This is a genomic window from Halobacillus sp. BAB-2008 (assembly GCF_000328325.1).
Classification (GTDB): Bacteria; Bacillota; Bacilli; order Bacillales; family Halobacillaceae; genus Halobacillus.
In genome coordinates, this window is the sequence record NZ_ANPF01000084.1 from 1 (window position 1) to 54,097 (window position 54,097).

Sequence of the window (54,097 nt, forward strand, 5' to 3'; positions counted from 1 at the left end):
AATAATTACATAATTATCCTTAAATGACTTACATAAGTAGTATTTTGATTATTTGACAAAAAATTAATACAATTCGACAATTAACTATGTCATAATGTTCATTATAATAGAAGACCTGTACATATGTAACTATTTTCCATATTAAGGTGATTAAAAACCTAGTTCTTTCGATGTGTTTGGCGAGCTTCTGTAAAAATCATTCGGGAAAGATAGACAGAGGTATACAAATTTTTTTAAAATTGTTTCTGTAATCAAAGAAAATGTCGAATAAAGGAAACAAAGGAGATGCCGATGACCATATTCAGTAGTACTTTTTCCACATTGGAACAGGCTTTAAACTTCACAACAGCTAAAAACAGAACAATATCCAACAATATAGCTAATGTTGACACCCCTGGATATAAGGCTAAAGGAGTAGCTTTTCAGGACGTGTTGAATGGAGAGCTGGCTTCTATTCAGACAAAACGGACAGATGAGCGTCACATTGATTTCCGGGCTCGTACGTCCAATTCTTTTCATACCTTTACTAAAACCGGGACGACGTACAGCCATAACGGCAACAACGTAGATGTGGATAAAGAAATGAATGACCTTGCTCAAAATCAAATTCAGTATGAGGCACTGGTCGATCGGATGAGCGGGAAATTCAAAAGCTTGGAGTCGGTGATAAAAGGAGGTAGATAGGGTGAGTATATTTCGGGCAATGAATACAAGCGCGAGTGCCTTGACGGCTCAGAGGTTGAGGATGGATATTGTATCTTCCAACATAGCGAATGCCGATGCTACACGAGCGGTTCAGAATGAAAACGGTAAATGGGAGCCATATCGTAGAAAGATGCCGGTATTCCAAAGTGAAGGTTCTGGCTTCCGTAGTCATTTGTCGCAGGCCCGGACCGGTTCTGGAGAGGACGGCGGCGTAAAAGTGTCAAGGATCGTAGAAGATCCAGAACCCTTTAAAACGGTGTACAACCCTAACCATCCAGACGCTGACGAAGAGGGGTATGTAGAAATGCCGAACGTGGATCCCTTGCAGGAAATGGTTGACTTGATGAGTTCTACAAGATCATACGAAGCCAACGTAACAGCTGTCAATGCATCAAAGAATATGCTCATGAAAGCTTTGGAAATCGGAAAATAAGGAGGGACTGGTATGGTCGAAATGACTTCCATGATGAATACCCCGGTGCAAATGTCCTCAGCTAATGGATCCCAGTGGAAAAAAGCCGTATCTGCAGGGGAAGCCCAGGGGGCCTTTGCAAATCAGCTGAAGCAGGCGATTGAACAGGTCAATGAAGCACAAATTGCTTCGGATAATAAGACGAAGGCGCTTGCTCGTGGGGAGATTGATGATCTGCACGACGTCATGATTACATCGCAAAAAGCGAGTGTAACGATGCAGATGGCAGTGGAAATGCAGAGCAAAACAATTGAGGCATACAAAGAAATCATGCGTATGCAGGTTTAATTATTACCGAACGATTATCAGCACTAAACCATTCGCGTAGGTTGTGCTTTTTTTGGGGGCAGCTATGAAAGAAAAAATAAACGCATACAGAGAGAAAGTCGTGTCGTTTTGGAAAGAGCGGAAAAAATCACAAAAGGGCTGGATCATTGGTTCCGTTGCAGCTGTCATTCTGGCCGCAGTCTTGCTTGCTGTCTTACAAGGCGGTTCCAAGATGACACCACTTTACAGCGATTTGACGCTTCAGGAAATAGGCCAGATCAAATCAGAATTGGATACAAGAGGCATTCCTTATGAATTGGATAAGGGCGGAACGACGATACTCGTTCCGGATACAGAAGCGGAGTCGCTGCTCGTTGATCTTGCTGCGTCCGGTCTTCCGAACAGCGGAAGGATCGATTACGGATTCTTCAGTGCCAACACATCATGGGGGATGACGGACAATGAGTTTGATGTCATCAAACTGGATGCGATGCAGACCGAGCTTGCCAATCTCATGAAAGGGATCAGTGGAATCCAGGATGCCCAAGTAATGATTAACATGCCGGAGGAGCAGGTGTTTGCATCGGAGCAGGGGCAGGAAGCCTCAGCATCCGTCGTCCTGAACGTACAGCCGGGAGCAAGTATCGAACAGCCTCAAGTAGAGACGCTGTACAATCTGGTATCAAAGTCTGTTCCTAATTTATCTAAAGATAATATCGTCATCATGGATCAGAATTTTAATTATTTTGACATTAATGATGCTTCCTTAGCTGGGAGCTCCGACGCTTATACATATCAACAAAATGTCAAAGAAGATATTGAACGGGACATAAAACAGCGCCTGCAGCGGATGCTTGGTACCATGATCGGTCAACAAAAGGTCATGGCAACCGTAACTGCAGATATCGATTTTACAAAAGAAAACCGTGTCGAAGAGCTTGTTGAACCGGTTGATCCTGAAACGATGGAAGGACTGCCGGTAAGTGTGGAGCGCATTGAAGAAACCTATGAAGGCGGCGTTCCGGAAGGCGGCGTTCCAGGAGCAGGAGATGAAGATGTAGCCAACTACCCTGCAGGTGAAGAGGGCGGAGACGGCGATTATGAAATGAATCGCGAAACGATCAACAACGAGTTCAACCGGATCAAGAGAAATATTGAAGAAAGTCCGTATAAAGTAAGAAATCTTGGTATTCAGGTTGCTGTGGATAACACAAAAGGGACAAATGCAGAGGGCGAAGTTGAATATTTGACCGCCGCAGAGCAGCAGACCGTAGAAGAGGGCATTCAATCCATTGTCGACTCCATGATAACGACTTCCATCGATGCTGGTTATGAAGATCAAATTGAGGCAGACGAGAATGTGTCGATCGTCTTCCAGGAGTTCAATGGCAAACCGGAAGCCCCTGAAGCACAGCCGGGAATTCCTCTGTGGGTGTATATTACTGGCGGCGTCCTCGCTCTACTCATCATCCTGCTCTTGATCTTGTTGTTCCGACGCAGGAACGTAGAGGAAGAGGAAGAATACGTCTATTTTGAAGAACCACTGATCGAGCAGCGGTCGAAAGAAGTGCAGGAGATACAGGAGAAAGAAGACGAGTCCACACAGAAACGGAAGCAGCTGGAGAAACTGGCGAATGAGAAGCCGGAAGATTTTGCGAAACTATTGCGGTCATGGATTGCAGAAGATTAAGGGGGTCTGAAGGATGGCCTTAAGAAAGACAAGATTAACAGGAAAACAAAAAGCTGCCGCCCTGCTTATAGCCCTTGGGCCGGATGTGGCAGCAAAAGTGTACAAACATTTGAACGAAGAAGAAATTGAACAATTAACGCTGGAAATTTCATCGGTACAAAAAGTCGATGCAAAAGAAAAAGAAGAGATTTTGGATCAATTTCATCAAATTGCCCTCGCCCAGGACTATATTTCCCAAGGCGGAATCGGTTATGCGAAAACGATACTGGAGAAAGCGCTTGGACCTGCGGAGGCCGCCAATATCATTGGACGGTTGACTTCTTCGCTGCAGGTGAGGCCGTTTGATTTTGCGCGCCGGGCCGATGCGGGACAGATTTTGAATTTTATACAAAATGAGCATCCTCAGACGATCGCACTGGTGCTCTCCTACCTTGATTCAGAGCAGTCAGGTCAGATACTCTCCGAGCTGCCACAGGAGCTGCAGGGGGATATAGCGAGACGAATCGCCACGATGGATTCCACTTCCCCGGAAGTCATCAGCCAAGTCGAGCAGATTCTGGAGAAGAAGCTGTCGACTACGGTTATGCAGGATTACACCGATACGGGCGGTATACAGGCGGTTGTGGAAGTGTTGAACGGAGTCGATCGCAGTACAGAGCGGACGATCCTTGACTCTTTGGAAATACAGGATCCGGAACTGGCGGAAGAGATTAAGAAGAGAATGTTCGTATTCGAAGATATTGTTGCTCTTGATAATCGTGCGATACAGCGGGTCATCCGTGAAGTCGATAATGACGACTTACGTTTGTCCTTGAAAGTCTCCAGTGAAGAAGTAAAGGAAATGGTATTCAAGAACATGTCCCAGCGAATGGCCGAAACCTTCAAAGAGGAGATGGAAATCATGGGTCCAGTCAGGCTTCGTGACGTGGAAGAGGCACAGACAAGGGTCGTGTCTGCAATCCGGCGCCTTGAAGATATTGGTGAAATCGTAATCGCCCGAGGCGGAGGAGATGACATCATTGTGTAAATCCAATCAACACGGACGCGTCATTGAACTCCGGCAAGTTGCAATCGGCCCGCGCGGAGAGGAGTCCCGTCACCATGCAGAGCTTCAAGAAGCGAAGCAGGAGCAGAGAGAAATACTCCGTTCAGCAGAAGCGGAGCGGGAGCGCATTCTTCAGAAAGCAGAAAAAGAAATAGAACAGTGGCGAAAGACATGGGAAGAAGAAAAGCGTCTTATTACAGAAGAAGCGTTTAACGAAGGCCGCCTGGATGGCTTTGAAGCAGGAAGGATGGAAGGTTTTGAGTCATACAAAGAGAAGATCTCGGAAGCCAACCGGGTCATGGGGCAGGCTAAAGAGCAGCATGACAGAGTGGTGGAAGAAAGTGAACAAACCATTCTTCGATTAGCAGTCGCTTGTGCGGAGAAGGTCGTTAAAAAGCAGCTGGATCAATCCGATGACTACTTTCTATCTTTGGTAAGGCATGCCGTCAAAGAAGTCCAGGATCAGCCGGAAATTACAGTAAAGCTTCATCCGGATCAGTACGAACTTCTCCATCACCAGATGGAAGAACTCCAGAGATTGGTCGACGTTCACACAAAGCTCGTCCTTTATGCAGACATAGAACTTTCCCCCTACGCCTGCGTCATCGAATCTCCCTTTGGGATGATTCGTGCAGGAGTGGACAGTCAATTGTCCGAACTCAGGGAGAAACTGTTTGAAGCCGCGTTTGGAGTGGACAGCGATGAATGAGTCGATCTATCAGGAAGCAATCCGGCAGGCGGATACATATAAACGGTTCGGTAGGATAAAACGCGTCGTAGGCCTGATGGTTGAATCGAAGGGACCGGACGCATCCGTGGGGGACCTTTGCTATATCCATTCCCCATCTGGGAAAGTGGCACCAGTGGCAGCGGAGGTGGTAGGTTTTCATAACGAAAACATCCTGCTGATGCCGTTCCAGGAAGTTCGGGAGGTCAGTCCGGGAAGTCTTGTAGAAGCAACAAAGCAGCCGCTGAATGTCAAGGCAGGCATTGGTCTGATCGGGAACATTCTCGATGCAATGGGTAATCCGCTGGACGGGAGCGCGCTGCCCAAAGGTCTAAGACCGTATCCGACCGACCAGGCCCCCCCGAATCCTTTGGAGAGACCACCGATCAAAGAGCCTATTCAGGTCGGGGTGAGAGCCATTGATTCACTTCTGTCTGTCGGAAAAGGACAGAGAATCGGAATCTTCGCCGGAAGCGGAGTAGGAAAAAGTACGCTGATGGGAATGATTGCCCGGAACAGTTCGGCCGATTTGAATGTCATTGCATTAATTGGCGAACGCGGCAGGGAAGTACGGGAATTTATTGAGAATGATTTAGGAGAAGAAGGAAGGAAGCGCTCGATTTTAGTTGTCGCGACCTCCGACCAGCCGGCATTGATGCGGGTCAAAGGCGCCTATACAGCGACGGCGATCAGTGAATACTTCCGAGATCTTGGATATGACGTTAACTTGATGATGGACTCGGTTACAAGGTTTGCTATGGCACAAAGAGAGATCGGCTTAGCGACAGGAGAGCCGCCGACAACGAAAGGTTATACGCCGTCGGTTTTTGCAAAACTTCCGAAACTTCTGGAGCGGACTGGTTCCAGTGATAAAGGAACGATCACAGCCTTTTATACGGTACTCGTTGATGGCGATGATCTGAACGAACCGATATCAGATACCGTCCGCGGTATTCTGGACGGCCACTTCATTCTTGACCGCAAAATTGCGGAACAGGGGCAATATCCTGCTCTTCATATTTTGAAATCGATCAGCCGGGTCATGAAGCAGATTGTATCGGAATCCCATATCGAGCGTGCCCAGCAGTTGAGGTCGCTTCTTTCCACTTACGAAGAGAATAGAGAATTGATCCAGATCGGTGCGTATAAAAAAGGCTCCAGTAAAGAGATCGATCAAGCGATCCATTATCATCCTTCCATTATGGAATTTTTGAGGCAGGGAATTCATGAACCGTCAACCTTCGAACACTCGGTGGAAGATTTGAATCGTTTGTTTTCATAAAAGAGAGGTGAATGCATGACTACCATTCATACGTTCGAGAAGATACGAGACTTGCAGGATCGGGATAAAAAAGAGAAACAGCGTACACATGAAAAGGCGGTCGATCAATTCGAAGAACATGCCTATAGACTGTATGAAGCATTAAAGAAAAAAGAGGATGCTATTCAAGCCTTTAATTCCACGATGGAGAAGAGAGCGATCCAGGCTCATGCGTTCCTCCAGCATCAGCAGTATATTGCACGTCTGGAAGAGATCATTCATTCGCTTCAGCCACTGGTTCAGCAGGCAAGGCGGAAAATGGATCGGACGCAAACGAAGCTCACAGAAGCCTACAGAGAAGTGAAGAAATATGAACGCTTAATTGAGAACAAAGAAGAGAAACAGAAACAGTACGCCAAGCAGGAAGAAAATAAAAATATGGATGAAGTGTCCATGGTCCAGTATTTAAACAGGAGGAACAGGTGATCGGATGGCAAAGAAACTACCAAAGCAGCAAACAGGAGGCAGCCGTTTTCTAAAGATATTTTCGGCTGTTGTCTTTCCGCTCCTCTTCCTGGTTGTATTGACCGTGATCGTGATGACGCTCATGGGTTACAACGTTTTTGAACAGGTGGAAAAGTACGGAGCTAACATACCCGGCATAGCAGATACCACTTCCACGGATTCGGCGTCCTCAGAGGAAACGGATAAACTACAGGCGATGTTAGCTAATAAAGAAGCGGAAATCGAACAATTAAAAGAGCAGGCTTCGGCTGGGGATGCAGAAAAGAAAGACATGGAAAACCAGATTGTACAGTTGGAGAAAGAGCTCGAAGGGACGACCGAGGAACGGGGGGAGGAAGATGTGGAAGAAGACAGTGCAAAAGACATTGCTGCATCCTTCCAGAAGATGGACCCGGAAGAAGCCGCTCCAATCATATCCACCATGAATCAGGACTTGGCTGTTCAAGTACTTCGTTTGATTGCAGTGGAAGAGCGAGGAGACATTCTCGGCCAGATGGACCCAGAGATAGCCGCCTCTTACGCAAGTGCGCTCATCGATTCTTAAAGGAACCGTTCGAAAGGAGGTGATAGCAATGGATTGGAACGTTTTGTTTAGTGGACAAGCTAACCCTCAACCTTTACAAGGACAAGCGGTTCAAACGACATCAACCCCTGATTTTGCCCCTCAGTTCAAGGAGCGATTGGAAGGAATGATCGAAGAGGCAGCTGCTTCAACGCTGACTGCGGGTGCAGCGAAATCGGATGGGTTGGATGAATTGGGGGAAGAACTCCGGTCTATATTCCAGACATTATACGACAAGGTACCGAGGAGCGAAGAAGAAGAAGAGAGGCTTGACGTGATCGGCCTGCGTTTGGAACAGTGGCATGCGCTTCGGTATAGAACCGCCGCACCAGGACAACAAGACGTACATAACCAACCGTTGGACTCAGAAGGTATCGAGCAGATTTCTAATAACGTGAAACGTTTGAACGTTTTCCGTGAGGTAACCACGGCGTACGAAAAAAGGGATGCGGATGCTTTCCTTCATCGCATGGTGGAAGAGCTTCCTTACTTGGCGAAAGACATTTCGGTAGAAGCTATGAATACGAGCATCGGTAAGAATCAGCCGGAAGTTACTCCGGCAGCGAACGGGACTTACAAAAAACGGAATGTTGATATATCTATAGACAGCCTGAAAGAAGAGCTGTCATTTTTACCGGAAAGGATTTGGAATGACAGTGCATCCCTCAGGGAGGAGCAAAAAGGGTCTATTCCATTTGCGCCCTCTATAAATGAAGGCCAGGTCTCGATTAATGATGGCGCAGAGTTGATAAAGTTGGAAGGACATTTGAAAAAGGAATGGAATGCTTTGCTTCACACCTTGATGGAGAAGGGAGTGGAGGCTGATAGCAAATCCCCCTTACTCTCAACTATTCTTCATCGTATGGAGCAATGGGACAGTCTGCATAACAGGGAGCTTCCGGTTCAGCATGAGATACATAGAGAGCTGTCTCCAGATGGACAAGCTTCGGCGGTCCAAACAGCAATAATTCCAGAGAATCTTTCCAGAGCAATAGACCGTGCGTTTGATGCAGGGGATATCTTACAATTTATCCATTTAACAACGTCGGAACTACCTTATTTGGCGGATGCTGTTAAGTTAGACGGCCGCTTCTCAGGCTTGAATCATTACGGCCGTATAAACCAGTCGAACAGTAACCGCGGGTTAGTACCGCCTATAAACGCAGAAGCATCTTCACAGAGCGTCCGCACCGATGGACCCAAAGCTTCGAGTGGCCCTATTACTATCGATGTGGAGACAGAAGAAACGATAAAAAGTTCTGTTGTGGAAGTTTTGAGAAATTTCCTTCAGCAAATGCGCACCCATCCATCCAAAAGTATTTCGAAAACATTTTCCATGAATCCGGAACAATTAGGGAAGATGACCGTCCAATATACGGCTGAATCAGGGGAACCGGTGCTTGATATAAAGGTGGAAAATAAAGCAGCCTTTACCTTGTTAAAACCACTTCAGGCAGATATCCGCACCCAGCTTCCTTTAAATCAGCTGTCCCTTACATTGGCTGAAGGGAATCGTGCCGCCGCTTCGGATGTCAGGACGGAGGGGGAACATAAACCGGCTGCCATGACCGTATCGCAAGACCTTTCGAAAAGAGTGGTTAAAGTATTGGAAAGAGTGACGGACGGGAGGCAGGCTCCATCCCCGCAATCGACTACGCTGGCAGTGAGAAATGCCGTTGTTGCCCAACAGCAGCTTGGTCTCTATGAGACGGGGAACCGATCAGGGGAACAAAAGGCCCTAGGTATGGCAATTCGCTCAAAAGAAGCCCTTGATCCATGGACGGCTCCTTCTGCTTCTATACCTCTTCTTCAAAAAGAGGCTGCGGCTCGCATAGACGGTAATGCGGATAAAGCTGCTTTCCAAGTGCTCCGAATGTCTGAACAGCCGGCTTTTCCTTTGGCTGAAACTAAGACTTCCGGACAAGAAATGAAGCAGTGGGTGAAGGATTTAGAACAGTTTGTCCAAAAGAGCAGGATGCTTACGGACCTTCATGGCAATAAAGAGCTGCGCATCCAGATGAAACCTGGAAACCTTGGTGACTTGACGGTGAAAGTGGCTCAAATCAACGGCGAGATGGTCGTGAAGCTTATGGTAGGCAGCCAATCTGCAAAAGAGGTGATTGAAGGAAACCTCCACCACCTGCGCCACGTGTTCTCTCCACATCAAGTCGTTGTCGAAAGGACGGACACCCCTGCCGGCGGCCTTGCTTATCAAGAAAGCAAAGAACAGGAGGAATCCGGCAGCAAGCGAAATGGACAGGGTTCGTCCCCGGACCGCGAGCGCGATGATACGGAAGAGGATGGTCCAACGTTTGAAGAATTGTTAAGAATGAATGAGAAAGTGTAGGTGATTCCATGACAGCCATTGACCCGTCCATCTATTTGAAAAATCAGCAGAAGCAGACGTCTGGCAGTAACATTCTCGGTAAGGATGATTTCCTCAAAATCTTGATGACGCAGATACAGAACCAAAATCCGCTTGACCCGATGGAGGATAAAGAGTTTATCGCGCAGATGACCCAGTTTTCCAGTTTGGAACAAATGACGAACATGTCGCAGTCTCTGCAGAGCTTCCTTGACGGACAACAGTCTCCCCCTCTCATTCAGTACAGTCATTTGATCGGTAAGGAAGTATCTTACGCGGTCACAAATCCGGAAACGGGAAGCGAGGAAGTCAAAGCAGGGCAGGTGATATCGGTCAAACAGAAGGATGGAGATATCCTTCTTGAAATAGAAGACGGAGCCGCGGTTCCTGTCGGCAGCCTCACACAAATCAAAGACGTGAAGGTGGAGGAATGATATGGATCCGCGTATACAAGCTCTTCACCGACCGCTTACTATCCCTAAAAATGCTCCTGTTAAGAACGATTTTCCTTCTTTCAGGGATGTATTGGAGGAAGCGAAAGAGGTCAAGGTCAGTAAACATGCAAAGCGCAGGCTGGAGGAGCGGAATATTGACATCAGCGAAAACATGTGGGGAGAAATAGCCGGTAAAATGTCCGAAGCGAAACGTAAAGGCATTACCGATTCTCTCATCGTTACGGATGATGCGACATTAATCGTAAGCACGAAAAATAATACGGTAGTGACGGCACTTGATCGTGAAGAGTCCGCCTCGCAGATTTTTACAAATATCAACGGAACGATCTTTATAAGCAAATAAGGCCGGACCCGCAATCAGGGAAGCCTTTAACGCCGCGGAATGAACGAAGCGGCGTCATACAATTTAAAATCGAAAGGAATGGTTGGTATGTTACGTTCACTTTATGCAGGGGTTTCCGGAATGAAAGGGTTTCAAACGAAGTTGGATACGATCGGTAACAATATTGCAAACGTCAATACGACGGGATTCAAGAAAGGGAGGGTTTCCTTCCAGGATATGATGAGCCAGTCCGTTAAACCAGCAGAAGGGCCGAATCCTGATACGGGTCGTGGTGGTTTGAACCCTTCTCAAGTGGGCCTGGGATCAAAAATTGGCTCCATCGATACGATTCATACACAGGGGAACAATCAAACGACAAACCGCGCTCTTGATGTAGCTTTGGAAGGAGACGGGATGTTCGTTTTAGCGGAGGGTGGCGTCACTTACGATGCAAACGATAATCCAACTAACTTTACTTTTGGTAATTCATCCCTGAGCTTTACGAGAGCAGGTAATTTTTACCTTGATAATAGTGGGGCTATCGTAAATAACAGTGGTAAATATGTAGTTGGAGAGGGAGGCATTATTACCATTCCTGAAAACGCTCAAAGTTTCAGTATTCTATCTGACGGTACCGTGTCGTATGTAGATGAAAATCAAGAAGTACAAGAGGCAGGTAGAATTGCTCTGGCCAGTTTCTCCAACCCTGGCGGATTAGAGAAAATAGGCGGGAATGAATACCGTATGACAGATAATGCCGGGTTCATTAGTTCTAATAATAACGATTTTGTTTTAAATGACTTAAATGATCTCTCGGTTGCCGGTCAAAACGGAACGGGACAGATGGTTTCCGGTTCTCTTGAAATGTCGAACGTCGACCTCGCCGATGAATTTACGGAAATGATCACAGCCCAGCGCGGGTTCCAGGCGAATACAAAGATTATCACGACATCGGATGAAATCCTCCAAGAGCTCGTCAACTTGAAACGATAAGCCGAAGGGAGGGGGAGGGCATAACCGCCCTCCTGTGAATCTATGATACCTTTAACGAAATTGAACGGGGACCCGTTTACGATTAATGCTCTGTATATTGAGCAGATTCAGTCCCATCCGGATACGACGATCACGACCGTTTCCGGCCGGACGATTCTTGTGAGAGAGTCCGAAGAGCAGGTCGCTCGGTTAGTAAAGAAATATTACCAGGGAATTGGTTTGCTGCGCGTCGTACAAAAGGGTGGTGAAGAGGAACGATGAAACTATTTAAAATCATGGTAATTTCATTCAGCAGCCTTTTAGTACTTGGAGTGATCGCCTTTGTTCTGGTGCTTAATATGGGTGATACAAAGAAAGCCAGTGGAGAACGCTCCATTGATGACATCGTAGATTCTTCCTATACAACAGAAGAGATCACTACAGACTTGGAGAGCGGAGACTATGTCCGCATCAGTTTTCGTATTGTCGCCGACAGCAAAGATACGGTGAAAGAGTTGGAGAAACGGGACTTTCAAGTACAGAATATTCTTTTGAAAGAGCTTGCTGTAATGGATGCGGAGTCCTTCCAGTCCGGTCTTTCGGATCTTGAAGCCACGCTTAAACTTAAGCTGAATGAATTTATGGATGAAGGCTCTGTCACAGATGTTTATACAGTCACCAAAGTGCTGCAGTAAATGCAATAGGAAAGGGGGGTGAGGTATTGGCTGAAGAAGTTCTTTCGCAGAACGAGATCGATTCCTTACTTTCTGCCCTCTCTACAGGAGAAATGGATGCAGAGAAATTAAAACAGGAAGAACAGGAGAAGAAGGTAAGAGTCTATGATTTTAAGCGGGCTCTCCGTTTTTCGAAGGATCAGATCAGAAGTTTATCGAGGATCCATGAAAACTTTTCCAGACTATTAACGACGTACTTCTCCGCGCAGCTGCGTACGTATGTCGATATTGAGGTCGCATCCGTAGATCAGCTTCCCTATGAGGAGTTTATCCGCTCGATTCCGACGATGACGATTTTGAACGTTTTCCATGTTCCTCCTTTAGAAGGAAGGATACTTATGGAGGCAAATCCGAACGTCGCTTATGCCATGATGGACAGAGTGCTCGGTGGAAAGGGAAGCAGCGTGAACAAAGTGGACAATTTGACGGAAATTGAGACGACGATCATGTCCCACCTCTTTGAACATGCGCTGGAAAATTATCAGGAGGCATGGGGATCCATTGTTGATATGGAACCGGAACTGGAGGATTTTGAAGTCAACCCTCAGTTCCTTCAACTCGTATCACCGAATGAAACTGTCGTGGTCGTTTCGTTGGAAACGACTGTAGGTTCTACGAGCGGAATGATTAACATCTGCATTCCTCATGTCGTATTAGAACCGATTATTCCGAAGCTGTCGGTACATTACTGGATGCAGAAGGAACAGCCGAAGGAACGCGATCCGGTTGAACAGGAAGCACTCACTCAAACCATTCGCGGTACCGAGCTTGATATTCGAGCGGTATTAGGAGAGGCATCGATGTCGATCGAACAGTTTTTAGATCTGAAAGCAGAAGACGTCATCCGCCTGGATCAGCCGATAGGAAAGCCGCTTATGCTGCGGGTCGATGAAGAGGATAAGTTTTACATACAGCCGGGGAAATTAAACAATAAACTGGCCGTGCAAATTTTAGAAGAGTGTCAAGGAGGTGCCGGACATTATGACGGATGACATGTTATCACAGGACGAAATTGATGCACTATTGAACGGAGGCGGAGGAGATGACTCTTCTGCCGAACTCGATAAGGATAAGAAAGATACACCAGAAGCGGAACGTCTCTCTGTTTTGGAGGAGGATGCTTTAGGGGAAATCGGTAACATCTCTTTTGGCAGCTCCGCTACTGCCCTGTCTTCGCTCCTCAATCAGAAGGTGGAGATTACAACTCCGACGATATCCGTCGTAGACAGGGCTCACTTACCGGAAGAATTCCCGAAACCGCATGTCGCCGTAGGGGTGACGTACACGGATGGTTTCAGCGGCGAAAATGTGCTCGTGATCCGAACCGAAGACGCAGCGATTATCGCGGACCTCATGCTGGGGGGAGATGGAACGTCTCCCGATGCTCAGCTCAGTGATATTGCACTTAGTGCGGTACAGGAAGCGATGAATCAAATGATGGGCTCTGCCGCGACCAGTATGTCGACGATTTTTAATAAAAAGGTGGATATTTCTCCGCCTGCTATCGACGTTCTGGACTTGGGGGTGGATAAGGGTACCGAACGGATTCCAAACGAAGAAGTGCTTGTTAAAGTTTCCTTCCAGCTTAAAATTGGAACGTTGATTGATTCCAGTATTATGCAGCTGATCCCCGTCCGTTTTGGGAAAGAGATGGTGGAAGAACTGCTGAACCCGGAAGCGAAAGAAGAACCTGAACAAGTTACGGAATCTCCGCGCGTGGAAGAATCAGCGCAAAAAGATCCGGCCCCCCCGTCTGTGAAAGAAACTGCCGAGCAGGCAGCTCCGGAGCCTCAGTATGTAGGCGCGCCTTCAGGGTACGGCATGGAGAAGGCAGACATTCAGCATGCAAGTTTCCAGGAGTTTGACCAAAGCAGTGCCATGACGCCTGCGGCTCAAAACAATCTGGATATGTTGATGGATATACCGCTTAAGGTAACCGTAGAACTAGGGCGGACGAAGCGCACCGTGAAAGAGATACTGGATTTATCGGCAGGCTCCGTCGTTGAACTGGATAAGCTGGCTGGTGAACCTGTCGACATTCACGTCAATGACAAACTGATGGCAAAAGGCGAGGTTGTCGTCATCGATGAGAACTTTGGTGTGCGTGTCACCGATATTGTAAGCCCGAAAGAACGATTGACTAAACTACGTTAATGGATAAATAGGAGGAATAGATATGGGAGAACGAATACTAATTGTTGATGACGCGGCTTTTATGCGCATGATGGTAAAAGATATTTTGACGAAGAACGGATATGAAATCGCCGGGGAAGCGGAAGACGGCCAAAAAGCGGTCGACTTATATAAAGAAGAAAAGCCGGATCTTGTAACGATGGATATTACTATGCCTGAGATGGATGGAATCACAGCTTTAAAGGAAATTAAAAGTCATGATCCTCAGGCAAAGATCATTATGTGTTCCGCGATGGGGCAGCAGGCAATGGTTGTGGATGCCATCCAGGCCGGTGCCAAAGATTTTATAGTAAAACCGTTCCAGGCGGATCGTGTCATCGAAGCGATTCAAAAAGCGTTAAGTTGAAGAAGGAATGCACATGCGCATTGCAGCCAGAGTCATCGTCATCCTAGTCATGTTCGGGAGCCTCTTGGGTAGCCATCCTTGGACGGCCCTCGCTCAGCCATCCGTCGTCGAATGCATGGATAATCCGGATCTTTCCGGATGTCCGGATGACGACGGAGGGGAGAATCAAACTGTTAACGGTTCGGAAACAGAGGCGCCGTCGGGAGGGTCGCTGGTGTGGAACGTCATCAAGCTTATCCTAGCCTTGGCCTTCGTTGTCGCTCTCATCTATGCATTACTGAAGTTTTTTAATAAAAAGAACAGGCTCTTCCAACAGAATCGCACGATGGAGAATCTCGGAGGATTGAACCTCGGCCCGAACAAGTCCGTTCAGGCAGTTAGAATCGGCGGGCGCGTCTTCATTCTAGGCGTAGGTGATTCCGTGCAGGCAATTACGGAAATTACAGATGAAGAAACGATAGACGCATTGAAGAAACAAGATATGTCATCCGGCTTCACGGAGGTCATTAAAAAGAACCTCCATCAAGGAAGGTCGGAAAATAAATCAAGTGATTTCAAGCAGTTATTTGAAACCCAGTTAAAGGAAATGAAAGAGAAAAGGAAACGGCTGCTGGACAGGAAAGAAGGGGGCGGCGGGGATGAATGAATTTGTAGACATTTTTTCAAGCTCTGACCCCGGCAGTGTCGCTACTTCTGTAAAACTTCTGCTCTTGCTGACCGTTTTGTCGCTTGCGCCGGGAATCTTGATCCTGATGACCAGTTTTACAAGAATTCTGATCGTATTGTCCTTTGTTCGGACATCCCTTGCCACCCAACAGATGCCGCCGAACCAGGTTCTTGTCGGTATTGCATTATTTCTAACGTTTTTCATTATGGCTCCTACTTTCCAGGAAGTGAATGAACAGGCGTTGACGCCGTTGTTTAATGAGGAAATTACGCTTGATGAGGCTTATGAAGAGGCCAGCGTGCCGATGAAGGAATTTATGGGAAAACATACGAGGCAGAAGGACCTTGCGCTATTCATGAACTATTCCGGCATGGAGGCACCGGAGACGATTCAGGATGTCCCATTAACGACGCTCGTTCCTGCCTTTGCCATCAGTGAATTAAAAACAGCCTTTCAAATGGGCTTTATGATATTCGTACCTTTCCTAGTCATCGACATGGCCGTGGCGAGCGTGCTTATGTCGATGGGTATGATGATGCTGCCGCCGGTTATGATTTCCCTTCCATTTAAAATCTTGCTGTTCGTCCTTGTAGACGGATGGTATCTGATAACGAAATCATTACTAGAAGGGTTTTAGGACAGGAGGTACAGGATGGATACTAATATGGTTATCTCATTTGCAAAAGAAGGCATTTATACGGTACTGCTCATTTCCGGACCGGTACTCATACTGGCTCTTGCTATTGGATTGGTAGTAAGCATCTTCCAAGCGACGACCCAGATCCAGGAACAGACGCTTGCCTTCATACCGAAAATTGTTGCTGTATTAATCGGATTAATTGTTTTCGGTCCCTGGATGTTGACGAACATGGTGGAGTTCACAGCAAATATATTCAACAACCTTAATGTGCTGGTCGGTTAACGGATGCTTGAATCTATTGCTCTTGTGAACGTACCGGCGTTTCTACTGATATTGGTTCGGATCACGGCTTTTTTTGCCACCCTGCCGCTGTTTTCCTACCGTACGGTACCAACACAGCACAAGCTTGGCTTCAGTGTTTTCCTTGCAGCCATTCTTTATTTTACGATACCGCTTCCGGCCGTCTCTCTTGATGCAGAATACATACTCCTTCTATTGAAGGAAGCAGCGGTGGGGATTGCTGTCGGATTAATCGCCTATATCGTGTTGGCGGCTATACAAATCGCCGGTGGATTCATCGACTTCCAAATGGGTTTCGCTATTGCCAATGTCATCGATCCGCAGACAGGAGCCCAAAGCCCTCTTGTCGGTCAGTATATGTATATCGTTACGCTCATCCTCATTCTGGCTGTCGATGGTCACCATTTAATGATCGACGGAGTGTTCTACAGCTATGAGTGGATCGGGCTTGACCAGCTTTTGCCTTTAAGGGAAGACGGATGGATCGAATATGTCCTCAACGCTTTTAATCATATGTTCATCACGGCATTTCTGCTTGCTGTGCCGATCGTCGGGTGTCTGTTTTTCGTAGATATTGCGCTCGGCATTATTGCAAGGACGGTCCCTCAGCTAAACGTTTTCGTGGTCGGGCTTCCGCTGAAGATCTTTGCAGGTCTTGCCGTGCTGGTCATAGCCATGCCGTTTTATATTTTCTTAATCCGTAAATTATTTGAAACGATGCTTGATACCATGCGCGGCTTGATGGTACTGTTCGGAGGCTGATCGATGGTTTATTTGCAATTGGATCTTCAATATTTTGCTGCTGATGAAAAAACAGAAAAAGCAACGCCGAAGAAACGTCAGGACACGAGGAAAAAAGGCCAGGTCCCGAAGAGTCAGGATGTCAATACGGGTTTTCTGCTGCTTTTGGTCTTCGGTGTTCTGTATTTAACTGGAGGATTCATGAAGGAGACGATGACCGGCATGTATGAACATGCTTTCACCGATTATCTCTATATGGATCTGACCGAAGAAAGGACGGCTTCTGTCTTCCTGGAAATGACGACAGAGGCAGCGAAGGTGGTCGCTCCGGTTATGGGAATTGCCATCCTTGCAGGGTTAGCATCCAATCTTCTGCAGGTAGGGGTGATGTTTACGAGTGAGCCGTTGAAGATGGACTTGAAACGCCTCGATCCGATTAAAGGTGCAAAACGGATTTTTTCAGCCAGAGCACTTGTGGAACTGCTGAAATCACTATTGAAAATCAGCGTCATCGGCATCATTTCGTTCTCTGTCATTTGGTATTACAAAGATGAAATGATGCTGATGTCTCAAAAGAATGTGGACGCGGCGCTGGCATTCTTCGGAACTACCACTGTCATCATGGGTCTTGTTTCCGCCCTGGCGCTGCTCCTATTGTCTGTTCTTGATTATACCTATCAGCGGTATGATCACGAAAAGAACATCCGGATGTCGAAGAAAGACGTCAAGGATGAGCAAAAGAACATCGAGGGAGATCCGCAGATCAAAGCGAAAATCAAGGAGAAACAGCGTCAGATGGCTGCAAGCAGGATGATGAGTGAAGTGCCAAAGGCGGATGTCATTATTACCAACCCGACGCACTATGCCATCGCCATTAAATATGACGAAGCACAGTCCTCCGCACCAATCGTCATAGCCAAAGGGGTGGATGTCCTTGCTATGAAGATCAAGGAAGTGGCAAAAGCGAACGGGGTACCTGCCGTGGAGAACCGTCCGCTGGCACGCTCTCTCTATCAGCATGCAGAACTCGATCAACCCATTGATGAACAATTTTACAAGGCCGTTGCGGAAGTGTTGGCTTACGTTTATCAATTGGAGAAAAAAATGTAACAGAAAGGAGTGCCCCACATGTCAGCAAGAGATTTATCTGTACTCATCGGTGTGATTTTAATTATTATCATGCTCGTCATACCACTTCCGGGGTGGCTTCTCAGTTTCTTCATTCTTATCAATATCACGTTAGCTCTCATCGTCATCCTTGTATCTATGAACATGGAAGAGGCATTACAGTTCGCCGTGTTCCCCACTTTGTTACTCTTACTAACATTGTTCCGCTTGGGGTTGAACGTTTCCACTACCCGTTCCATTTTGTCAGAGGCGGATGCAGGCGGTGTCGTGGCGACCTCGGGACGTTTGTAATTGGTGGAAACCCGCTTGTCGGATTCGTCGTCTTCATCATCCTGATTATCATCCAGTTCCTTGTCATCACAAAAGGGGCAGAACGGGTGTCCGAAGTGGCTGCCCGGTTCACATTGGATGCCATGCCGGGAAAACAAATGAGCATTGATGCTGATTTAAATGCCGGTATGATCAACGAACATCAGGCGAAAGACCGCCGTGAAAAGATTGAACAGGAAGCGGATTTTTACGGAGCGATGGACGGTGCGAGTAAATTTGTCAAAGGAGACGCTATTGCCGGAATCATTATCGTTCTGATTAATATCATCTTTGGACTGATCATCGGGATGGTCCAGATGGGCATGTCATTTAATGAAGCGATTGATACGTATATGCGTCTGACGGTGGGAGACGGGCTTGTCAGTCAGATTCCTGCTTTGCTTATCTCCACAGCTACCGGGATTGTAGTTACGAGGGTTGCGTCTAAAGGCAATTTGAGCACGGATGTAACGAGCCAGCTGCTTCGCTATCCGAAGCTGCTCTATATTGCGGCCATCACTATATTTCTGCTCGGCCTCACCCCGATTAACTTCTTTCTTACGACCTTGATTTCTTCCGTTCTCGCCTTCGGGGCTTTTTGGCTGTCGAGAGAAGACAAAGCTCCTTTAATTGAAGAACCGGAAGAATTGGATGAGGCAGACGGCAATCAAATGAAGTCGCCTGAAAATGTCGTCCAGTTAATCAGTATGGATCCGATAGAATTCGAATTTGGATATGCGCTTATTCCCATTGCGGATACAAGCCAGGGGGGAGACCTGCTCGACCGGATTGTTATGATCCGCCGGCAGCTGGCGATCGAACTTGGTATTGTGATCCCGGTGGTTCGGATCAGGGATAATATTCAGCTGGGCCCGAATGAATACCGGCTGAAGATTAAAGGGAATCAAGTAGCCGAAGGGGAACTGCTGCTCGATCACTTTCTTGCTATGAGTCCGGAAGGGGATGACGGAATAGAAGGCATTGATACAAACGAGCCGGCATTCGGTCTTCCTGCTAAATGGATAACGGAAGAACAAAAGGATGAGGCGGAGTTGTCTGGGTACACGGTCGTCGACCCTCCTTCCGTCGTCTCCACTCATATTACAGAGGTCATTAAACAACAGGCCCATAACCTTCTCGGTCGTCAGGAAACGCAGCAGCTCATCGATCACCTGAAAGATTCCTATCCAATCCTTGTCAATGAAGTGACTCCTGAACCTTTGAGCGTCGGGGATATACAGAAGGTCTTATCCAAGCTGCTCCGTGAAAACGTCTCTGTCAAGAATCTGCCGATTATTTTTGAAACCCTTGCTGATTTCGGCAAAATGACGAGTGATACGGATCTCCTGGCCGAGTATGCAAGACAGGCGCTCTCCGCTCAGATTACCGGCCAGTACCGGTCGGCGGATAACCAGGTAAAGGTGATCACCGTTTCCGGTAAAGTGGAGAAAATGATAGCAGATAGCATCCAACAAACGGAGCATGGCAGCTATCTTGCCCTTGATCCAGACAGCCAGCAAGCAATCATTCAATCCATAGCAGAACAGGTGGAGCAGATGTCCTTACAGGAAGAAACGGCCATTATTCTTTGTTCTCCTGCTGTTCGGATGTATGTGAAGCAGCTTTTGGATCGCTTCCTTCCACAAGTAGTCGTCCTCTCTTATAACGAGCTGGAACCAAGTGCCGAGGTACAAAGCATAGGGGTGGTGAATGTGGCATGAAAATAAGAAAAATCCAGGCGCCAACGATGCCAGAAGCGATGAAGAAGGTGCGAAAGGAGCTTGGAGCGGATGCCGTCATTTTGAATTCTAAAAACATAAAGACTGGCGGATTCCTCGGTTTTTTCAAGCGTGAGCAGACGGAGGTTATTGCGGCAATCGATCCGGAAGACCAAAAAAACAGGGCAGTGAACTAGAGGTAAACATGCCGCCATCCAAGGATGAAGAGGCAATCGTGAAAGAAATCCGGCAGATGAAAGAACTGCTGTTAAAGAAGGATTCACACTATCCACCTCTCTATCAACACGCCTATGAATATTTAATTTCTAAAGAAGTGGAGACAGATCTTGCCGGCTACTTCGTTGATGCACTGCTGGAAAAATACGAGCAGACAGAAGATACGGAGGTGTTAAAGCAACGACTGACAAATGAAATATACGACCATTTGAAGGGGTTGAGTTTCGGAAAGTCGACGTTTTCTAAACCTTTTGTACATCTGGTCGGTCCCACGGGAGTCGGGAAGACGACCACCCTTGCAAAACTGGCAGCCGACGCTATACTTCACCGGCAGCAGAAGGTTGGATTCATTACGACGGACACCTACCGAATCGCTGCTGTAGACCAGCTTAAGACGTATGCCACCATTCTCAATGTTCCTCTGGAAGTAGCCTATAATGCGGATGATTTCAAGGCAGCAAGAGAAAAGTTCGCAGATTATGATCTTGTCTTCGTAGATACCGCAGGGCGGAATTTCCGTGATGCTGCTTATGTAGAGGAATTGAAAGATTTAATTGATTTCGACAACGATTCGGAGAATTTTCTCGTGTTGAGTCTTACGAGCAAGCTAGTTGACATGAAGGCGGTTTACAAAGAATTCAAAGATCTTCCTGTCGATCAGTTGATATTTACGAAGATGGATGAAACAGTCCATATCGGAAGTGCTGTCAATATGGCTTCATCCACAGGAAAGGGAATTGCGTACTTCACCAATGGTCAGGATGTGCCTGATGATAGAAAAGAAGCATCGCCTATGTACCTTGCCAGGTTGCTGATGGAGGGATTCGCTCATGAATGACCAGGCACAGCAGCTCCGTCAGAGGATGGAAAACGATACCGTTCCTACGGCGAGGACGATTGCAGTCATAAGTGGAAAAGGCGGAGTAGGAAAAACCAACATATCTGTTAACTTCGCATTGACACTTCAGAAAAAAGGAAGACGGGTGCTGCTGATCGATCTGGATATCGGAATGGGAAACGTTGATATTTTATTAGGAGTGACTCCGGCTTATTCTTTTCCTGACTTATTCCGCAGGGGATTATCCGTCAGAGACATCATAGAGGAAGGTCCTGCCGGGCTTGGCTATATTTCCGGTGGATCAGGGTTGTCGGACATTTTTCATATGGATGAGGGGGACTTTGGTTTCTTTCAAGATCAGTTCCGGCAGCTATTGGAAGTCTATGAGTATATTATTCTTGATATGGGGGCGGGAGCTACTGAAGAAAGCCTTGCTTTCATACGCTCGGCCGATGAAGCGGTGCTGGTTACGACGCCTGAGCCGACGGCAATGACGGATGGATATGCCATGATCAAGCATGTAGTCCAAAGGGCGCCGGATCTGCCAATTTCCGTTTTAGTAAACAGGGTTCTGGATGCCCGTGAAGGGCGTGAAACCATGGACAAGCTCAAAACAGTAGCTATGCGCTTTCTTAAAAAGGAGTTGAACGAAACAGGCCTCCTTCCTGATGACAGCGCCGTTCTTAGAGCGGTAAGGCGACAAAGGCCCTTTGTGCTTGATTCTCAAGGGAGCAAGGCAGGAACGATGATGAAGCATATCGTCGGAAATTATTTAAACGAAAAGCAGCCGGAGCGGACCGGTAAATTTCTTTATAAGCTGAAGAATCTGATGTTTGCAAGGGGGAAGCGATGAACAAGATTCGGGTTCTTATCATAGACGATTCGGCTTTCATGCGCCGGATCTTAACGGATATTTTGGAAAGGGATGCCAGAATAGAAGTGGTGGCTGCTGCAAGAAACGGTCGGGATGGGCTTGAGAAAATGGAGGCCCTTGAACCGGACGTGATTACATTGGATGTAGAAATGCCGGTGATGGACGGCTTGACCACCCTTGAAATCATTATGCAGAAGCGTCCGACGCCTGTCGTTATGGTGTCAAGTCTAACCAAGGAAGGCGCAGACAGCACCATTAAAGCCCTGAGCTTAGGTGCGGTGGATGTCATTCAAAAGCCGTCCGGATCCATTTCCCTTGATATGGAAACGGTCCAGTACCAGGTGATAAGGAAAGTAATAGCTGCGGGAGGAGCCAATGTTACTGCTCTTCCCACTTCCACTAAGCAGGAAAAGCAAAGGACCCACCCACGGTTAAGGGCGGAAAACAGAAGGAACTTGATTGCCATCGGAACATCGACCGGCGGCCCCAGAGCCCTGCAAGAGGTTCTTACCTCGTTGCCACGGGAGCTTCCTGTTCCCGTCTTAATCGTCCAACATATGCCGAAAGGATTTACGAAATCTCTCTCTGAGCGTCTCAACAGACTGGCAGAGATAACGATCAAAGAAGCGGAAGACGGCGAACGCTTGGAACAGGGGACGGCGTATATCGCTCCTGGAGATTTTCATATGACCGTCCGTGAACGGGGCGGTGAATGGTACACGGTGCTCGACCAGACGCCTGCTCTGTCCGGGCATCGCCCTTCGGTCAACCGGCTGTTTTCTTCCTTGTCAGACTTGGCGGGTGTTACTCCATCCGTAGTCGTCATGACGGGGATGGGAGCAGACGGTTCGGAAGGGTTGCATAAATTGAAACAGAAAATCCGGCATACCTACAGCATCACACAGTCCGAAGGGACGTGTGTCGTATACGGGATGCCTAAAGCAGCAGTGAAGTCGGGGTTGTCGGATGAAGTAGCCGATTTAGAGGATATCAGTAAGGCTTTAATCCTGTCACTCCAAAACGGAAGGGAGTAAACGCAATGGAAATGAATCAGTATTTAGAAGTATTTCTCGATGAAAGCAGAGAGCATTTGCAAGCGATTAATGACCACCTGCTCGTACTAGAAAAGAATCCCGAGGATTTAAGCATTGTTAATGAAATTTTCCGTTCCGCTCATACGTTGAAAGGAATGTCTGCCACGATGGGGTATCAGGATCTCTCTGATCTGACACATAAAATGGAAAACGTCCTGGACGCCGTTCGCAACGGAAACATTATCGTTGATGGTCCGGTCCTTGATGTCGTCTTCGATTCCGTTGATGATTTAGAAGCGATGGTCGTGGATATAGCAAATGGAGGAAATGGAGAGAGGGATGTGCAGAAAGTCGTTCGCATGCTTCAATCCATAGAGGAAGGCACTGCGGCTGGTCAGTTGGATGAAGCGGCTGCGACAACAGCCGATCCCCTGCCCGAGCAGGGTCTTCCAAAGGTTGATGAATATACCTCCGCCGTCCTTCGCCAAGCGGAGGAGCAGGGACATATTAATTATGAGGTTCGGGTTCGTTTAAGGGAGGACTGCCTGCTCAAGTCGGTCCGCGTGTTCATGATATTTGAAGTTCTCGAACAAATGGGGGAAGTGCTGCAAACGAATCCACCTGCAGAAGATTTGGAGAATGAAGCCTTCGAAGAACAGTTCACCGTCTTGCTGACGACAACAGAACCGGCGGAGGAAGTAAAGGAGAAAGTTCTTCAGGTTTCGGAAGTGGAGCAAGTGGACGTTTCTCCTTATGAGCTTCCTGAACAAAAGGCGCAGGAGATAAAAGAAGTACGAAAAGAAGAGACGAAGGAAGAGTTAGAATCAGAGAAGAAGCAGATTGGAAATAAAACGATACGAATCAATATCGACCGACTGGATGCATTAATGAATTTGTTTGAAGAACTTGTCATCGATCGTGGGCGGCTGGAACAAATTTCTAATGAAATGAAGCATGACGAGCTTCAGGAAACGGTAGAGCGGATGGTCCGGATCTCCGGTGATCTGCAGAGCATCATTTTAAATATGCGTATGGTGCCTGTTGAACAGGTGTTTAATCGCTTTCCAAGAATGGTTCGTCAACTTTCAAGGGATCTCTATAAAGAGATCCATCTCTCCATACTTGGAGCAGAAACGGAGCTGGATCGAACCGTCATTGACGAAATCGGTGATCCGCTTGTCCACCTTATTCGTAATGCGCTTGATCATGGGATTGAAAGTCCGGAAATCCGCACAGCGCAAGGGAAGCCCCCGGCAGGAAGTTTGGAGCTCAAGGCTTACCACAGCGGAAACCATGTGTTCATCGAAATTACGGATGACGGTGCCGGAATAAATAGGGATAAGGTAATTGAAAAAGCTGTTGGTAACCGGATAATCACACGGGAACAAGCGGAAACCATGACGGATTCGGAAGTGTTCGAGTTGATCATGGCAAGCGGCTTCTCCACTGCTGATACTATTTCTGATGTATCCGGCAGAGGAGTCGGCCTTGATGTCGTAAAGAATACGATTGAATCTCTGGGGGGAGCCATCACGATTGAGAGTGTCTCCGGAGAAGGGAGCAGATTCTCTATTCAGCTTCCTCTGACACTTTCCATTATTTCCGTCATGCTTGTGGAAGTCCAGGAAGAGAAGTACGCAATTCCGCTTTCTTCTATAATAGAAACCGCGATTGTCAAGAAGGAAGACATCCTCCATGCCCACAATAAGAAGGTCATCGACTTCCGCGGGCGGGTCGTTCCACTTGTTTTCTTAAAAGACATCCTTCATGTACCGGAATCGCTGGAAGAAAAGGAGCATTATTCCGTTGTTATCGTTCGAAAAGGAGAAAAAATGGCAGCTCTCGTTGTCAATACGTTCATTGGACAGCAGGAAGTCGTGCTGAAATCACTCGGAGAGTACCTCTCCGGTGTATTCGCCATCTCGGGGGCTACAATACTTGGGGATGGACAGGTAGCGCTCATTCTGGACAGCAATGCACTAATTAAATAGGAGGGATAGAAATGACGGAACAAAGCCGATCCATTAAGAAAGTCATCGTCTTTCAAATCAATAATGAAGAATATACGGTCCCGGTTGATCAAGTAGGTTCTATAGAAAGAATGATGCCGATCACCCGTGTTCCGGGGACAAGTGCATTTGTTAAAGGTGTCTTAAATCTGAGAGGAGTAGTCACTCCTGTCATTGACCTTAGAGAACGATTCGGCCTGCCGTTCAAAGAAGCTGATGAGAGAACGAGGATTATCACGGTAACGGTGGGAGAGCTGAATGTCGGGTTGATTGTGGATGCAGCGAATGATGTGCTTGACCTGGACGAAACGGATGTCGAACCACCGCCTGAGATTGTCGGTACCGTAGAGGCGGAATATATACAGGGTGTTGCTAAACAGGAACACAGGCTTCTCATTTTGTTGAATTTGGAGAAAATCCTCTCAGAAGAAGAAGCGAAGAGCTTACAAAAGGCTGGAAATTAATGGAGGATAGCTTCAGCTATACTAAGGCACACATAGACGTGTGGAGGGAGATAGGGACGATCGGCGCCGGACATGCTGCGACGGCCCTTTCCCGTCTTCTGGGCAGAGGCTTTGACATGCATGTTCCCGATGTCCATGCTGCTGGTTTCGATGAGGTGCTGAAACTTGCTGGAGGGAGCGAAGAAGAAGTGGTAGGAGTCTGCCTGCAAATCCACGGCGACGCCTCTGGATATATGTTCTTTCTTTTCTCTCCTAAACAAGCCGCCATGTTCGCAGACCACTTGACTTTTGCGGCCGGGCAGTCATATAGAAACGATCCGACGCTGGCTGTATCTGCCGTCAAAGAACTTGGGAACATTTTGTCCGGCTCGTATTTAGCAGCATTGAACCAAATGACAGCACTCACGATGTACCCGTCCATTCCTTCTTTATCCAAGGATATGGCAGGTGCCGTCCTCAGTGAAGGGCTGGTTCGAATTGCCGTTGACAGGGACACTGCTCTGGTTATAGAGACGGTTCTGGTGGACCGCGAGAAAGCGGAATCGATGAAAGGGCACATTTTCTTCTTTCCGGATCCTGTATCCTATGACCGTATTTTTAAGTCGTTGGGAATTCAAGCGGATGGGTGAGATAGGGATGCTCATACGTGTAGGGATAGGGGAGATGGCTGGTGTGAAAGCTCCGGACACGATTCGTACGTCGGGACTTGGTTCTTGTGTCGGAATCGTCCTTTACGAAGAGAGGTCAAAGTTCGCGGCCATGGGTCATATCATGCTGCCGGATTCGACGGTTTCAAGGAATGCGCGGAACCGGGCCAAGTATGCAGATACAGCTGTAGAAGATCTCTGCCGACTAATAAAAGAGCAGCGTGTTCCCCTACATAAGGTTAAAGCGAAAATTGCCGGTGGGTCACAAATGTTTCAGTTCGGGGAGGCAAATGACACGATGCGGATTGGGCCGAGGAACGTCAAAGCGGTACGTCAGTGTCTCGCAAAGGTTCATATTCCGATTGTCGCAGCAGACGTTGGGGGATCAAAAGGAAGAACAATTGAATTCGATCCTTCCACCAATGCCCTTAAGATACGAACGGTCGGGGCGGGGGAACGGATTATATAATGGGACAACGATCCAATAAACAAGCGGGGAGGATGAAAATGGCCAGCTGTTTATCTCCTCAGGAACAACAGTGGTGGGAACTTTGGACGAAGAAGCAGGACGTAGATGCTGTCAACCACTTAGTCGAGCGATATGATTATCTTGTAAATTACCACGTACAAAGGATATCTGCCCACCTTCCAAAAAGCGTGAGCAAAGATGATGTCCGCAGCCTGGGCATGTTCGGTCTCTACGATGCGTTGAAGAAGTTCGATCCGACAAGAGATTTGAAATTCGATACCTATGCATCTTTCAGAATCAGGGGCTCCATTATGGACGGTCTCAGAAAAGAGGACTGGCTCCCAAGATCTGTCCGGGACAAAGCTAAGAAGGTGGAACAGACGACAGAAAGGCTGGAGCAGAAACTGCAGCGTCCTCCTACCTCATGGGAGGTGGCTGCAGAGCTTGAGGTCACGCAGGCAGAAGTGGAAGAGATCGTGAAAGACTCTCTTTATGCGAACGTCCTGTCTATGGAAGAAAAACCGAAAGACGGCAGGGAAGATCATAAAGAAGGAATCGGCTACTCCATCCCTGATGAACAGACCCGGACACCACAGGACTCCATTGTACGAAAAGAAAACTTCCAGGAGCTTGCAAAAGAAATACGGCAGTTGAATGAAAAGGAGCAGCTGGTAATCAGTTTGTTTTACCATGAAGAACTGACGTTGACGGAAATTGGTCATGTGTTGGAGCTGACCACGTCCAGAATCTCGCAAATTCATGCGAAAGCAATATATAAACTGCGTCATTCCCTACGGGAGATGATAGAAGCATGACGGAATATCAACAGAATTGACAGGTGATTAGATGACAGGATTTCTATTATCCATAAGCTTCCTGATCGACGGGGTGCTGCTTTATGCTATTTTCATACTGATGAAGCGAGTCAAACAGGCAGGGGAACTGGAAGAGCAGAAGCAAGAGACCGCTTCTGAAATAGACGACCTGTTTACTTCCTATTTAGCAGAGCTGAAAGATGAGAATGAGCGTTTGATGGCATGGGTGGCAAATACTCCGGAACAAAAGCCGGTTACATACACCGATGAGCACCAAGCGAAAGCATCTATTCGGGAGAGTGCTCCGGTTTATACTCCCCCCGTCCCTGTAGAAGGAACAGAAGTTATTTATGAGCGTTCCCTGCAGTCGCAGGTGATCGACATGATGCAGAGCGGCCTTACCATTGAAGAAACAGCCCGGAAATTAGATAGAGGAAAGACAGAAGTGGAGCTGTTGTACAAATGGAGCCAAAAAACTAGCGAAAAAACTTGAACGTCCTCCGCTCTTGTGGTATATTTACTGACGGTGTCAATACACACGCCTTTGGATCCTCCGGTGAGGTTGCTCTTCACAAGAAGAGTTCACTAGAGGAAATGATAGAGGCGGAGGATACTAAAAAAACCTAACAGGAGGAACTAACATGTCAGTAATTTCTATGAAACAGCTGCTAGAAGCTGGTGTTCACTTCGGACACCAAACCCGTCGCTGGAACCCGAAAATGAAGAAATACATCTTCACGGAGCGTAACGGGATTTACATCATCGACCTTCAGAAAACTGTGAAGAAGGTAGACGAGGCATTCAACTACGTGAAAGAGGTCGCTGCTGACGGCGGTAACATTCTTTTCGTAGGTACGAAAAAACAAGCGCAGGACACTGTCCGCGACGAAGCTACTCGTTGTGGCATGTACTACATCAACCAACGTTGGTTGGGTGGAACGCTTACTAACTTCGAAACAATCCGCAAACGTATCTATCGTTTGAAAGATATTGAGCGTATGGAAGAAGACGGTACGTTCGACGTACTTCCTAAAAAAGAAGTTGTCGACATGCTTAAAGAGAAAGATCGTCTTGTTAAATTCCTAGGCGGAATTAAAGAAATGAAGAGCCTTCCGGATGCAATGTTTGTCATTGACCCTCGTAAAGAGCGCATCGCAATCGCTGAAGCTCATAAATTGAATATCCCGGTTGTAGGTATCGTTGATACTAACTGTGACCCAGACGAAATCGATTATGTCATCCCAGCAAACGATGACGCAATCCGTGCCGTTAAATTGTTGACTTCCAAGATGGCAGACGCTGTTCTTGAAGCGAAACAAGGGGAAGAAACAGAAACAACGGAAGAAACAGAAGCTGCAGTAGAAGCTGCTCAAGAGTAAAAAAGGGTCAAAAAGGTGATAAGGGGACGTACCTTTATCACCTTTTTTAAAGAGACTTTCTTTAATATTCCGCCTCTCATCCTTGACCAGGACAGAGAAGCGGCTTCGATTTGTATATTAACAAGGAGGCTTTAACAATGGCTGTAAATGCAAAAATGGTAAAAGAACTTCGTGAAAAAACTGGCGCAGGTATGATGGACTGTAAAAAAGCGCTGACAGAAACTGATGGTGACATGGACAAAGCGATCGAGTGGCTTCGTGAGAAAGGTATCTCCAAAGCTGCTAAGAAAGCAGATCGTATCGCTGCAGAAGGTTCTGCTGCAATTGAAATCCAAGGGAACACGGCTGTTCTTTTCGAAGTGAACTGTGAAACAGACTTCGTAACAAAGAACGACCAGTTCAAAGAGCTTTTGAAAGAACTTGGTCAACACCTGGTTAACCAAAAGCCGGCTACTGTAGAAGAAGCGCTTGAACAGAAACTTCACGGTGATGGAGAAGTTCTTAGCAGCTACATTACAGACCGCGTAGCGAAAATCGGTGAAAAGCTTTCCCTTCGCCGTTTCGTAATCAAAGAAAAAACAGATAACGATGCGTTTGGTGCTTACCTTCACATGGGTGGGAACATCGGTGTCCTTACCGTCCTTGAAGGTTCTACAGACGAAGCGGCAGCTAAAGACGTTGCGATGCACGTAGCGGCTGTAAGTCCTCGTTATGTATCCCGTGATGAAATCCCTGCCGAAGAAGCAGACAAAGAGCGCGAAGTTCTTAAGACTCAGGCGCTTAACGAAGGCAAACCTGCCAACATCGTTGAGAAAATGGTAGAAGGACGCATCAACAAGTTCTTCGAAGAGATCTGCCTGCTCGACCAAAGCTTTGTTAAAGATCCTGACCAGAAAGTGAAACAGTTCGTCGCTTCTACAGGCGGACAAATCACTGGTTTCGATCGTTTCGAAGTAGGAGAAGGTATGGAGAAACGTGAAGAAAACTTTGCTGATGAGGTAATGAGCCAAGTTAAAAAATAAGGATAGTGAAGAGTAGGGGACACTGTCGGTGTTCCCTATTTTCAAACATGCTACATAGTGGCAGATGTGCAAGCAAACAGGAATAGCAAAATTCACGGGAGGTTACTATGACTACAGCTCGTTATCGTCGTATCGTATTAAAATTAAGTGGAGAAGCTTTGAGTGGTAAGGCAGGATTCGGATTGGAGCCGAGCATCATCAAGTCTGTCTCTAGACAAGTGAAAGAAGTAGCGGAACTGGGAGTAGAAGTTGCTGTCGTCGTCGGAGGCGGAAACATCTGGCGCGGAAAAGTCGGTGCAGAAATGGGCATGGATCGTGCGAATGCCGACTATATGGGAATGCTCGCAACGGTTATGAACTCTCTTGCACTGCAGGACAGCCTGGAAAACCTCGGTATTCCGACCCGTGTTCAGACATCTATTGAAATGAGACAGGTAGCCGAGCCATATATTCGCAGAAAAGCGATCCGCCACCTGGAGAAAAAGCGTGTCGTCATTTTCGCTGCGGGTACAGGTAATCCGTATTTCTCTACGGATACGACAGCGGCCTTGAGAGCTGCTGAGATTGAAGCCGACGTCATTCTTATGGCGAAGAATAATGTTGACGGTGTTTACACAGATGATCCAAAACTGAATGAAGATGCTGTCAAGTACGACCAGCTCTCTTACATGGACGTCCTTAACGAAGGGCTAGGAGTCATGGATTCCACTGCATCTTCCCTATGTATGGACAACGATATCGATTTATTGGTATTCTCTATTACAGAAGACGGTAATATCAAAAAGGCCGTAATGGGCGAAAATATTGGAACGATCGTGAGGGGGAAATAATCATGTCTGAAGCCGTGATTAATGAGACAAAACAACAAATGGAGCAGGCGGTACAAGCTTTTTCTCGCCAGTTGGCGACAGTTCGTGCCGGACGCGCCAATCCATCTATCCTTGACAATGTGTATGTGGACTACTACGGAGCTGCGACGCCGTTGAACCAGCTTGCACAAGTATCCGCACCAGAGCCTCGTCTACTTGTCATTACACCATATGATAAGACTGCGATTGCTGAAATTGAGAAAGCAATCCAGAAAGCGGATCTTGGGTTGTCTCCATCCAGTGACGGAAATGTTGTCAGAATTAACATTCCTGCACTGACAGAAGAGCGTCGTAAGGACCTTGCCAAAGTAGTAGGCAAGTACTCGGAAGAATCGAAAGTACAAATTCGTAATATCCGCCGTGATTCCAACGACAAACTGAAGAAACTTGAAAAAGACGGCGAACTCACAGAAGATGATCTTCGATCTTATCAGGAAGATGTCCAAAAGGTAACGGATCAGCACATCGTCAAAATCGATGAGTTGGCCAAAACGAAAGAAGAAGAGATCATGGAAGTTTGATCTTCTTCCTGAACTCATATGCCTTGAGGTGTATAAGCCGCGCTGTAGATGTTTGGCAGCGCGGCTTTCATTTTGTTTCCATCATATAGAACGACATATCGTCGAAATATAGTATATAATAGAAAGATGGAAGAAACGGACTGGAGGATTCAACATGCCAATCAAGTTTCCATTTGCCAAAAGAAAAAAACAACCGAAATCCCAGCCGCTCGGGCTCGATTACGATCATATTCCGGAGCACGTGGCAATCATCATGGATGGAAACGGCCGTTGGGCGAAGAACCGTGGAATGCCGCGAATTGCCGGGCATAAGGAAGGTATGGGAGTAGTGAAACGGATCGTGCGTTATGCGTCCGATATCGGCGTGAAGGTTCTCACTCTGTATGCATTTTCAACTGAAAATTGGAAACGCCCGAAAAAAGAGGTCGATTTCCTGATGAAGCTTCCTGTTGATTTCTTAAATACATATTTGCCTGAACTGATCGAGAGAAATGTCCGGGTCCAGACCATCGGAGATTTTGATGTCCTGCCACCTCATACGAGAAAGGCAGTCAAAGAAGCGATGGAAAAAACAAAGAACAACGACGGACTTATTCTTAACTTTGCACTCAACTACGGCAGCCGCTTTGAAATGGTGCAGGCAGTCAGGCAGATTTCTTCCAAAGTCCAGTCAGGTGAACTGTCCCGGAAGATATTAATGAAGAGGTTTTCAGTAAGGAGCTTTATACTTCCGACTTGATTGAACCGGACCTCCTGATCCGTACAAGCGGGGAACAGAGGCTTAGTAATTTTCTGCTTTGGCAGCTCGCCTATGCAGAATTTTGGTTTACTGAAGTATATTGGCCTGATTTCAATGAGAGCCATTTTGAGAAAGCTCTCTATGATTTTCAAAATCGTAAACGTCGTTACGGCGGAGTATAAGGTGTGATTAATCTTTATGAAGCAAAGAACCATTACAGCAGTAGTTGCCGCATTGATCTTTATTCCGATCATCATGCTCGGAGGATGGCCGTTCCAGGCGTTCGTGTACATCATTGCGAGTATCGCTTTGCTGGAACTCATACGTATGAAAAAAATCGCTAGATATTCAGTCGCTGCAGGACTTGGTCTCCTGCTTATGTGGGCGCTTATGTTTCCTTATGAAGTGTTTGACGGTATTGTGGCGGATGAGGATTTAATTACGAAGTCCGAAATAACTCTTCTGGCCGTTTTAGTGTTGTTGAGCTACACGGTACTCGTCAAGAACCGCTTCACTTTCGATGATGCCGGATTTCTCCTGCTGTCCGCCATTTACATCGGAATGGGATTTAATTATTTGATCGAAACACAACAGGCGGGACTTGAATATGTGTTTTTCTCCTTGTTTGTTGTTTGGGCGACGGATACAGGTGCTTATCTGTTCGGCCGTTCATTTGGAAAGCACAAGCTCTGGCCGCAGATCAGTCCGAAGAAGACAATTGAAGGATCGATCGGGGGAATCGTACTTGCCTGCATCGTAGCCGTCCTGTTTCAGTGGGTCTATCCACTTGATCATTCTTTGATCGTCATCCTGCTTGTCACGATATTGGTTTCTATTGCAGGACAGATCGGTGATCTGGTCGAATCTGCATTTAAAAGACATTATGCCGTTAAAGATTCCGGGAAAATCCTCCCTGGACATGGAGGCGTGCTTGATCGATTCGACAGTTTAATCTTTATTCTGCCGATCCTCCATTTAATTAATTTCATTACGGTCTAAAGGGGGAGTATGAGAGATGAAACAAATAGCACTGCTCGGGGCGACAGGGTCCATTGGTATTCAAACCCTCGATGTCATCCGACTGCATCCCGACGAGTTCCGTCTGTACGCAATGGCGTTCGGAAGGAATATTGAAAAAGCTTTGCCGCTCATCAAGGAATTCCAGCCTGAAATGATAGTCGTTCAGGATGAAGAGACCAAAGACAAGCTGGAGAAAGAAATAGAAGGTATTTCTGTCCTTTCTGGATCCAAGGGTTTAATTGAAGCCGGTGTAGCCGATGCTGTGGATGTAGTAGTCAATGCCGTCATGGGAAGTGTTGGACTTCCGGCGACGTTGAAAGCCATTCAGGCTCAGAAAGTAATTGCGATTGCCAACAAAGAGACTTTGGTAACAGCCGGTCATTTAGTAATGGCAGAAGCAGAGAAGTACGGCGTTGAACTTCTCCCGGTAGACAGTGAGCACTCTGCCATATACCAGTCCCTGAACGGGGAGAATCCAAAAGATATAAATAAACTGATCATCACCGCTTCCGGTGGGAGCTTCCGGGACCGGACACGTGAAGAATTAAAAGGGGTAACAGTGGAAGACGCCCTCAAGCATCCGAATTGGAGTATGGGAGCTAAAATCACTATTGATTCTGCATCCATGATGAATAAGGGGCTTGAAGTGATCGAAGCACACTGGCTTTTCGGTGTACCTTATGAACAGATTCATGTTATTCTTCATAGAGAAAGCGTCATCCATTCCATGGTGGAATACTCCGATCGAAGCGTGATTGCCCAGCTCGGAACACCGGATATGAAAGTGCCGATCCAGTATGCATTAACATATCCGGAACGGAAAGAGCTTCCGATTACGAAGCCGTTAAACCTTGAAGAGATAGCTGCGCTTCATTTTGAAAAAATGGACTTTGAACGTTTTCCTTGTTTGAAAATGGCGTATGAAGCAGGAGCTTCGGGTGGTTCGATGCCGACGGTGCTTAACGCAGCAAATGAAGAAGCGGTGCAGCTTTTCCTGGAAGGCAAAATATCCTTCCTCGATATTGAGAAATACATTGCACAAGCATTGGAAAACCACACAAGGATTCATAACCCGGACTTGTCTACCATAATTTCTATAGATGAGGAAACGAGAAAGAGCGTCCGTTCTTTTCTTGTATAACGGTTTTAATGGGAAAGGTGTTCGCCTTTCCTGGCTGCTGCAGATTGGAGCCGTAAAGCGGACGAGTCTGCTCGATAACAATGCCATAAAAGAAGGAAGGTGCTTCATTTGACTACCGTGATTGCATTTATACTCATGTTCGGGCTTTTGGTTTTCGTTCATGAGTGGGGGCATCTTATTTTCGCTAAGCGTGCAGGGATGCTCGCCCGTGAATTTGCGATCGGTTTCGGACCCAAGATCTTCGCCTTCACTCGAAACGAAACACTATACACCATTCGGCTGCTGCCGGTCGGTGGGTACGTTCGGGTAGCAGGGGAGGATCCCGAAATTGTTGAATTGAAAGCCGGTCACCATATCGGTCTTGAATTCAACCAGGAAGGAAAAGTGAATCGGATCATCGTTAACAACAAGTCGAAGCATCCACATGCGAGAGTCATCGAAGTGGAAAAAGCAGATCTCGATCATAACCTTCTGATTGAAGGGTATGAAATCGATGAGGACGAGAAACTTTTCTTTGAAGTCGATCCGAAGGCGATGTTCGTCATGGATGAGAAGGAAACGCAGATTGCTCCATACGATCGTCAATTCGCATCCAAAACAGTGCCGCAGAGAGCGATGCAGCTATTCGCCGGTCCTTTAATGAACTTTGTACTAGCCATTATTTTGTTCCTGATCCTTGGATTTGCTCAGGGTGTGCCGTCTGATGAAGCGAAGCTTGGTACCATACAGGACAATTCGCCTGCAGACCAGGCGGGGTTAATGGCTGGTGATCGAGTGACTGCTGTCGACGGACAGTCTGTCGACACGTGGGAAGAATTCACGACGATCATCCGCGAACATCCGGATGAACAAGTTGCACTTACGCTTCAGAGAAATGACCAAACGCAGGAAGTGAATGTTACTCCTGCTGCGGTAGAGGCGCAGGATATTACCATCGGTCAAGTCGGCGTTTCAAGGGCATTTGAGGATTCTTTCGCTAAGAAGCTGACGTTCGGATTCACGCAGACCTACGAGTGGTCCACGCTTATCTTTACGAATCTCGGAAAGCTTGTAACAGGCCAGTTCTCGCTTGATATGCTCTCCGGACCTGTCGGCATTTATGATGCCACCGACCAGGTCGTCCAGACAGGTTTCACGAATTTCGTCATGTGGACGGCGATCCTTAGTATCAATCTGGGGATTGTCAATCTGCTGCCGCTTCCGGCACTGGATGGCGGACGTTTGTTGTTCGTTGGATTAGAAGGAATCCGAGGAAAGCCGATCGATCCTCAAAAAGAGGGTATGGTCCATTTCATCGGTTTCGCACTATTGTTCCTGCTGATGCTTGTCGTCACCTGGAACGACATTCAACGTTTATTTTTATAGAAAATATGGCTGGAAGCCTTCAGGTACAGGTTGATTCCTAGGCTTCTAGCTTCTTTTATTAATCAAGAACTGAGGTGTCACTATGAGACAAAGTCAAATGTTAATTCCAACGTTGAAAGAAAACCCGGCTGATGCGGATATTAAGAGCCACCAGCTGCTCGTCCGGGCAGGTTACATACGCCAGATTGCATCTGGAATTTACAGTTTCCTACCAATCGGCAAACGTGTATTGAACAAAGTAGAAGCTATCGTACGTGAAGAAATGGAGAAAATCGGTGCTCACGAAATGGCGATGCCCGCTCTTGAGCCGTCTGAATTGTGGAAAGAAAGTGGTCGTTGGACAACCTTCGGGTCTGAGCTGATGCGAATGCATGACCGAAACGGCCGTGAATTTGCGCTGGGTGCCACACACGAGGAAGTAATCACAAGCCTTGTCCGTGATGAGGTGAAAAGTTACAAGCAGCTGCCGCTGACCGTCTTCCAAATTCAAAACAAATTCCGTGATGAAGCACGTCCTCGATTCGGACTGCTTCGCGGCCGTGAATTCTTGATGAAGGATGCTTACTCGTTTAATGAATCGTACGAAAGCCTTGATGAAACGTATGACAAAATGTTTCAGGCTTACTCTAATATTTTCAGCCGTTTAGGCTTGAACTTCCGAGCGGTCATTGCTGACTCTGGAGCAATGGGAGGGAAGGACACCCATGAATTCATGGTGCTGTCGGAAGTAGGGGAAGACGTGATCGCTTATTCCGATACGTCCCGTTATGCAGCGAACATCGAAATGGCACCGGTCGTGACTAAATACGAGAAGTCCAAGGAAGCCTCCAAAGAAATGGAGAAAGTCGAAACACCAGGTAAGAAAACGATGAAGGAAGTCGCGGACTTCCTTGGTCATGATCTCGATAAGGGTATGAAAGCGATCCTTTTCCAAGTGGACGAAGCGTTTGTGATGGTTATTACACGCGGCGATCACGAAGTCAACGATGTAAAGTTGAAAAATCTGTATGACGCCGGTGTCGTAGAACTAGCATCGAAAGAAGATACAAAGCGGCTCCTTGGAACGGGTTTCGGTTCTCTTGGACCGGTTAATGTGCCGGAAGACGTGGATGTTGTAGCAGACTTTGCCGTGGAAGCACTTGTTAATGCTTCTTGTGGGGCAAATGAGGAAGGGTATCATTACACAAACGCAACGCCCGGTGTAGATTTCCAAGTGAAGCAGTATGCAGATCTTCGCTTCATTCAAGAAGGGGATCCTTCCCCGGACGGTGAGGGTTCCATTAAGTTCGCGCGGGGAATCGAGGTTGGTCACGTGTTCAAGCTGGGCGAATTCTACTCGGAACGCATGAACGCGACATTCTTAAATGATCAGGGGAAAGCGAAAACAATGATCATGGGATCATACGGAATCGGTGTCTCCCGGACAGTAGCTGCCATTGTGGAACAATATCATGATGAGCGCGGCATCACTTGGCCGGCCAATATCGCTCCTTACAAAGTTCATCTTTTATCCATGAATCCGAAGAAGCAGGAGCAGAAGGATTTGGCAGAAGAAATTTACGGGATGCTGCTTGAAGCGGGCATCGAGGTCCTATATGATGATCGTAAAGAACGTGCCGGAGTCAAGTTCGCAGACAGTGACCTGTTCGGCGTCCCGCTCAGGATAACGGTAGGAAAGCGTGCTCCTGAAGCAGTGGTTGAACTGAAAGAGCGTGCAACCGGAGAACAGAAGGACTTGGAAACAAATGAAATCATCGACTATGTGAAAAACTGGTATCAGGCATAAGAATCGAATGGAGAACACATACCCTTGCTGCGAGAAACTTTAGCAAGGGTATTTCCATGATGACCTGTGTTCTGTGGAAGAGGAGGAACCCTTATGAGCGTATCCAATCAGGAGAAAATGCACTATCTGCTGGAACAGATCCAATTTCCTCATGATTTGATTGAGCCTCATTTCAAAGACAGCCGTCTCGAAAAAGTGGTCGTTTATCGGGAAAGGAAGGTATGGCACTTTCATTTTCAACTGCCTAAACCGCTGCCGCCGTCTGTCTATGAATTGTTTACGTCCAAACTTACGAGCGCGTTCCGCGCCATTGCAGAGGTTTCCTGGACGATGGAAACGACAGAAAAAGAATTGACACCATCAGACGTTTTGGAATATTGGCAGGCGTTCATCCGTACTCTGAAGAATTTGACGCCTGGTTACAAAGACTTACTTATGGAACAACAGCCTGAGGTTAACGGAAATAAGATTATGTTAACTTGCAGAAATCTTGCAGAAAGCCACGCGGTCCAAAAGAATCTCGAAGAACCGCTGAAGCAGTTCTGTTCCGTCACAGGGCTTCCGCCATATATGCTGTCGACACGTGTGAAAGAGGAGAAGGAACAAATCAAGAAGTTCCAGGAAGAGCGGCAGAAAGAAGACAAAATTCTTGTGCAGCAAGCGGTTAAAGAACAGGAAGAACGCGCAAAAGAGAAGGATGATACAAAACCGAAAGGGCCGCTTGAAATCGGGTATAAGATTCAGGATGATATTGTGATGATGTCGGACATTCTGGAAGAAGAGAGAAAGCTTGCTGTACAGGGGTACGTGTTTGATGTAGAAGTAAAGGAACTTCGCTCAGGTCGACACCTGCTTCTATTGAAAGTTACGGACTACAGTGATTCCTTCTCCATTAAGATGTTCTCCCGCGGCGATGATCATGCAGAAATGTTCAAGCATGTGGAAAAAGGCATGTGGGTAAAGGCCCGGGGAAGTATCCAGACCGATAATTTCACGAATGAATTGACGATGATGGCTAATGACATCAATGAAGTGAAACCAAATCTCCGCAGAGACGAAGCACCAGAAGGGGAGAAACGGATTGAATTGCATGCGCACACGACGATGAGTGCGATGGACGCTCCTGTTGCTCCGTCCCGTCTCGTCAAACAGGCGGCAGATTGGGGGCATGATGCGGTAGCCATTACGGATCACGCCGTCGTCCAAGCCTACCCGGATGCCTACGCAGCCGGCCAGAAGAACGGCATAAAAATCCTTTACGGTGTGGAGGCGAATCTCGTTGATGACGGGGTGCCCATTGCTTATGAAGCCCAGGACAGGGAGCTCGAAGACGATGTCTATGTCGTTTTTGACGTAGAGACTACCGGACTGTCTGCCGTATATGATCAGATTATTGAGCTTGCAGGAGTGAAAGTGAAGGGCGGAGAGATCATCGATCGCTTTGAGTCCTTTGCAAACCCTCATCACCCGCTGTCTCAAACGACAATCGATTTAACTGGTATTACGGACGATATGGTAAGGGATGCGCCGGAGATCGGGGACGTCCTGAAGGATTTCCATGAGTGGATGGCAGACGATATTCTCGTCGCCCACAACGCAAGTTTCGATATGGGATTCCTAAATGCAGGGTTCAAGCGTATTGATTATGGAAAAGCAAAGAACCCGGTTATCGATACGCTTGAACTTGCCCGTTTTCTTGTTCCAGAACTTAAGAACCACCGTTTAAATACGTTGTGTAAGAAATTTGATATTGAACTTACTCAGCACCACCGTGCGATTTATGATGCCGAAGCGACCGGTTATCTTTTGTGGAAATTGTTAAAACGTGCGTTTGAAAGAGGAATTACCAACCATAAGAACTTAAACGATTATATGGGGGAAGGGAAAGCTTATCAACGTTCCCGGCCTTTTCATTGTACGCTTCTAGCTCAAAACAGTACTGGTCTTAAGAATATTTACAGGCTCGTATCAGAAGCACATGTTAACTATTTTTACCGTGTACCGCGCATCCCCCGTTCTCTATTGTCTAAATATAGAGAGGGGATTTTGATCGGCTCCGGCTGTGATAAAGGGGAGGTGTTTGAAACGATCATGCAGAAGTCGGAGGAAGAGGCAGAGAAGGTTGCCGAATTCTACGACTACATTGAAATCCAGCCTCCAGGAAACTACAATCACCTGATTGAGAAAGATCTCGTTCAGACAGAAGCGCAGGTGCTGGATATTCTTAAGCGTCTCGTCGCTATGGGAGAAAGACTTGGAAAAACGGTCGTCGCTACAGGGAATACCCACTACCTGGAGCCGCATGAAAAGCAGTACCGGCAGATTCTCGTCTCCTCCCAGAACGGAAATCCTTTGAACCGCCAAACTCTTCCTGAAGTCCATTTCAAGACAACCAACGAGATGATAGAAGAATTGTCGTTTCTAGGTAAGGATAAAGCGAAGGAACTGGTCGTCGACAACACCCATAAAGTATCCGGGATGATCGAAGATGTGAAACCCGTAAAAGATGACCTGTACACCCCGAATATCGAAGGGGCGGAGCAGGAAATCAGGGAGATGTCTTATAATAAAGCCCGCAGCATTTACGGCGAACAGATACCGGACCTGATTGTTAAGCGTCTGGAAAAAGAACTCGACAGTATTATCGGTAACGGTTTTGCGGTCATTTATTTGATTTCCCAGAAGCTTGTAACGAAATCGCTTGAGGACGGTTATCTAGTGGGATCTCGTGGTTCCGTCGGTTCTTCCTTTGTTGCTACGATGACCGATATTACAGAGGTGAACCCACTCCCGCCTCACTATGTTTGTCCATCCTGTCAATACAATGAATTCTTCACAGATGGTTCTGTGGGGAGTGGATTCGATCTTCCGGAGAAAGAGTGCCCGGAATGTGGTACATCCCTTAAAAAAGACGGTCAGGACATCCCGTTTGAAACGTTCCTTGGTTTCAAAGGGGACAAGGTTCCGGATATTGACTTGAACTTCTCTGGGGAATATCAGCCCCATGCCCACAACTACACGAAAGAGTTGTTTGGCGAGGATAGTGTGTACCGGGCGGGTACGATTGGTACGATTGCGGAGAAGACGGCCTATGGGTACGTGAAAGGCTATGCTGGAGACCATCAGCTTCAATATAAAAATGCAGAGATAGACAGGCTCGTCCAGGGTTGTACAGGTGTCAAAAGGACAAGCGGACAGCACCCCGGCGGGATCATCGTTGTTCCGGATGATATGGAAATTTATGATTTCTCTCCGATCCAGTATCCGGCGGATGATACGAAATCCGAGTGGAGAACGACCCACTTTGACTTCCACTCCATCCACGACAACTTGCTGAAGCTTGATATTCTCGGGCACGATGATCCGACGGTTATCCGCATGCTTCAGGACTTAAGTGGAATCAATCAGAAGGAAATACCTGTCGACGATCCGGAAGTGATGAAGATTTTCAGCGGACCGGAAGCACTTGGTGTAACAGCAGAACAGATCATGTGTAAGACAGGGACGCTGGGAGTACCGGAATTTGGTACACGCTTCGTCCGGCAGATGCTTGAAGATACGAAACCGAAGACGTTTGCCGAGCTAGTTATTATATCAGGTCTGTCCCACGGGACGGATGTATGGCTTGGAAATGCGGAACAGTTGATTAATGACGGTATTTGTACATTGCCGGAAGTTATCGGGTGCCGGGACGATATCATGGTTTATTTGATGCACAAGGGTCTCGATCCATCTCTTGCTTTTAAAATCATGGAGTTTGTCCGTAAAGGACGGGGGCTTCAGGATGAGTGGATCGAAGAGATGAAGAAACACGGGGTGCCGGACTGGTATATCGACTCCTGTAAAAAGATCAAATACATGTTCCCTAAAGCCCACGCAGCAGCTTATGTCCTGATGGCGGTCCGAATCGCTTACTTCAAGGTTCATTATCCCATTTACTTCTATGCTGCTTACTTTACAGTTAGAGCAAGCGACTTCGAATTGGAAACGATGATGAAAGGAGCGGACGCTATCCGCTCGAGAATCCAGGAGATACAAGGGAAGGGCCTTGACGCAACGCCGAAGGAGAAGAGCTTATTGACTGTTCTTGAGCTTTCCCTTGAGATGGCGGAACGTGGGTATGGGTTTAAGAATGTGGACCTTTACCAATCGAGCGCTACAGACTTTCTAGTAGAAGGAGATTATCTGATCCCGCCATTCAACGCTGTGGACGGACTTGGAACGAATGCCGCGATCAATATTGTAAATGCAAGGAAAGAAGGCGAATTCTTATCCAAACAGGATTTAAGGGAACGCAGCCGTATCTCTAAGACCGTTCTCGAATACTTGGATAACTTTGGCTGTTTGGAAGGGATGCCGGAAGAAAACCAGCTTTCTCTATTCTAATCTTCCTGCTTTGTGAGAGCCCGTGTCATTTTCTTCATGTGTTGCATAAATGAAGCATGTATGATATATTTCTAATGGTGAGAAGAGCGATACGAACGGCGGAAGAGTGGGGAAACCCACTCTTTCGTCATATTCCAGGCTCTTGCTTGTGGTTAAACTTCGATGCATCAGGGGCTTGGATGCCCACGAGACGAACCGCTATGATTTATGTCATAGCGGTTTCTCGTGACATTTTACGTATATGCCTGAACCTGCGTAATGCTTTTTAGTCAACTTAGATAAACGGCTATGAAATCTGCAAATCCATGCAATACTAATAGAAGCAAAGCATTGCAATTGAAGGAGGGAAGAACATGAGTAATCATGTCACATCCGTCACTGAACGTCTCGTTCAGCCTATATTGGATGAAATGAATTTGGAGCTTGTCGACGTGGAATACAAGAAAGAAGGACAGAACTGGTATCTGCGAGTCTTCATTGATAAAGAAGGCGGCATCGACATAGAAGAATGCGGACAAGTATCTGAACAGCTGAGTGAGAAATTGGACGAAGAAGATCCAATTGAAATTCCTTACTTTCTAGAAGTCGCATCACCAGGTGCAGAGCGACCGTTGAAAACGGAAGCCGACTTTAAGAAGTACGTCGGGGAATATGTCTATATGAAACTATACGAACCGATTGATGGAGAGAAAGAATTTGAAGGGACACTTACAGCCTTTGAGGATGGGGTCGCTTCCGTCGAAATCACCATCAAGACGAGAAAGAAACAGTTGGACGTACCATTTGCTAAAATTGCAAAAGCAAATCTGGCTGTCACGTTTAATTAAGGGGGAGAAAACCGTTGAGTAGTGAACTATTTGATGCCATGGATTATCTAGAGAAGGAAAAAGGCATCGACAAAAACCTGTTGCTTGAAGCTTTGGAAGCAGCTTTGATCTCTGCATATAAGAAAAATTTCAATTCTGCAACGAACGTACGTGTGGATATTAATGAGCAGGAAAGTGCCATGAAGGTGCTTGCTCGTAAAGAAATTGTGGAAGAGGTTATGGATCCACAACAGGAGATTTCCTTGGAAGAAGCAAAAGGCATCGATCCTAACTATGAGCTGGAAGATGTCATAGAGCTTGAAGTAACGCCCATGGATTTCGGTCGAATCGCAGCACAGGCTGCGAAGCAGGTGGTAACACAGCGCGTACGGGAAGCAGAACGAGGTATTATTTACGGAGAGTACGTCGATCGCGAAGAAGACGTCATGACAGGTATCATTCAGCGTAAAGACCCGCGTTTCGTTTATGTCAACTTAGGCAAGATCGAAGCCCGTCTCCCTGAGGGAGAGCAGATGCCTACCGAAACTTACGAAGTGCATGACCGCCTCAAGGTGTTCGTCACGAAAGTAGAGAACAGCAACAAGGGTCCTCATATTTATGTGTCAAGAACACACCCAGGACTGCTTAAGCGCCTGTTCGAAATGGAAGTGCCGGAGATCTATGATGGTACGGTCGAAGTTAAATCCGTAGCGCGTGAAGCAGGTGACCGCTCGAAGATCTCCGTTTATGCAGAAGATCAGGAAATCGATCCGGTCGGTTCTTGTGTCGGTCAGCGTGGACAGCGTGTACAGGCAATCGTCAATGAGCTGAAGGGTGAAAAGATCGACATCGTGCAGTGGTCCGAAGATCCTGTAGAATACGTATCCAACGCTCTCAGTCCATCTAAGGTTATCGAAGTCCTCGTAAATGAAGAGGATAAAGCAACGACCGTTATCGTTCCGGATTATCAACTTTCCCTGGCAATCGGTAAGCGCGGGCAGAACGCACGCCTGGCAGCCAAGTTGACAGGATGGAAAATTGATATTAAGAGTGAGAGTGAAGCGCTTGAACAGGGAATCCTGACTAAAGCTTCCTCTGAAGGTGAAGACGCATCTGACCTTGACGAAGATTTGTTTGAAGAATAAGGAGGGGTGGTACGATGACCCATTCCAAGAAACAACCCATGAGAAAGTGCGTCGTGACACAGGAAATGGTGCCGAAACAACAGTTGATCCGGATTGTCCGCAATAAAGAGGGAGAAATTTTTGTTGATGATACCGGTAAGAAGAACGGCCGAGGCGCCTATTTAACGAAAGATCTCGACGTCATAGCAAAGGCGGAAAAGGGCCAGGTGCTCAACCGCCATCTGAAAGCAGATGTCGATGCCGGCATTTATCAACAACTTAAAGATATAGTGCAGGCAGAACGAGCATGAACAAGCCATATTTGAACTTGCTCGGCATGGCCATGAGAGCCGGTAAATGTACGCTTGGCGAGGAATCCATCGTCCGTGATATCCAGAAAAGACGGGCGAAACTGGTTCTCATTGCAGAAGACATCGGCCCGCAAACGAAAAAGAAGCTCACAGACAAGTGCAGCTTTTATGAAATACCTTGTTATACCGTGGACGATCGCCAAACATTGTCCCAGGCCATCGGAAAGACAGGGAGAGTCGCGATCGCAGTTCTAGAGAAAGGATTCGCTGAGAAATTGCAATCGCTGCTCGATGAATCCATTCGGGGGTGAAAGATTTATGAGTAAAATTCGCGTATACGAATATGCAAAGAAAAATGAACTATCAAGCAAGCAGGTAATTGAGAAACTGCAGAATCTAAATATAGAAGTGAACAACCATATGTCCACATTAGAAGATGGAGCTGCAGAAAAGCTGGATAAGGCTTTCGGCAAAGGGCAGAAAGCTAACAGCTCTAAAGGAAACGCTCCGAAGAACAACAGCAAGAAGCCGAATAATAACAACAAAAACCAGCGTAACAAAGGTCAAAAGCCGGCGCCACAGCAGCAGAGGAAGCCTAAGAAACAGATGCCTGAGAAGATTACGTTCGCAGGCAGCCTGACTGTAGGGGAACTTGCTGATAAACTGAACAAAGATTCTTCTGAAATCATCAAAAAACTTATGTTCCTTGGCGTCATGGCTACGAAAAACCAGGAATTGGACGCGGATACAATTGAGCTTATCTGTACAGAATTTGATGTCGAAGTGGAAGAAGAAATCATCGTTGATGAAACAGATATCGAGAACATGACGTTTGACGATGCACCGGAAGACTTGAAAGAGCGCCCGGCGGTTGTAACGATCATGGGTCACGTTGACCACGGTAAAACGACGCTTCTGGATCAGATTCGTAATACGAAGGTAACCGAAGGCGAAGCCGGAGGAATCACGCAGCACATCGGTGCTTACCAAATTGAAGAAAACGATAAGAAAATTACGTTCCTTGATACCCCTGGTCACGCTGCGTTTACAAGTATGCGTTCCCGCGGTGCACAGGTAACAGACATTGCGATTCTCGTCGTTGCAGCTGATGATGGAGTTATGCCTCAAACAAAAGAAGCAATCAGCCATGCGAAAGCGGCGGAAGTACCAATCATCGTAGCTGTGAACAAGATGGACAAAGAAGGTGCTAATCCTGAGCGCGTGATGCAGGAATTGATGGAATATGAACTCATCGCCGAAGATTTCGGTGGAGAGACGATCTTTGTGAAGATGTCTGCCGTTAAAGGTGAAGGAATCGATGATCTCCTGGAAATGATCGTACTTGTTTCCGAGATGGAAGAATTAAAAGCAAACCCTGAACGTCCGGCATATGGTACTGTAATTGAAGCGGAACTTGACAAAGGCCGTGGGCCGGTTGCGACCCTTCTTGTACAGAACGGTACCCTTAACGTAAGTGACTCTATCGTTGTAGGTAATACGTGGGGACGTGTACGTGCCATGGTCAACGATATCGGACGCCGCGTTAAAGTTGCTGGTCCATCGACACCTGTTGAAATTACCGGTTTGAACAACGTACCGCAGGCCGGCGACCGCTTCCTGGTCTTTGACGATGAGAAGAAAGCCCGCTCCGTAGGGGAAGCTCGTGCACAAAGACAGCTGGAGGAAAATCGTTCCGCTACAGCTAAAGTCAGCCTTGATGATTTGTTTGAACAGATCAAGCAGGGAGATGTCAAAGAAATCAATTTGATCGTCAAAGGGGACGTGCAAGGTTCTGTCGAAGCACTTGCAGGTTCCTTGGAGAAGATCGAAGTGGAAGGCGTCAAAGTTAAGATCATTCACACAGGTGTAGGTGCGATTACAGAGTCCGATGTGACACTTGCATCCGCATCCAATGCCATCATTATTGGTTTCAATGTCCGTCCAGACGGGAATGCTAGAAAAGCAGCGGAGTCCGAGGATGTAGAAATCCGTCTGCACAATATCATTTACAAAGTGATGGAAGAAATTGAATCAGCGATGAAAGGTATGCTTGATCCGGAGTACGAAGAAAAAATTATCGGTCAGGTGGAAGTTCGTGAAATCTTCAAAGTGTCTAAAATCGGTACAATCGCCGGTTCTTATGTCACAGATGGTAAGATTACACGCCATTCCGGTATCCGCGTCATCCGTGACGGTGTCGTCATTTATGAAGGTGAAATCGATGCATTGAAACGTTTTAAAGATGATGCAAAAGAAGTAGCCCAAGGATATGAGTGTGGAATTACGGTCAAGAATTTCAACGACATTAAAGTCGGAGACATTATTGAACCATACGAAATGCAGGAAATTGAGCGCGCATGATTATAAGCGCAGAAGTGGATGCTTTTATCTATGATGCGCAGTCCTTGAAAGAGAAGCGTGCCGTATTGAAGAGGATTCAGACGAGGCTTCATAATGAGTTTAACATCGCTGTCAGTGAACTGGAGTTCCAGGATCTCTGGCAGCGGACCCGCCTCGGTCTTGTTACGATTGCGAGCAGTAAGAAGGTCGCAGAACAGACGATGCAGCAGGCTCTCTCTTTCATTGATTCATTCCCAGAGATCGAACGTACAGAGACGAATCTGGAATGGCTTTGATGTTTGTGTAGAAGAGGTGAATAAAGATGAACGATTTACGAGCAAGCCGCGTCGGTGAGCAGATGAAAAAAGAGATGAGTGACATCATCTCTAAGAAAATCAAAGATCCGCGCGTAGGCTTTGTAACCGTCACCGAAGTCAAAGTGACGGGTGATTTGCAACAGGCAAAAGTATATATTTCCGTATTGGGAGACGAAAAACAACGGCATGATACCCTTGTTGGCTTAGCGAAAGCGAAAGGCTTCATCCGTTCTGAAATTGGTCAGAGAATTCGACTCCGTAAAACGCCGGAGATCATGTTTGAATTCGATGAAGCGATTGAACGCGGGAATCGTATTGAAACACTCCTCCGTGATTTGGATGATACGGAAAGCTGATAATGGAATCCGTGCTTGTTTAAGCACGGATTTTATCTGTTCTTTTTAATTTCAGGATGGAGGTGGAAGCTATGGATGGAATCTTACCATTATGGAAACCTAAAGGGTTTACATCTCATGACTGCGTCAGTAAAGCGCGTGGTATGTTGAGAATGAAGAAAATCGGCCACACAGGTACGCTTGATCCGGATGTCGAAGGTGTCCTGCCATTGTGCGTTGGAAAGGCGACGAAAATTGTTCCGTTTCTGACGGACACCGACAAAGTATACGAAGCCGTAGTGACCTTGGGGTATTCGACAGATACAGAGGATGCCGGAGGGAATCAGGTGGAAACGCTCAGCGTGGACAAACCGGTGGATAAAACACAAATTAAAGAGACACTTCGGTCTTTCGAAGGAAGAATTACTCAGACTCCTCCGATGTACTCGGCGGTTAAAGTAAACGGCAGGCGGCTCTACGAATACGCAAGAGAAGGAAAAGTTATCGAACGGCCGACGCGTCATGTGACCATTAAGGAAATTGCGCTTACGTCGGTAGATGAATCTGTTCAGAACGGTACTTTCTCGTTCTCCTTCCGCGCTGTATGCTCAAAAGGTACATACATCCGGACTCTCTGCGTGGATATAGGGAAAGCACTCGGATTTCCTGCTCATATGTCTTCTCTGGTACGTACGAAGACAGGAGGCATTGAGAAAGGGGACTGCTACACCTTCGATCAGCTGCAAGAGGCAGCAGATGAAGGAAGAATCAGTGAATTTCTGCTTCCGCTTCAACGGGGCCTTACCCATCTTCCTGTTCTTGAAGTGACAGAAGCAGAGCAGGCAATGATAGCGAACGGAAGAGTACTGGAGGAGCCGGACAATTTCTCAGAAGACGTTTTTGTAGTCTCCCGTTTGGATACGGCGCTGGCCATTTATCAGAAACATCCGGAGAAACCTGGAAAGATCAAGCCTGTCCGGGTATTCTGAAAGAATAGGAAGCAACAATTACAGTAAAGCGCAGGTGAGTTAATGGAAACGTTTCATTTATCGCAGTCATCGCCTGTAGATCCTTTGGAGATCGAGCCGAATGTAACGGCCGTCGGTTTTTTTGACGGTATTCATAAGGGTCATCAGAAGGTTATAAAAGCCGCGGGTAGGAAGGCAGACGAGCTTGGTTTGAAGCGAGCGGTCATGACATTTGATCCTCATCCGTCGGTCGTATTGAAAAACAGCGGAAAAAAGGCAAGGTATATCACACCCCTTGGAGAGAAGAAAGCAATCCTTAAAGAAATGGGCATCGACTACCTATTCGTCGTCCGCTTCGACAAGGGGCTCGCTTCTTTGTCTCCACAAGATTTTGTTGAGCACTATTTTGTAGGCCTGCATGTAAAACACGTCGTAGCCGGGTTTGATTTTACTTATGGATATAAAGGCGCGGGATCTATGCGTACACTTCCTGACGATGCCAGGGGCCGGTTGACTCATACAGTTATTGAGAAAGTGGAGAAGGATCAAGAGAAAGTCAGCTCCACGCGGATTCGGAAGCTGTTGGATACAGGGGAGGTCAGTGAAGTAGAACGGCTGCTCGGAAGACCCTTCTATATCACAGGGAAAGTTGCCTCCGGTGAAAAACGGAGCAGAACCAGTGGTTATCCGACCGCAGACATACAGGTGGATGAGAGCTTTTACCTTCCGAAACCGGGAGTGTACGCCGTTTCGATCCGTCTTAAAGGGAAGAAGCTGTTGGGTATGGCGAATTTAGAGCAGAAACCGATGTTTTATGATACCCAGCATGTAAGTCTGGAAGTGCATGCTTTTGATTTTCGCGGAGACTGGTACGGTGAATGTCTTGCGGTGTGCTTCCATCAGCGGATCCGCAGCGAGCGTAACTTTTCTGATACGGAGGAGATTGCGGGCCAGCGGAAGCAGGACGAAGCTGAGGTTCGTACATTTTTTAAGAGGAATTGACGGTTTCCCTTGCATTTCACCTGAAAAAAATGTAGTCTTTACTATGGAACCTTCGCTTGGCGGAACGTAGCTCCGACGTCCGCTCGGGGATAGGGAATTCTTAACTATTTATAGGAGGTGTAGCTATAATGGCTATCACAAAACAACGTAAACAAGAACTAATCAATGAGTACAAAACTCATGACAATGACACTGGATCTCCAGAAGTACAAATCGCTGTACTTACTGAGCAAATCACGACATTGAACGATCACCTGCGTACACACAAGCAGGACCACCACTCTCGCCGTGGATTGCTTAAAATGGTAGGTAAGCGTCGTAACCTATTGAACTACCTACGTAATAAAGACATTACACGTTACCGTGAGTTAATCAAGAGCCTTGGCTTGCGTCGTTAATGGATGGGAAAAAGCGGGAGTATTCCCGCTTTTTCTGTATGTTTACATACAGAAGGGTGTAAACTGTTCATAGCCCCTTAAGTTGAAAATGAGAGTTATTGAGAGGAGTTAAGTTCTTTATGGCAGAAGAAAAACAAGTGTTTTCCATAGATGTCGCCGGTCGTACATTTTCTGTAGAAATCGGTGAATTGGCAAAGCAGGCAAATGGTGCGGCACTCGTCCATTACGGTGATACGACAGTCCTGTCTACTGCGACGGGATCCAAAGAGCCGAAGGACCTTCCGTTCTTCCCATTGACTGTGAACTACGAAGAGCGTCTATACGCTGTTGGTAAGATCCCTGGAGGTTTCATTAAACGGGAAGGACGTCCCAGTGACAAAGCAGTCCTTGCATCCCGCTTGATTGACCGTCCAATCCGCCCGCTGTTTCCAGAGGGTTTCCGTAATGATGTACAGGTTATCAGTTCTGTAATGAGTGTCGATCAGGACTGTTCTTCTGAAATGGCAGCGATGCTCGGTTCTTCGATTTCCCTTGGAATTTCCAATATTCCATTTGGCGGGCCGATCGCAGGAGTGATCGTCGGTCGAGTCGATGGAGAATTCGTCATCAACCCGACTATCGAACAACAGGAGAAAAGTGATATCGATTTAACGGTTGCCGGTACGAAAGATGCGATCAACATGGTTGAAGCCGGTGCGGATGAGGTTGCAGAAGAAGATATGCTTGAAGCAATCATGTTCGGACACGAGGAAATCAAACGTCTGGTAGCATTCCAGGAAGAGATCATTGCAGCGGTCGGCCGTGAGAAAATGGACGTCCAGTTGTTTGACTTAGACGCCGAGCTTAAGAGCAAGGTGGAAGAACAGGCGAAGGATACCATTATACAAGCAATTAAGACGGAAGAGAAGAAAGCCCGTGAGGAAGCAATCGATCAGGCTAAGACAGAAATTCTATCCATCTATGAAGAGCAGGAAGCCGATGAAGATACCTTAAAACAGGTTGCATCGATCCTTGAACATATGGTGAAGACTGAAGTTCGCCGTCTAATTACAAAAGATAAAATCCGTCCGGACGGGCGTGGAGTGGACGAAATCCGTCCGTTGACTTCCCGTGTTGGACTGCTCCCACGGACACATGGTTCCGGATTGTTCACGCGCGGCCAGACACAGGCGCTGAGCGTGGCGACATTAGGGGCACTTGGTGATGTACAGATTCTGGACGGGCTTGACCTTGAAGAATCCAAACGGTTTATGCACCACTACAACTTCCCTAAATTCTCCGTGGGTGAAACAGGACCAATTCGTGGCCCGGGACGACGGGAAATCGGTCATGGTGCACTTGGTGAGCGGGCGTTGGAGAAGGTTATCCCTTCCGAGAAAGACTTCCCGTACACCATCCGTCTCGTATCTGAAGTACTTGAATCCAACGGTTCTACGTCTCAGGCAAGTATTTGTGCAAGTACGCTTGCTATGATGGATGCAGGTGTTCCAATTAAGGCACCAGTGGCAGGTATCGCGATGGGCCTTGTCAAATCAGACGATGACTATACCATTTTGACAGATATCCAGGGCATGGAAGACGCGCTCGGCGATATGGACTTCAAAGTTGCCGGAACAGCCAAAGGTGTGACAGCCCTGCAAATGGATATTAAAATTGAAGGGTTGTCGAGAGAAATTCTTGATGAAGCTCTCGCTCAGGCGAAAAAAGGCAGAATGGAGATCCTGAACCATATGCTTCAAACAATGCCGGAAACTCGCGGTGAACTTTCTGAGCACGCACCGAAGATCATGACGATGAAGATCAATCCTGATAAGATCCGTGACGTTATAGGACCAAGCGGGAAACAGATCAACCAAATCATTGATGATACCGGAGTGAAGATTGATATCGAGCAGGATGGTACGGTATTCATCTCCTCCACCGATGCAGGAATGAACGCAACGGCACGTAAAATCATTGAAGATATCGTTCGCGAAGTGGAAGTCGGAGAAGTCTACGACGGTAAAGTGAAGCGCATCGAGAAATTCGGAGCCTTCGTTGAATTGTTCAAAGGTAAAGAAGGACTTGTCCATATTTCAGAAATGGCGGAAGAAAGAATTGGTAAGGTGGAAGATATCGTATCTCTTGGAGACACCATCCGTGTCAAAGTTAAGGAAATCGATAGTCAGAAACGAATCAACCTTTCCCGTAAAGCCGTTTTGATCGACGAGAAAAAAGATGAAGAAGCGAATGTAAATAAATAATAGTGAGAAGAAGAGCTGGCCCGCCAGTCTCTTTTTTTCCTTTAACAAACAAGTCTAACGTACTCGCATGGATCATATACTGTCTCTAGAGGTGGTTGTCCATGAATAAGAGAACGGTTGGGCTTTTTTTTATTCTGCTGTCATTTTTGGCCGGATTAGTACTTGCCTATTGGACAGTGGAGGAAGTTGTCTCCGTGAATGTGGATGCAGAAGATCCACTATATAAGGAAATAGAAGAGAGAAAATCGAAATACGAGTGGAAGGTGGAAGATGCGCGGATCGATTCTGTCTGGAAGAAGACACCGGGGATTATGGGCAGGAAAGTAAACATAGAGGCATCCTACAAAAAGATGAAGAAGAAAGGGACGTTTGATTCTGACCTGTTTGTTTATAGACGCATCACACCTAAGGTTTCTCTTGATGATCTCCCTCCTTCCCCCATCTATCGGGGACATCCGGATAAGGAAGCTGTGACCCTTCTCATTAATGTGTCCTGGGGGGAAGAGTATCTGCCGGACATGATTGAGACTCTTTCGGAGCATCAGGTGAAAGCGAACTTCTTTATTGACGGGGCATTCGCAAAAGAATTCACCAATCTTGTTCAAATGATAGAAGAAGAGGGACACACCATCGGAAGTCATGGATATATGCATAAGGATATGGCGAGAATGTCGAAAGAGCAGGCAACAGCCAATTTGGAACAGGCGGATGAGCTTTTATTCGGTTTGACAAAAGAGAACATCACCTATTTCGCCCCTCCTTCCGGCAGCTATTCACAGACGGCTGTGGAAGCAGCGGATGAGATGGGAATGGAAACGATCCTTTGGACCGTAGATACTATAGACTGGAAGAAGCCGACAAAGGATGTGCTGCTTAACAGGGTGCTGGGTAAAGTTCATAACGGAGCTACCATTCTCATGCATCCGACGGAAGTGACGAGAGACAGTCTCGGGGAGCTTATTGAGGGCATTCAGGATAAGGGATACAAGATTACAGCACTGCCTTCATTCTTATCAGAAGAACGTTAGAGGAAGAGGTGCGGTACAGGATGCGCATGAAATCATTGGCTAAAAAGCAGGTCATCGATGTTGATAATGGAGAGAAATTGGGGGTGCTGGGGAAAGCTGATCTTATCATCGATCCCGCATCAGGGACCATCAAATCCCTTGTTATTATGAACCACGGCTTGATCGGCATTGGCACGTCGAAAAAGGAACTGACCATTGAATGGAGTCAGATTAAAACCATTGGGGATGAAACGATCCTTCTCCACAGACGCTGAAGAAAGGATCCAATCATCATCCACCACGGCTTTTTGCTGTGGTGTTTTTTTGTGTTTAAAGCAAATCACTATCTTGGCGTTACGGCATAGGATACAAGGAGATAAGATCATAGAAAGAAGGAGACATCCGTAATGCTAACAGGATATCATGTAGCGGTAATAGGAGGAGATGCCCGGCAGATCGAACTGATCAGGCGCTTGAATGAGTGGGATGCCACGGTGTATTTGGCGGGGTTCGATCAATTAAATGAAAGCTTCAGAGAGGCAGTGGAGCTTGATTTTGAAAGCCAGCAAGCAGAGAAACTCGATGCCGTCATCCTTCCCGTTGCGGGGACGGACGATCAGGGAAGAATTGAGGGGATTTTCTCCAATCAACTCATCGATTTATCGGAAGAATGGTTAAAGCGGACACCGGAGCATTGTCAGATTTTCACCGGAATCACAAACACTTACCTGACTAATCTTGCAAGTCGGGCAGGCCGTAAGCTGGTTCCGCTTATGGACCGGGATGATGTGGCCATTTACAATTCCATTCCCACGGTGGAAGGAACGCTCATGCTCGTCATACAGCATACAGACTTCACGATACACGGATCCAAAGTGATTGTATTTGGTCTGGGACGTGTAGGTGTCGGTCTTGCAAGGACATTCCATCATCTTGGTGCCGACGTCTCCGTGGGAGTCCGGACACCGGAAAGTGCAGCAAGAGTATATGAAATGGGTTTAAAACCAATTGATATGAATGATATAACAGATAAAGACATGGGCTGCGATATTCTTTTGAATACGGTACCTCATCCTGTTGTCGATGCTGCCATTATAAAGCAGTTGCCTTCTCATGCGCTCATATTGGATCTTGCTTCCAAACCGGGAGGGACAGATTTCAAATATGCAGATAAACGAGGGATCAAAGCTTTACTTGCACCCGGCCTCCCGGGGATTGTAGCACCGAAAACCGCAGGGAGAATTATAGCAGATGTGGTCCAGAGGCTTCTGGAACACAAAGCGCGGAAGGAGAATGGATGATGACAACATTAAAAGGAAAAGTAATCGGTTTCGGATTGACCGGATCGCACTGCACGTATCACGAAGTGTTTCCTATCATGCAGCAGCTTGTGGATAAGGGTGCGACAGTTATTCCAATATTGTCCTATACCGTCCAGAAAACAGATACAAGATTTGGAGATGCGGAGGACCACCTGAAGAAGGTGG

At 46.9% G+C, this 54,097-nt stretch carries 57 protein-coding genes and 2 pseudogenes; all 59 read left to right on the forward strand.

Features of this window, described 5'->3' with window-relative positions:
- Positions 1–291 precede the first annotated feature (291 nt).
- Complete coding sequence (gene flgB / locus D479_RS17160; RefSeq protein ID WP_026577470.1) at positions 292–684, forward strand: flagellar basal body rod protein FlgB; 393 nt, start codon at positions 292–294, stop codon at positions 682–684.
- A 1-nt stretch (position 685) separates the two neighbouring features.
- Positions 686–1,138, forward strand: a complete 453-nt coding sequence (gene flgC / locus D479_RS17165; RefSeq protein WP_008639524.1) for a flagellar basal body rod protein FlgC — start codon at positions 686–688, stop codon at positions 1,136–1,138.
- A gap of 21 nt (positions 1,139–1,159) precedes the next feature.
- Positions 1,160–1,465 carry a flagellar hook-basal body complex protein FliE gene (fliE, locus tag D479_RS17170; RefSeq protein WP_235601484.1) on the forward strand — a complete coding sequence of 102 codons (306 nt, stop codon included), beginning with the start codon at positions 1,160–1,162 and terminating at the stop codon, positions 1,463–1,465.
- Positions 1,466–1,529: 64 nt separating this feature from the next.
- On the forward strand, positions 1,530–3,134 hold the full coding sequence (gene fliF / locus D479_RS17175) for a flagellar basal-body MS-ring/collar protein FliF (protein ID WP_008639528.1): 1,605 nt from the start codon (positions 1,530–1,532) through the stop codon (positions 3,132–3,134).
- A gap of 13 nt (positions 3,135–3,147) precedes the next feature.
- The gene (gene fliG, locus D479_RS17180) at positions 3,148–4,161 is read left to right on the forward strand and encodes a flagellar motor switch protein FliG (RefSeq protein WP_008639530.1); all 1,014 of its coding nucleotides are present in this window, start codon (positions 3,148–3,150) and stop codon (positions 4,159–4,161) included.
- The gene (gene fliH, locus D479_RS17185) at positions 4,154–4,888 is read left to right on the forward strand and encodes a flagellar assembly protein FliH (RefSeq protein WP_008639533.1); all 735 of its coding nucleotides are present in this window, start codon (positions 4,154–4,156) and stop codon (positions 4,886–4,888) included. The genes fliG and fliH overlap by 8 nt, the downstream gene beginning before the upstream one ends.
- Positions 4,881–6,188 (forward strand): flagellar protein export ATPase FliI, encoded by a 1,308-nt coding sequence (gene fliI, locus D479_RS17190; protein ID WP_008639534.1) that lies wholly within the window; start codon positions 4,881–4,883, stop codon positions 6,186–6,188. Before fliH ends, fliI begins: the two co-directional genes overlap by 8 nt.
- A 15-nt stretch (positions 6,189–6,203) precedes the next feature.
- A complete protein-coding gene (fliJ, locus tag D479_RS17195; RefSeq protein ID WP_008639536.1) occupies positions 6,204–6,653 on the forward strand; it encodes a flagellar export protein FliJ in 450 nt (149 codons plus the stop codon).
- Positions 6,654–6,657: 4 nt separating this feature from the next.
- Complete coding sequence (locus D479_RS17200) at positions 6,658–7,236, forward strand: hypothetical protein (RefSeq protein ID WP_008639537.1); 579 nt, start codon at positions 6,658–6,660, stop codon at positions 7,234–7,236.
- A gap of 28 nt (positions 7,237–7,264) precedes the next feature.
- The gene (locus D479_RS17205) at positions 7,265–9,601 is read left to right on the forward strand and encodes a flagellar hook-length control protein FliK (RefSeq protein ID WP_008639539.1); all 2,337 of its coding nucleotides are present in this window, start codon (positions 7,265–7,267) and stop codon (positions 9,599–9,601) included.
- 8 nt (positions 9,602–9,609) lie between these two features.
- Positions 9,610–10,053 carry a flagellar hook assembly protein FlgD gene (flgD, locus tag D479_RS17210; protein WP_008639541.1) on the forward strand — a complete coding sequence of 148 codons (444 nt, stop codon included), beginning with the start codon at positions 9,610–9,612 and terminating at the stop codon, positions 10,051–10,053.
- Between the two features lies 1 nt (position 10,054).
- Positions 10,055–10,417, forward strand: coding sequence for a TIGR02530 family flagellar biosynthesis protein (locus D479_RS17215; RefSeq protein ID WP_008639543.1), 363 nt, complete (start codon positions 10,055–10,057; stop codon positions 10,415–10,417).
- A gap of 87 nt (positions 10,418–10,504) precedes the next feature.
- Positions 10,505–11,389, forward strand: a complete 885-nt coding sequence (gene flgG, locus D479_RS17220; protein ID WP_008639546.1) for a flagellar basal body rod protein FlgG — start codon at positions 10,505–10,507, stop codon at positions 11,387–11,389.
- A gap of 42 nt (positions 11,390–11,431) precedes the next feature.
- A complete protein-coding gene (locus D479_RS17225) occupies positions 11,432–11,650 on the forward strand; it encodes a flagellar FlbD family protein (RefSeq protein ID WP_008639549.1) in 219 nt (72 codons plus the stop codon).
- Positions 11,647–12,063: a flagellar basal body-associated protein FliL gene (gene fliL, locus D479_RS17230; RefSeq protein ID WP_008639551.1), complete on the forward strand. Its 417-nt coding sequence runs from the start codon at positions 11,647–11,649 to the stop codon at positions 12,061–12,063. Before D479_RS17225 ends, fliL begins: the two co-directional genes overlap by 4 nt.
- Positions 12,064–12,089: 26 nt before the next feature.
- Positions 12,090–13,094: a flagellar motor switch protein FliM gene (gene fliM, locus D479_RS17235; RefSeq protein WP_008639553.1), complete on the forward strand. Its 1,005-nt coding sequence runs from the start codon at positions 12,090–12,092 to the stop codon at positions 13,092–13,094.
- Positions 13,084–14,256 carry a flagellar motor switch phosphatase FliY gene (gene fliY, locus D479_RS17240; protein ID WP_008639555.1) on the forward strand — a complete coding sequence of 391 codons (1,173 nt, stop codon included), beginning with the start codon at positions 13,084–13,086 and terminating at the stop codon, positions 14,254–14,256. The genes fliM and fliY overlap by 11 nt, the downstream gene beginning before the upstream one ends.
- 22 nt (positions 14,257–14,278) lie before the next feature.
- Positions 14,279–14,641, forward strand: a complete 363-nt coding sequence (locus D479_RS17245) for a response regulator (RefSeq protein WP_008639557.1) — start codon at positions 14,279–14,281, stop codon at positions 14,639–14,641.
- 13 nt (positions 14,642–14,654) lie between these two features.
- On the forward strand, positions 14,655–15,287 hold the full coding sequence (locus D479_RS17250; RefSeq protein ID WP_008639559.1) for a flagellar biosynthetic protein FliO: 633 nt from the start codon (positions 14,655–14,657) through the stop codon (positions 15,285–15,287).
- Positions 15,280–15,945 (forward strand): flagellar type III secretion system pore protein FliP, encoded by a 666-nt coding sequence (gene fliP, locus D479_RS17255; RefSeq protein ID WP_008639561.1) that lies wholly within the window; start codon positions 15,280–15,282, stop codon positions 15,943–15,945. Before D479_RS17250 ends, fliP begins: the two co-directional genes overlap by 8 nt.
- A 15-nt stretch (positions 15,946–15,960) precedes the next feature.
- Positions 15,961–16,230, forward strand: a complete 270-nt coding sequence (gene fliQ, locus D479_RS17260; RefSeq protein ID WP_008639564.1) for a flagellar biosynthesis protein FliQ — start codon at positions 15,961–15,963, stop codon at positions 16,228–16,230.
- Between the two features lie 3 nt (positions 16,231–16,233).
- Positions 16,234–17,010, forward strand: coding sequence for a flagellar biosynthetic protein FliR (gene fliR, locus D479_RS17265; RefSeq protein ID WP_008639566.1), 777 nt, complete (start codon positions 16,234–16,236; stop codon positions 17,008–17,010).
- Between the two features lie 3 nt (positions 17,011–17,013).
- Positions 17,014–18,099, forward strand: coding sequence for a flagellar biosynthesis protein FlhB (flhB, locus tag D479_RS17270; RefSeq protein ID WP_008639569.1), 1,086 nt, complete (start codon positions 17,014–17,016; stop codon positions 18,097–18,099).
- Positions 18,100–18,117: 18 nt separating this feature from the next.
- A pseudogene (gene flhA, locus D479_RS17275) lies at positions 18,118–20,147 on the forward strand (flagellar biosynthesis protein FlhA).
- Positions 20,144–20,341 (forward strand): hypothetical protein, encoded by a 198-nt coding sequence (locus tag D479_RS21340; protein WP_008639576.1) that lies wholly within the window; start codon positions 20,144–20,146, stop codon positions 20,339–20,341. The pseudogene flhA and the gene D479_RS21340 overlap by 4 nt, the downstream one beginning before the upstream one ends.
- Before the next feature lie 8 nt (positions 20,342–20,349).
- Positions 20,350–21,219, forward strand: coding sequence for a flagellar biosynthesis protein FlhF (locus D479_RS17285; RefSeq protein ID WP_008639578.1), 870 nt, complete (start codon positions 20,350–20,352; stop codon positions 21,217–21,219).
- Positions 21,212–22,072, forward strand: coding sequence for a MinD/ParA family protein (locus D479_RS17290; RefSeq protein WP_008639580.1), 861 nt, complete (start codon positions 21,212–21,214; stop codon positions 22,070–22,072). The genes D479_RS17285 and D479_RS17290 overlap by 8 nt, the downstream gene beginning before the upstream one ends.
- Positions 22,069–23,127, forward strand: a complete 1,059-nt coding sequence (locus D479_RS17295; protein ID WP_008639581.1) for a chemotaxis response regulator protein-glutamate methylesterase — start codon at positions 22,069–22,071, stop codon at positions 23,125–23,127. Before D479_RS17290 ends, D479_RS17295 begins: the two co-directional genes overlap by 4 nt.
- A gap of 5 nt (positions 23,128–23,132) precedes the next feature.
- Entirely contained in the window at positions 23,133–25,118 is a 1,986-nt protein-coding gene (locus tag D479_RS17300) for a chemotaxis protein CheA (RefSeq protein WP_008639583.1), read from the forward strand.
- Between the two features lie 11 nt (positions 25,119–25,129).
- A complete protein-coding gene (locus tag D479_RS17305) occupies positions 25,130–25,600 on the forward strand; it encodes a chemotaxis protein CheW (protein ID WP_008639584.1) in 471 nt (156 codons plus the stop codon).
- The gene (locus D479_RS17310) at positions 25,600–26,229 is read left to right on the forward strand and encodes a chemotaxis protein CheC (RefSeq protein ID WP_008639586.1); all 630 of its coding nucleotides are present in this window, start codon (positions 25,600–25,602) and stop codon (positions 26,227–26,229) included. The genes D479_RS17305 and D479_RS17310 overlap by 1 nt, the downstream gene beginning before the upstream one ends.
- 7 nt (positions 26,230–26,236) lie before the next feature.
- Positions 26,237–26,716 carry a chemotaxis protein CheD gene (locus D479_RS17315; RefSeq protein WP_236096549.1) on the forward strand — a complete coding sequence of 160 codons (480 nt, stop codon included), beginning with the start codon at positions 26,237–26,239 and terminating at the stop codon, positions 26,714–26,716.
- A 38-nt stretch (positions 26,717–26,754) separates the two neighbouring features.
- A complete protein-coding gene (locus D479_RS17320) occupies positions 26,755–27,531 on the forward strand; it encodes a FliA/WhiG family RNA polymerase sigma factor (RefSeq protein WP_008639590.1) in 777 nt (258 codons plus the stop codon).
- A gap of 31 nt (positions 27,532–27,562) precedes the next feature.
- Positions 27,563–28,024, forward strand: a complete 462-nt coding sequence (locus D479_RS17325; RefSeq protein WP_008639592.1) for a hypothetical protein — start codon at positions 27,563–27,565, stop codon at positions 28,022–28,024.
- 148 nt (positions 28,025–28,172) lie between these two features.
- On the forward strand, positions 28,173–28,910 hold the full coding sequence (gene rpsB, locus D479_RS17330; protein ID WP_008639593.1) for a 30S ribosomal protein S2: 738 nt from the start codon (positions 28,173–28,175) through the stop codon (positions 28,908–28,910).
- Between the two features lie 137 nt (positions 28,911–29,047).
- Positions 29,048–29,932, forward strand: a complete 885-nt coding sequence (gene tsf, locus D479_RS17335; RefSeq protein ID WP_008639595.1) for a translation elongation factor Ts — start codon at positions 29,048–29,050, stop codon at positions 29,930–29,932.
- A 107-nt stretch (positions 29,933–30,039) separates the two neighbouring features.
- A complete protein-coding gene (gene pyrH, locus D479_RS17340) occupies positions 30,040–30,762 on the forward strand; it encodes a UMP kinase (RefSeq protein ID WP_008639597.1) in 723 nt (240 codons plus the stop codon).
- A gap of 2 nt (positions 30,763–30,764) precedes the next feature.
- Complete coding sequence (gene frr / locus D479_RS17345; RefSeq protein ID WP_008639599.1) at positions 30,765–31,322, forward strand: ribosome recycling factor; 558 nt, start codon at positions 30,765–30,767, stop codon at positions 31,320–31,322.
- A gap of 154 nt (positions 31,323–31,476) precedes the next feature.
- A pseudogene (locus tag D479_RS17350) lies at positions 31,477–32,243 on the forward strand (isoprenyl transferase).
- A gap of 16 nt (positions 32,244–32,259) precedes the next feature.
- The gene (locus D479_RS17355; RefSeq protein ID WP_008639604.1) at positions 32,260–33,060 is read left to right on the forward strand and encodes a phosphatidate cytidylyltransferase; all 801 of its coding nucleotides are present in this window, start codon (positions 32,260–32,262) and stop codon (positions 33,058–33,060) included.
- Positions 33,061–33,076: 16 nt separating this feature from the next.
- Positions 33,077–34,222, forward strand: coding sequence for a 1-deoxy-D-xylulose-5-phosphate reductoisomerase (gene dxr / locus D479_RS17360; RefSeq protein ID WP_008639606.1), 1,146 nt, complete (start codon positions 33,077–33,079; stop codon positions 34,220–34,222).
- A 108-nt stretch (positions 34,223–34,330) separates the two neighbouring features.
- On the forward strand, positions 34,331–35,587 hold the full coding sequence (gene rseP, locus D479_RS17365) for an RIP metalloprotease RseP (protein WP_008639608.1): 1,257 nt from the start codon (positions 34,331–34,333) through the stop codon (positions 35,585–35,587).
- Between the two features lie 82 nt (positions 35,588–35,669).
- Positions 35,670–37,373 carry a proline--tRNA ligase gene (locus D479_RS17370; RefSeq protein ID WP_008639610.1) on the forward strand — a complete coding sequence of 568 codons (1,704 nt, stop codon included), beginning with the start codon at positions 35,670–35,672 and terminating at the stop codon, positions 37,371–37,373.
- 93 nt (positions 37,374–37,466) lie between these two features.
- The gene (locus tag D479_RS17375) at positions 37,467–41,759 is read left to right on the forward strand and encodes a PolC-type DNA polymerase III (protein WP_008639612.1); all 4,293 of its coding nucleotides are present in this window, start codon (positions 37,467–37,469) and stop codon (positions 41,757–41,759) included.
- A 353-nt stretch (positions 41,760–42,112) separates the two neighbouring features.
- Complete coding sequence (rimP, locus tag D479_RS17380; protein ID WP_008639614.1) at positions 42,113–42,586, forward strand: ribosome maturation factor RimP; 474 nt, start codon at positions 42,113–42,115, stop codon at positions 42,584–42,586.
- 14 nt (positions 42,587–42,600) lie between these two features.
- Positions 42,601–43,710: a transcription termination factor NusA gene (nusA, locus tag D479_RS17385; RefSeq protein ID WP_008639616.1), complete on the forward strand. Its 1,110-nt coding sequence runs from the start codon at positions 42,601–42,603 to the stop codon at positions 43,708–43,710.
- A gap of 14 nt (positions 43,711–43,724) precedes the next feature.
- On the forward strand, positions 43,725–44,000 hold the full coding sequence (locus tag D479_RS17390) for a YlxR family protein (RefSeq protein WP_008639618.1): 276 nt from the start codon (positions 43,725–43,727) through the stop codon (positions 43,998–44,000).
- On the forward strand, positions 43,997–44,311 hold the full coding sequence (locus D479_RS17395; protein WP_008639620.1) for a YlxQ family RNA-binding protein: 315 nt from the start codon (positions 43,997–43,999) through the stop codon (positions 44,309–44,311). Before D479_RS17390 ends, D479_RS17395 begins: the two co-directional genes overlap by 4 nt.
- Positions 44,312–44,318: 7 nt before the next feature.
- Positions 44,319–46,361: a translation initiation factor IF-2 gene (infB, locus tag D479_RS17400; protein ID WP_008639622.1), complete on the forward strand. Its 2,043-nt coding sequence runs from the start codon at positions 44,319–44,321 to the stop codon at positions 46,359–46,361.
- Positions 46,358–46,636 (forward strand): DUF503 family protein, encoded by a 279-nt coding sequence (locus D479_RS17405; RefSeq protein ID WP_008639623.1) that lies wholly within the window; start codon positions 46,358–46,360, stop codon positions 46,634–46,636. Before infB ends, D479_RS17405 begins: the two co-directional genes overlap by 4 nt.
- Before the next feature lie 26 nt (positions 46,637–46,662).
- Positions 46,663–47,013, forward strand: coding sequence for a 30S ribosome-binding factor RbfA (gene rbfA, locus D479_RS17410; protein ID WP_008639624.1), 351 nt, complete (start codon positions 46,663–46,665; stop codon positions 47,011–47,013).
- A gap of 71 nt (positions 47,014–47,084) precedes the next feature.
- Positions 47,085–47,981 (forward strand): tRNA pseudouridine(55) synthase TruB, encoded by an 897-nt coding sequence (truB, locus tag D479_RS17415; protein ID WP_008639625.1) that lies wholly within the window; start codon positions 47,085–47,087, stop codon positions 47,979–47,981.
- Between the two features lie 42 nt (positions 47,982–48,023).
- Positions 48,024–48,962, forward strand: coding sequence for a riboflavin biosynthesis protein RibF (gene ribF, locus D479_RS17420; RefSeq protein ID WP_008639626.1), 939 nt, complete (start codon positions 48,024–48,026; stop codon positions 48,960–48,962).
- A gap of 128 nt (positions 48,963–49,090) precedes the next feature.
- Positions 49,091–49,360 carry a 30S ribosomal protein S15 gene (rpsO, locus tag D479_RS17425; RefSeq protein WP_008639627.1) on the forward strand — a complete coding sequence of 90 codons (270 nt, stop codon included), beginning with the start codon at positions 49,091–49,093 and terminating at the stop codon, positions 49,358–49,360.
- A 119-nt stretch (positions 49,361–49,479) separates the two neighbouring features.
- Positions 49,480–51,603, forward strand: a complete 2,124-nt coding sequence (pnp, locus tag D479_RS17430; RefSeq protein ID WP_008639628.1) for a polyribonucleotide nucleotidyltransferase — start codon at positions 49,480–49,482, stop codon at positions 51,601–51,603.
- Between the two features lie 101 nt (positions 51,604–51,704).
- On the forward strand, positions 51,705–52,631 hold the full coding sequence (locus tag D479_RS17435; RefSeq protein WP_008639629.1) for a polysaccharide deacetylase family protein: 927 nt from the start codon (positions 51,705–51,707) through the stop codon (positions 52,629–52,631).
- 20 nt (positions 52,632–52,651) lie between these two features.
- Entirely contained in the window at positions 52,652–52,885 is a 234-nt protein-coding gene (locus D479_RS17440; RefSeq protein WP_008639630.1) for a YlmC/YmxH family sporulation protein, read from the forward strand.
- Between the two features lie 132 nt (positions 52,886–53,017).
- Entirely contained in the window at positions 53,018–53,911 is an 894-nt protein-coding gene (gene dpaA / locus D479_RS17445; protein ID WP_008639631.1) for a dipicolinic acid synthetase subunit A, read from the forward strand.
- Positions 53,911–54,097, forward strand: a 187-nt coding sequence (locus tag D479_RS17450) for a flavoprotein (RefSeq protein WP_008639633.1), incomplete at its 3' end; no start/stop codon positions are given. The genes dpaA and D479_RS17450, both read left to right, overlap by 1 nt.

Bases quoted from the DNA above. Each gene is read 5' to 3' on its own strand.
- flgD (WP_008639541.1), top strand. From the start codon at position 9,610: ATGACAGCCATTGACCCGTCCATCTATTTGAAAAATCAGCAGAAGCAG.
- D479_RS17285 (WP_008639578.1), top strand. From the start codon at position 20,350: ATGCCGCCATCCAAGGATGAAGAGGCAATCGTGAAAGAAATCCGGCAG.
- D479_RS17245 (WP_008639557.1), top strand. From the start codon at position 14,279: ATGGGAGAACGAATACTAATTGTTGATGACGCGGCTTTTATGCGCATG.
- fliY (WP_008639555.1), top strand. From the start codon at position 13,084: ATGACGGATGACATGTTATCACAGGACGAAATTGATGCACTATTGAAC.
- fliF (WP_008639528.1), top strand. From the start codon at position 1,530: ATGAAAGAAAAAATAAACGCATACAGAGAGAAAGTCGTGTCGTTTTGG.
- frr (WP_008639599.1), top strand. From the start codon at position 30,765: ATGTCTGAAGCCGTGATTAATGAGACAAAACAACAAATGGAGCAGGCG.
- fliQ (WP_008639564.1), top strand. From the start codon at position 15,961: ATGGATACTAATATGGTTATCTCATTTGCAAAAGAAGGCATTTATACG.
- D479_RS17250 (WP_008639559.1), top strand. From the start codon at position 14,655: ATGCGCATTGCAGCCAGAGTCATCGTCATCCTAGTCATGTTCGGGAGC.
- D479_RS17355 (WP_008639604.1), top strand. From the start codon at position 32,260: ATGAAGCAAAGAACCATTACAGCAGTAGTTGCCGCATTGATCTTTATT.
- D479_RS17440 (WP_008639630.1), top strand. From the start codon at position 52,652: ATGCGCATGAAATCATTGGCTAAAAAGCAGGTCATCGATGTTGATAAT.
- ribF (WP_008639626.1), top strand. From the start codon at position 48,024: ATGGAAACGTTTCATTTATCGCAGTCATCGCCTGTAGATCCTTTGGAG.
- D479_RS17290 (WP_008639580.1), top strand. From the start codon at position 21,212: ATGAATGACCAGGCACAGCAGCTCCGTCAGAGGATGGAAAACGATACC.
- fliL (WP_008639551.1), top strand. From the start codon at position 11,647: ATGAAACTATTTAAAATCATGGTAATTTCATTCAGCAGCCTTTTAGTA.
- pyrH (WP_008639597.1), top strand. From the start codon at position 30,040: ATGACTACAGCTCGTTATCGTCGTATCGTATTAAAATTAAGTGGAGAA.
- D479_RS17395 (WP_008639620.1), top strand. From the start codon at position 43,997: ATGAACAAGCCATATTTGAACTTGCTCGGCATGGCCATGAGAGCCGGT.
- rpsB (WP_008639593.1), top strand. From the start codon at position 28,173: ATGTCAGTAATTTCTATGAAACAGCTGCTAGAAGCTGGTGTTCACTTC.
- dpaA (WP_008639631.1), top strand. From the start codon at position 53,018: ATGCTAACAGGATATCATGTAGCGGTAATAGGAGGAGATGCCCGGCAG.
- truB (WP_008639625.1), top strand. From the start codon at position 47,085: ATGGATGGAATCTTACCATTATGGAAACCTAAAGGGTTTACATCTCAT.
- D479_RS17375 (WP_008639612.1), top strand. From the start codon at position 37,467: ATGAGCGTATCCAATCAGGAGAAAATGCACTATCTGCTGGAACAGATC.
- D479_RS17300 (WP_008639583.1), top strand. From the start codon at position 23,133: ATGGAAATGAATCAGTATTTAGAAGTATTTCTCGATGAAAGCAGAGAG.
- D479_RS17320 (WP_008639590.1), top strand. From the start codon at position 26,755: ATGGCCAGCTGTTTATCTCCTCAGGAACAACAGTGGTGGGAACTTTGG.
- fliE (WP_235601484.1), top strand. From the start codon at position 1,160: ATGACTTCCATGATGAATACCCCGGTGCAAATGTCCTCAGCTAATGGA.
- D479_RS17325 (WP_008639592.1), top strand. From the start codon at position 27,563: ATGACAGGATTTCTATTATCCATAAGCTTCCTGATCGACGGGGTGCTG.
- fliG (WP_008639530.1), top strand. From the start codon at position 3,148: ATGGCCTTAAGAAAGACAAGATTAACAGGAAAACAAAAAGCTGCCGCC.
- tsf (WP_008639595.1), top strand. From the start codon at position 29,048: ATGGCTGTAAATGCAAAAATGGTAAAAGAACTTCGTGAAAAAACTGGC.
- flgG (WP_008639546.1), top strand. From the start codon at position 10,505: ATGTTACGTTCACTTTATGCAGGGGTTTCCGGAATGAAAGGGTTTCAA.
- D479_RS17200 (WP_008639537.1), top strand. From the start codon at position 6,658: ATGGCAAAGAAACTACCAAAGCAGCAAACAGGAGGCAGCCGTTTTCTA.
- D479_RS17205 (WP_008639539.1), top strand. From the start codon at position 7,265: ATGGATTGGAACGTTTTGTTTAGTGGACAAGCTAACCCTCAACCTTTA.
- D479_RS17390 (WP_008639618.1), top strand. From the start codon at position 43,725: ATGACCCATTCCAAGAAACAACCCATGAGAAAGTGCGTCGTGACACAG.
- D479_RS17370 (WP_008639610.1), top strand. From the start codon at position 35,670: ATGAGACAAAGTCAAATGTTAATTCCAACGTTGAAAGAAAACCCGGCT.
- infB (WP_008639622.1), top strand. From the start codon at position 44,319: ATGAGTAAAATTCGCGTATACGAATATGCAAAGAAAAATGAACTATCA.
- D479_RS17435 (WP_008639629.1), top strand. From the start codon at position 51,705: ATGAATAAGAGAACGGTTGGGCTTTTTTTTATTCTGCTGTCATTTTTG.
- rbfA (WP_008639624.1), top strand. From the start codon at position 46,663: ATGAACGATTTACGAGCAAGCCGCGTCGGTGAGCAGATGAAAAAAGAG.
- D479_RS17295 (WP_008639581.1), top strand. From the start codon at position 22,069: ATGAACAAGATTCGGGTTCTTATCATAGACGATTCGGCTTTCATGCGC.
- dxr (WP_008639606.1), top strand. From the start codon at position 33,077: ATGAAACAAATAGCACTGCTCGGGGCGACAGGGTCCATTGGTATTCAA.
- pnp (WP_008639628.1), top strand. From the start codon at position 49,480: ATGGCAGAAGAAAAACAAGTGTTTTCCATAGATGTCGCCGGTCGTACA.
- flgB (WP_026577470.1), top strand. From the start codon at position 292: ATGACCATATTCAGTAGTACTTTTTCCACATTGGAACAGGCTTTAAAC.
- D479_RS21340 (WP_008639576.1), top strand. From the start codon at position 20,144: ATGAAAATAAGAAAAATCCAGGCGCCAACGATGCCAGAAGCGATGAAG.
- rimP (WP_008639614.1), top strand. From the start codon at position 42,113: ATGAGTAATCATGTCACATCCGTCACTGAACGTCTCGTTCAGCCTATA.
- D479_RS17225 (WP_008639549.1), top strand. From the start codon at position 11,432: ATGATACCTTTAACGAAATTGAACGGGGACCCGTTTACGATTAATGCT.
- rpsO (WP_008639627.1), top strand. From the start codon at position 49,091: ATGGCTATCACAAAACAACGTAAACAAGAACTAATCAATGAGTACAAA.
- fliR (WP_008639566.1), top strand. From the start codon at position 16,234: ATGCTTGAATCTATTGCTCTTGTGAACGTACCGGCGTTTCTACTGATA.
- D479_RS17405 (WP_008639623.1), top strand. From the start codon at position 46,358: ATGATTATAAGCGCAGAAGTGGATGCTTTTATCTATGATGCGCAGTCC.
- flhB (WP_008639569.1), top strand. From the start codon at position 17,014: ATGGTTTATTTGCAATTGGATCTTCAATATTTTGCTGCTGATGAAAAA.
- D479_RS17215 (WP_008639543.1), top strand. From the start codon at position 10,055: ATGGATCCGCGTATACAAGCTCTTCACCGACCGCTTACTATCCCTAAA.
- D479_RS17315 (WP_236096549.1), top strand. From the start codon at position 26,237: ATGCTCATACGTGTAGGGATAGGGGAGATGGCTGGTGTGAAAGCTCCG.
- D479_RS17310 (WP_008639586.1), top strand. From the start codon at position 25,600: ATGGAGGATAGCTTCAGCTATACTAAGGCACACATAGACGTGTGGAGG.
- fliI (WP_008639534.1), top strand. From the start codon at position 4,881: ATGAATGAGTCGATCTATCAGGAAGCAATCCGGCAGGCGGATACATAT.
- D479_RS17305 (WP_008639584.1), top strand. From the start codon at position 25,130: ATGACGGAACAAAGCCGATCCATTAAGAAAGTCATCGTCTTTCAAATC.
- fliP (WP_008639561.1), top strand. From the start codon at position 15,280: ATGAATGAATTTGTAGACATTTTTTCAAGCTCTGACCCCGGCAGTGTC.
- fliJ (WP_008639536.1), top strand. From the start codon at position 6,204: ATGACTACCATTCATACGTTCGAGAAGATACGAGACTTGCAGGATCGG.